At 35.3% G+C, this 57,671-nt stretch carries 57 protein-coding genes (2 of these 57 running past the window's edge); 40 read left to right on the forward strand and 17 right to left on the reverse strand.

The window, feature by feature from the left end:
• From ACFPVY_RS12320 to atpG, 19 genes are all read left to right on the forward strand, one after another.
• Window positions 1-1,050 carry the 3' portion of a DUF5687 family protein gene (locus ACFPVY_RS12320; protein ID WP_379792390.1) on the forward strand. The gene continues 420 nt to the left of window position 1, outside the view, so only the last 1,050 of its 1,470 coding nucleotides appear in the window; its start codon lies beyond the left edge, outside the window; its stop codon occupies window positions 1,048-1,050.
• Window positions 1,051-1,068: 18 nt separating this feature from the next.
• Window positions 1,069-1,764, forward strand: a complete 696-nt coding sequence (locus ACFPVY_RS12325; protein WP_379792391.1) for an ABC transporter ATP-binding protein — start codon at window positions 1,069-1,071, stop codon at window positions 1,762-1,764.
• A 342-nt stretch (window positions 1,765-2,106) separates the two neighbouring features.
• Window positions 2,107-2,322 carry a hypothetical protein gene (locus ACFPVY_RS12330; RefSeq protein WP_379792392.1) on the forward strand — a complete coding sequence of 72 codons (216 nt, stop codon included), beginning with the start codon at window positions 2,107-2,109 and terminating at the stop codon, window positions 2,320-2,322.
• Between the two features lie 13 nt (window positions 2,323-2,335).
• Window positions 2,336-3,613 (forward strand): hypothetical protein, encoded by a 1,278-nt coding sequence (locus tag ACFPVY_RS12335; protein WP_379792393.1) that lies wholly within the window; start codon window positions 2,336-2,338, stop codon window positions 3,611-3,613.
• Between the two features lie 10 nt (window positions 3,614-3,623).
• Window positions 3,624-4,217, forward strand: a complete 594-nt coding sequence (locus ACFPVY_RS12340; RefSeq protein WP_379792394.1) for a hypothetical protein — start codon at window positions 3,624-3,626, stop codon at window positions 4,215-4,217.
• A 387-nt stretch (window positions 4,218-4,604) separates the two neighbouring features.
• Complete coding sequence (locus ACFPVY_RS12345; protein WP_379792395.1) at window positions 4,605-5,210, forward strand: DUF6705 family protein; 606 nt, start codon at window positions 4,605-4,607, stop codon at window positions 5,208-5,210.
• Window positions 5,211-5,240: 30 nt separating this feature from the next.
• The gene (locus ACFPVY_RS12350; protein ID WP_379792396.1) at window positions 5,241-5,834 is read left to right on the forward strand and encodes a DUF6705 family protein; all 594 of its coding nucleotides are present in this window, start codon (window positions 5,241-5,243) and stop codon (window positions 5,832-5,834) included.
• A gap of 184 nt (window positions 5,835-6,018) precedes the next feature.
• On the forward strand, window positions 6,019-8,376 hold the full coding sequence (locus ACFPVY_RS12355) for a T9SS type B sorting domain-containing protein (RefSeq protein WP_379792397.1): 2,358 nt from the start codon (window positions 6,019-6,021) through the stop codon (window positions 8,374-8,376).
• Between the two features lie 125 nt (window positions 8,377-8,501).
• The gene (gene porW / locus ACFPVY_RS12360; protein ID WP_379792398.1) at window positions 8,502-11,162 is read left to right on the forward strand and encodes a type IX secretion system periplasmic lipoprotein PorW/SprE; all 2,661 of its coding nucleotides are present in this window, start codon (window positions 8,502-8,504) and stop codon (window positions 11,160-11,162) included.
• A gap of 2 nt (window positions 11,163-11,164) precedes the next feature.
• The gene (locus ACFPVY_RS12365) at window positions 11,165-11,572 is read left to right on the forward strand and encodes a bactofilin family protein (protein ID WP_379792400.1); all 408 of its coding nucleotides are present in this window, start codon (window positions 11,165-11,167) and stop codon (window positions 11,570-11,572) included.
• On the forward strand, window positions 11,541-11,762 hold the full coding sequence (locus ACFPVY_RS12370; protein ID WP_379792401.1) for an AtpZ/AtpI family protein: 222 nt from the start codon (window positions 11,541-11,543) through the stop codon (window positions 11,760-11,762). Before ACFPVY_RS12365 ends, ACFPVY_RS12370 begins: the two co-directional genes overlap by 32 nt.
• Complete coding sequence (locus tag ACFPVY_RS12375) at window positions 11,762-12,145, forward strand: hypothetical protein (RefSeq protein ID WP_379792402.1); 384 nt, start codon at window positions 11,762-11,764, stop codon at window positions 12,143-12,145. The genes ACFPVY_RS12370 and ACFPVY_RS12375 overlap by 1 nt, the downstream gene beginning before the upstream one ends.
• A 132-nt stretch (window positions 12,146-12,277) precedes the next feature.
• Window positions 12,278-13,432 carry a F0F1 ATP synthase subunit A gene (gene atpB / locus ACFPVY_RS12380; RefSeq protein ID WP_379792403.1) on the forward strand — a complete coding sequence of 385 codons (1,155 nt, stop codon included), beginning with the start codon at window positions 12,278-12,280 and terminating at the stop codon, window positions 13,430-13,432.
• Window positions 13,433-13,472: 40 nt separating this feature from the next.
• A complete protein-coding gene (atpE, locus tag ACFPVY_RS12385) occupies window positions 13,473-13,676 on the forward strand; it encodes an ATP synthase F0 subunit C (RefSeq protein WP_039113322.1) in 204 nt (67 codons plus the stop codon).
• A gap of 77 nt (window positions 13,677-13,753) precedes the next feature.
• Window positions 13,754-14,245 (forward strand): F0F1 ATP synthase subunit B, encoded by a 492-nt coding sequence (locus tag ACFPVY_RS12390; RefSeq protein WP_379792404.1) that lies wholly within the window; start codon window positions 13,754-13,756, stop codon window positions 14,243-14,245.
• Between the two features lie 4 nt (window positions 14,246-14,249).
• Window positions 14,250-14,786, forward strand: coding sequence for an ATP synthase F1 subunit delta (gene atpH / locus ACFPVY_RS12395; RefSeq protein ID WP_379792405.1), 537 nt, complete (start codon window positions 14,250-14,252; stop codon window positions 14,784-14,786).
• A 5-nt stretch (window positions 14,787-14,791) separates the two neighbouring features.
• Window positions 14,792-15,223 (forward strand): hypothetical protein, encoded by a 432-nt coding sequence (locus ACFPVY_RS12400; RefSeq protein WP_379792406.1) that lies wholly within the window; start codon window positions 14,792-14,794, stop codon window positions 15,221-15,223.
• 57 nt (window positions 15,224-15,280) lie between these two features.
• Window positions 15,281-16,858, forward strand: a complete 1,578-nt coding sequence (gene atpA / locus ACFPVY_RS12405; RefSeq protein WP_379792407.1) for a F0F1 ATP synthase subunit alpha — start codon at window positions 15,281-15,283, stop codon at window positions 16,856-16,858.
• An 80-nt stretch (window positions 16,859-16,938) separates the two neighbouring features.
• Window positions 16,939-17,796, forward strand: coding sequence for an ATP synthase F1 subunit gamma (gene atpG, locus ACFPVY_RS12410; RefSeq protein WP_379792408.1), 858 nt, complete (start codon window positions 16,939-16,941; stop codon window positions 17,794-17,796).
• 50 nt (window positions 17,797-17,846) lie between these two features.
• Here the strand turns inward: atpG and ACFPVY_RS12415 are convergent, their stop codons facing one another.
• Window positions 17,847-19,928 carry a prolyl oligopeptidase family serine peptidase gene (locus tag ACFPVY_RS12415; protein ID WP_379792409.1) on the reverse strand — a complete coding sequence of 694 codons (2,082 nt, stop codon included), beginning with the start codon at window positions 19,926-19,928 and terminating at the stop codon, window positions 17,847-17,849.
• Window positions 19,929-20,118: 190 nt separating this feature from the next.
• Between ACFPVY_RS12415 and ACFPVY_RS12420 the strand changes: the two genes are divergently transcribed.
• From ACFPVY_RS12420 to ACFPVY_RS12455, 8 genes are all read left to right on the forward strand, one after another.
• The gene (locus ACFPVY_RS12420) at window positions 20,119-20,820 is read left to right on the forward strand and encodes a hypothetical protein (protein WP_379792410.1); all 702 of its coding nucleotides are present in this window, start codon (window positions 20,119-20,121) and stop codon (window positions 20,818-20,820) included.
• 4 nt (window positions 20,821-20,824) lie between these two features.
• The gene (locus tag ACFPVY_RS12425) at window positions 20,825-21,523 is read left to right on the forward strand and encodes a hypothetical protein (protein ID WP_379792411.1); all 699 of its coding nucleotides are present in this window, start codon (window positions 20,825-20,827) and stop codon (window positions 21,521-21,523) included.
• An 89-nt stretch (window positions 21,524-21,612) separates the two neighbouring features.
• Window positions 21,613-23,106, forward strand: coding sequence for a lipopolysaccharide biosynthesis protein (locus ACFPVY_RS12430; protein WP_379792412.1), 1,494 nt, complete (start codon window positions 21,613-21,615; stop codon window positions 23,104-23,106).
• Window positions 23,107-23,128: 22 nt separating this feature from the next.
• A complete protein-coding gene (gene dut, locus ACFPVY_RS12435; protein ID WP_379792413.1) occupies window positions 23,129-23,563 on the forward strand; it encodes a dUTP diphosphatase in 435 nt (144 codons plus the stop codon).
• A 100-nt stretch (window positions 23,564-23,663) separates the two neighbouring features.
• Entirely contained in the window at window positions 23,664-24,674 is a 1,011-nt protein-coding gene (locus ACFPVY_RS12440) for a sugar phosphate nucleotidyltransferase (protein WP_379792414.1), read from the forward strand.
• 19 nt (window positions 24,675-24,693) lie between these two features.
• Window positions 24,694-26,049, forward strand: a complete 1,356-nt coding sequence (locus ACFPVY_RS12445) for a tetratricopeptide repeat protein (RefSeq protein ID WP_379792415.1) — start codon at window positions 24,694-24,696, stop codon at window positions 26,047-26,049.
• Complete coding sequence (gene lolB1, locus ACFPVY_RS12450; RefSeq protein WP_379792416.1) at window positions 26,046-26,816, forward strand: lipoprotein insertase outer membrane protein LolB1; 771 nt, start codon at window positions 26,046-26,048, stop codon at window positions 26,814-26,816. The genes ACFPVY_RS12445 and lolB1 overlap by 4 nt, the downstream gene beginning before the upstream one ends.
• 20 nt (window positions 26,817-26,836) lie before the next feature.
• The gene (locus ACFPVY_RS12455; RefSeq protein WP_379792417.1) at window positions 26,837-28,087 is read left to right on the forward strand and encodes a murein hydrolase activator EnvC family protein; all 1,251 of its coding nucleotides are present in this window, start codon (window positions 26,837-26,839) and stop codon (window positions 28,085-28,087) included.
• 36 nt (window positions 28,088-28,123) lie between these two features.
• Here the strand turns inward: ACFPVY_RS12455 and ACFPVY_RS12460 are convergent, their stop codons facing one another.
• Window positions 28,124-28,633 (reverse strand): acyl-CoA thioesterase, encoded by a 510-nt coding sequence (locus ACFPVY_RS12460; RefSeq protein ID WP_379792418.1) that lies wholly within the window; start codon window positions 28,631-28,633, stop codon window positions 28,124-28,126.
• Between the two features lie 686 nt (window positions 28,634-29,319).
• Complete coding sequence (locus tag ACFPVY_RS12465; RefSeq protein ID WP_379792419.1) at window positions 29,320-30,258, reverse strand: HU domain-containing protein; 939 nt, start codon at window positions 30,256-30,258, stop codon at window positions 29,320-29,322.
• A gap of 106 nt (window positions 30,259-30,364) precedes the next feature.
• On the opposite strand from ACFPVY_RS12465, the gene dprA reads away from it, so the two are divergent.
• The gene (gene dprA / locus ACFPVY_RS12470; protein WP_379792704.1) at window positions 30,365-31,468 is read left to right on the forward strand and encodes a DNA-processing protein DprA; all 1,104 of its coding nucleotides are present in this window, start codon (window positions 30,365-30,367) and stop codon (window positions 31,466-31,468) included.
• A gap of 2 nt (window positions 31,469-31,470) precedes the next feature.
• Here the strand turns inward: dprA and ACFPVY_RS12475 are convergent, their stop codons facing one another.
• Both ACFPVY_RS12475 and ACFPVY_RS12480 read right to left on the reverse strand, forming a co-directional pair.
• Complete coding sequence (locus tag ACFPVY_RS12475; RefSeq protein ID WP_379792420.1) at window positions 31,471-33,954, reverse strand: Hsp70 family protein; 2,484 nt, start codon at window positions 33,952-33,954, stop codon at window positions 31,471-31,473.
• Between the two features lie 15 nt (window positions 33,955-33,969).
• The gene (locus ACFPVY_RS12480) at window positions 33,970-34,323 is read right to left on the reverse strand and encodes a hypothetical protein (RefSeq protein ID WP_379792421.1); all 354 of its coding nucleotides are present in this window, start codon (window positions 34,321-34,323) and stop codon (window positions 33,970-33,972) included.
• 53 nt (window positions 34,324-34,376) lie between these two features.
• Here ACFPVY_RS12480 and ACFPVY_RS12485 point away from each other — a divergent pair, with 53 nt between their 5' ends.
• On the forward strand, window positions 34,377-35,888 hold the full coding sequence (locus ACFPVY_RS12485) for a hypothetical protein (protein ID WP_379792422.1): 1,512 nt from the start codon (window positions 34,377-34,379) through the stop codon (window positions 35,886-35,888).
• 57 nt (window positions 35,889-35,945) lie between these two features.
• On the opposite strand, the gene trpS is transcribed toward ACFPVY_RS12485, so the two are convergent.
• Together trpS and ACFPVY_RS12495 are read right to left on the reverse strand one after the other, a co-directional pair.
• Window positions 35,946-36,920 carry a tryptophan--tRNA ligase gene (gene trpS, locus ACFPVY_RS12490; RefSeq protein ID WP_379792424.1) on the reverse strand — a complete coding sequence of 325 codons (975 nt, stop codon included), beginning with the start codon at window positions 36,918-36,920 and terminating at the stop codon, window positions 35,946-35,948.
• 187 nt (window positions 36,921-37,107) lie between these two features.
• Window positions 37,108-37,485 (reverse strand): GxxExxY protein, encoded by a 378-nt coding sequence (locus ACFPVY_RS12495; protein WP_379792425.1) that lies wholly within the window; start codon window positions 37,483-37,485, stop codon window positions 37,108-37,110.
• Window positions 37,486-37,674: 189 nt separating this feature from the next.
• On the opposite strand from ACFPVY_RS12495, the gene ACFPVY_RS12500 reads away from it, so the two are divergent.
• A complete protein-coding gene (locus ACFPVY_RS12500; protein ID WP_379792426.1) occupies window positions 37,675-38,436 on the forward strand; it encodes a lysophospholipid acyltransferase family protein in 762 nt (253 codons plus the stop codon).
• A gap of 81 nt (window positions 38,437-38,517) precedes the next feature.
• On the opposite strand, the gene ACFPVY_RS12505 is transcribed toward ACFPVY_RS12500, so the two are convergent.
• The 4 genes from ACFPVY_RS12505 to recA all read right to left on the reverse strand — a co-directional run bounded on the left by ACFPVY_RS12505 (window position 38,518) and on the right by recA (window position 42,276).
• On the reverse strand, window positions 38,518-40,176 hold the full coding sequence (locus tag ACFPVY_RS12505; protein ID WP_379792427.1) for a hypothetical protein: 1,659 nt from the start codon (window positions 40,174-40,176) through the stop codon (window positions 38,518-38,520).
• Window positions 40,173-40,718, reverse strand: coding sequence for an RNA polymerase sigma factor (locus tag ACFPVY_RS12510; RefSeq protein WP_379792428.1), 546 nt, complete (start codon window positions 40,716-40,718; stop codon window positions 40,173-40,175). Before ACFPVY_RS12510 ends, ACFPVY_RS12505 begins: the two co-directional genes overlap by 4 nt.
• 26 nt (window positions 40,719-40,744) lie before the next feature.
• Complete coding sequence (locus ACFPVY_RS12515; RefSeq protein WP_379792429.1) at window positions 40,745-41,170, reverse strand: hypothetical protein; 426 nt, start codon at window positions 41,168-41,170, stop codon at window positions 40,745-40,747.
• A gap of 101 nt (window positions 41,171-41,271) precedes the next feature.
• Window positions 41,272-42,276, reverse strand: a complete 1,005-nt coding sequence (gene recA, locus ACFPVY_RS12520) for a recombinase RecA (protein ID WP_379792430.1) — start codon at window positions 42,274-42,276, stop codon at window positions 41,272-41,274.
• 151 nt (window positions 42,277-42,427) lie between these two features.
• Here recA and ACFPVY_RS12525 point away from each other — a divergent pair, with 151 nt between their 5' ends.
• The 3 genes from ACFPVY_RS12525 to ACFPVY_RS12535 are packed head-to-tail and all read left to right on the forward strand — an operon-like array spanning window position 42,428 to window position 44,866.
• A complete protein-coding gene (locus tag ACFPVY_RS12525) occupies window positions 42,428-43,162 on the forward strand; it encodes a lysophospholipid acyltransferase family protein (protein ID WP_379792431.1) in 735 nt (244 codons plus the stop codon).
• Between the two features lie 5 nt (window positions 43,163-43,167).
• Complete coding sequence (locus ACFPVY_RS12530; RefSeq protein WP_379792432.1) at window positions 43,168-44,163, forward strand: acyl-ACP desaturase; 996 nt, start codon at window positions 43,168-43,170, stop codon at window positions 44,161-44,163.
• A gap of 49 nt (window positions 44,164-44,212) precedes the next feature.
• Window positions 44,213-44,866 (forward strand): HD domain-containing protein, encoded by a 654-nt coding sequence (locus ACFPVY_RS12535; RefSeq protein WP_379792705.1) that lies wholly within the window; start codon window positions 44,213-44,215, stop codon window positions 44,864-44,866.
• 42 nt (window positions 44,867-44,908) lie between these two features.
• Here ACFPVY_RS12535 and ACFPVY_RS12540 read toward each other — a convergent pair whose 3' ends face one another.
• The 6 genes from ACFPVY_RS12540 to ACFPVY_RS12565 all read right to left on the reverse strand — a co-directional run bounded on the left by ACFPVY_RS12540 (window position 44,909) and on the right by ACFPVY_RS12565 (window position 51,142).
• Entirely contained in the window at window positions 44,909-45,691 is a 783-nt protein-coding gene (locus ACFPVY_RS12540; protein ID WP_379792434.1) for an enoyl-CoA hydratase/isomerase family protein, read from the reverse strand.
• Window positions 45,692-45,800: 109 nt separating this feature from the next.
• Complete coding sequence (locus tag ACFPVY_RS12545; RefSeq protein ID WP_379792706.1) at window positions 45,801-47,216, reverse strand: sensor histidine kinase; 1,416 nt, start codon at window positions 47,214-47,216, stop codon at window positions 45,801-45,803.
• A 56-nt stretch (window positions 47,217-47,272) separates the two neighbouring features.
• Window positions 47,273-47,830, reverse strand: coding sequence for a CopD family protein (locus ACFPVY_RS12550; RefSeq protein WP_379792435.1), 558 nt, complete (start codon window positions 47,828-47,830; stop codon window positions 47,273-47,275).
• On the reverse strand, window positions 47,814-49,172 hold the full coding sequence (locus ACFPVY_RS12555; RefSeq protein WP_379792436.1) for an MATE family efflux transporter: 1,359 nt from the start codon (window positions 49,170-49,172) through the stop codon (window positions 47,814-47,816). Before ACFPVY_RS12555 ends, ACFPVY_RS12550 begins: the two co-directional genes overlap by 17 nt.
• A 1-nt stretch (window position 49,173) precedes the next feature.
• Entirely contained in the window at window positions 49,174-50,205 is a 1,032-nt protein-coding gene (gene hemH, locus ACFPVY_RS12560; protein ID WP_379792437.1) for a ferrochelatase, read from the reverse strand.
• A gap of 64 nt (window positions 50,206-50,269) precedes the next feature.
• Window positions 50,270-51,142: an AraC family transcriptional regulator gene (locus ACFPVY_RS12565; protein ID WP_379792438.1), complete on the reverse strand. Its 873-nt coding sequence runs from the start codon at window positions 51,140-51,142 to the stop codon at window positions 50,270-50,272.
• A 271-nt stretch (window positions 51,143-51,413) separates the two neighbouring features.
• On the opposite strand from ACFPVY_RS12565, the gene hemA reads away from it, so the two are divergent.
• The 7 genes from hemA to ACFPVY_RS12600 form a co-directional block, all read left to right on the forward strand.
• The gene (gene hemA, locus ACFPVY_RS12570) at window positions 51,414-52,676 is read left to right on the forward strand and encodes a glutamyl-tRNA reductase (protein WP_379792439.1); all 1,263 of its coding nucleotides are present in this window, start codon (window positions 51,414-51,416) and stop codon (window positions 52,674-52,676) included.
• 129 nt (window positions 52,677-52,805) lie between these two features.
• Window positions 52,806-53,726 carry a hydroxymethylbilane synthase gene (gene hemC / locus ACFPVY_RS12575; RefSeq protein ID WP_379792440.1) on the forward strand — a complete coding sequence of 307 codons (921 nt, stop codon included), beginning with the start codon at window positions 52,806-52,808 and terminating at the stop codon, window positions 53,724-53,726.
• An 18-nt stretch (window positions 53,727-53,744) separates the two neighbouring features.
• Window positions 53,745-54,419: a uroporphyrinogen-III synthase gene (locus ACFPVY_RS12580; protein ID WP_379792441.1), complete on the forward strand. Its 675-nt coding sequence runs from the start codon at window positions 53,745-53,747 to the stop codon at window positions 54,417-54,419.
• Between the two features lie 76 nt (window positions 54,420-54,495).
• On the forward strand, window positions 54,496-55,521 hold the full coding sequence (gene hemE / locus ACFPVY_RS12585) for a uroporphyrinogen decarboxylase (protein ID WP_379792442.1): 1,026 nt from the start codon (window positions 54,496-54,498) through the stop codon (window positions 55,519-55,521).
• A gap of 78 nt (window positions 55,522-55,599) precedes the next feature.
• Window positions 55,600-55,974 (forward strand): hypothetical protein, encoded by a 375-nt coding sequence (locus tag ACFPVY_RS12590; RefSeq protein ID WP_379792443.1) that lies wholly within the window; start codon window positions 55,600-55,602, stop codon window positions 55,972-55,974.
• A gap of 4 nt (window positions 55,975-55,978) precedes the next feature.
• Entirely contained in the window at window positions 55,979-56,881 is a 903-nt protein-coding gene (gene hemF, locus ACFPVY_RS12595; RefSeq protein WP_379792444.1) for an oxygen-dependent coproporphyrinogen oxidase, read from the forward strand.
• Window positions 56,872-57,671: the 5' portion of a DUF4421 family protein gene (locus ACFPVY_RS12600; protein WP_379792445.1), read on the forward strand. It continues 142 nt past the right edge of the window; 800 of the gene's 942 nt are visible here — the first part of the coding sequence; its start codon is at window positions 56,872-56,874; the stop codon falls past the right edge of the window. The genes hemF and ACFPVY_RS12600 overlap by 10 nt, the downstream gene beginning before the upstream one ends.

Genomic DNA, 57,671 nt, shown 5'->3' on the forward strand with positions numbered 1-57,671 from the left:
TTCTGGCATCTTTCAGTCATGGCGTTGGTATTTTCTAGTAATTTTTTGAACATTTTATTGAACAACAAAGATTATCTTTTTGTCATTTTTATCATAATTATTGCAGCACTCGGACTTGCAGAATATTATGGATATTTCAGCATTTCAGACCACACGGTTGGCTTTTTCCAGGGGTTATTTGAAACCAATTATTTATTCTTGATTCCGATATTTTTGGTGGTTGCACTTTACGTAATCACGTTTAATTTTTTCAAGAAAAACCTGCATCTTGATACCGGACTTTCGGCGAAACACGACATTGCAAAAACCGAAGAATTCGTTTGGTTAGACCAATTTGGGAACATCGGAACCTTCCTTAAAAACGACATCCGTTTGATCAAAAGAAATAAACGTTCAAAAACCACGATTTTCATGAGCGTGCTTTTCCTTTTTTATGGATTGTTGTTTTTCTCTGGCGGAATCGAAACTTACGATAATCCGATGATGAAAATGTTTGCCGGAATCTTCGTTTCTGGCGGATTTTTATTCACTTTTGGACAATTTGTTCCAAGTTGGGACAGTGCTTATTATCCATTAATGATGACGCAAAACATTCCTTATAAAGGATATTTGAACGCAAAATGGTGGCTGATCGTGATTGCCACAGGAGTTTCAACAATTTTAGCTTCATTTTATTTATATTTTGGCTTAGAAACATATCTAATTATTATTGCCGGTGCCATTTTTAATATTGGTGTAAACTCGCATTTGGTTTTGCTTGGCGGTGCTTATGTGAAAACGCCAATTGATTTAAGTTCAAGCAAAGGCGCTTTTGGCGATAAAAAAGCGTTTAACATAAAAACAATGCTGATTTCACTGCCAAAAATGTTTTTGCCAATGGTGGTTTATATCGCTGGATACAAGCTTATTAGTCCAAATGCAGGCCTGATTTTAGTAGCATCAATGGGAATTATTGGTTTTGCTTTCAGAAACAAAGTTTTTTCTATGATTGAAAAAATTTACAAGTCTGAAAAATACTCCACAATCAACGCTTATAAACAAAAAGCATAATTTAAACACAACAAAATCATGATACAAGTAAATCAATTATCAAAATCATATAACGGAAACAAAGTTTTAAATATCAATAACTTAGAAATTAAAAAAGGTGAAAGCTTTGGTTTAGTTGGGAACAACGGCGCTGGAAAAACCACATTTTTCAGCTTGCTTTTAGATTTAATCCAACCTTCAACGGGCTACATCAAAAACAACGGATTTCAAGTTAACGAAACTGAAAATTGGAAACCGTTAACGGCAGCATTCTTAGACGAAACTTTTTTAATCGGATATCTTACGCCAGAAGAATATTTTTATTTCATTGGAGATTTGCGCGGACAAAATAAAGCCGATGTTGACGCGTTATTGGCAAAACACACTGAATTTTTCAACGGAGAAATTTTAAACAGCAAAAAATACATCAGAGATTTTTCAAAAGGAAACCAAAAGAAAGTTGGGATTATCGCCACATTAATTGGTAATCCTGAAGTCATTATTTTAGACGAACCGTTTGCCAATTTAGATCCAACGACACAATTTCGTTTAAAGAAAATCATCAAAGATTTGGCTTCAGACCCAAATGTGACGATCTTGGTTTCCAGCCACGATTTGCAACATACAGTTGAAGTTTCAGACAGAATTGTCGCGCTTCACAAAGGCGAAGTTGTAAAAGATATTCAAACTTCGGCAGAGACATTGCAAGAATTAGAACAGTTTTTTGCAGTTTAACAAAATTAAAATCCCGCACTTGGCGGGATTTTTTCGCCTAAATTTTTTTTAAATAAATAAACGCTGTCCCAACCTTTTTATAGAAATACTGCTCTATGTAAAAAAGATATTGTGTTGCAAGAAAATTTTTTGCGTCAGAAATAGCTAAAAGCGTTGGTTTTTTTTAAAATAATTAAAAAAAACAATAAAAATTTTAGATGATTACGGTTTTACGTAATTGATGTTATAAAATTTATGATACATTTGCCTTACAAAAAATGAAAGAGGCAGTTTGTGAGCAACGCCACTAAAACTCAATCGACGCCATGAAAGGGTATTTTAACCATTTAACAAATATAATTTATGAAACAAAATTTTAAGAAGATTAAATTTCTCTTATTGCTGGTTATGGGATTCATATTTTTTTCGTGTACAACCGAAGAAGATGCGATACACCAGCACAACCATGACCAAAAAATCAGTATTGAAAAAATGCAATTTGCAGAATTGATGGAGATTGCAACTTTCAGCAGGGCGATAAGTAGAATTCCGAAGAAAAAAAAATGTCAATGCAACTAATGGGAAAACTGCTATGGAAGAGCAGTATGGATTTGAAATAGTTGACGTTCCGGTAAAGGTGATCAATTATGAAGGCGAAACGTATTACACTTTGTTGATAAATTCCGACGACAAAACTGATAATAAACTCGAAAACCTAGTTTTATATGCAGATCCAACAGGTGATTATCTTGGTTATATAGTTAAATATGGCATTGATAAAGATTTGGCTACGACAGAAGAGTCTGTTAAGCAAGCGGGTATAGAAGATACAAACGCATTAACTGCGGATGGTATAGAAAATTCTGATTTAAGTAAATTTGTGGTCATTTCATTTTTTTATTCGTTATGTGATGGGATTCCTTTCGACTGTGGAGGAAGTATCTGTGGCTATGGCTATTTTCATCAGACCATGTGGTTGCCGGATACTGGCGGTTCGGGTGGTGTAGGCGGTGGAACTTCAGCGGGTGGCAGCAGCAACAGCAGCGGCACAGCACCCACACCACCATGCCAAGGAAAAAATTGTCCTGATCCAATTATTACTGCGCCGGTGCTTGATGTAAGACAAGATGTTATTGCAGAAATTATTGAAGAAAGAATTAATGATAATCAATTGGATGATTGTGGAAAGGATATTTTAAATAAATTGAAAAATTTAACCCAAAATGATATTTCAACAATAATGTCTAAATTGGGAGAAACAAATTCAATTTATAATTTGAATATTATGAGCGAAACTCCTCTGACTGAAAATGCTTTAGCGGCGACTGATTGGAGTAGAAATTTAGAAGGAGAAATTATACCTTATAATTATACAATAAAAATTATACCACATGAAACTATGGTAAGTACAAATCTTGCTATCGCTGGAACAATGTTGCACGAAATCGTTCATGCTTATTTTTTAAGTTTAATAGATGACTGTAATCAAACTGGAAATTGTACTCAGTTAGCAACTTTTCCAGAATTGTGGAATTTCTATTTTTCGACAAAAAATCATAATCTGAATACAGATAATGCCTCTCAACATAATCAATTAGCTCAATCTTATGTGAAAATTATAGGTGCAGCATTACAGGAATTGATTACGGGTTATCCGCCAATAGGGCCTTTAGGAAGTCCAGATCAAGTTTATACCGATATAGCTTGGTATGGTTTAGATGGAACTATACCATATAGCAATTTACCAGAAACTGATAAAAATAGGATAAAATTTAGATTTGAAATGGTTGAGGTGCTAAATCAGAATGCTATAAATCTAAGTGGACAAACAATTATTCCTGTAGGATCAAGAAACTCTCCTTGCAATTAAAAAAGGAATCATGAAAAAAATATTTTTTATTTCACTATTGGCGTTTACTTCTTGTAATTCGAATAAGGTTCTTATGAATTATATGAATCAAGAAATGGAGAGAAATGATAGTTTTAAGATTGTAATGTATGAAAATAAAATTTCAGCAAATAAAACTCTAAATACATTGAGAGGACCTTTGTCAAACAGAATTACTTCAGGTCTTCCAACATCTTTAATTTTGAGTGATGCAGATTTTGCCATTTTATTTGAAAAATACAAAAATGATACACTAACTGAAAAATGGAATAAATCGGATTTTAAAAATATAGATGTAGAAATAATAAAGTCTGAAAATCTTTCAAGTGAATCAAATTTAAAAAACAAGACTATTGATGTGCTAAAAGTTAAAGAAAATTGGATGTACAAGAATGATTTGATTTATAGAGGATATCGATTTTTTTATATGCTTTCAAAGCCTTTATTTTTGAATGAAAATTTATTGGTTTTTTATTTTTCGAAATCTTCTGGATGGACTATATTATCTGCTGAGGTAGTAGTAATGGAAAGAGTAAATAAAAAATGGAAAGTGGTTGAAAGAGTAGAAACATCTGAAATCTACTAGTTTGTAATATTATAACTTAACCAATGTTTTTAAATGCATAATCTGAAAAAAGTTTAATGAATTATTTAGAAATGCAGTTTAACAAATTAAAATCCCGCACTTAGCGGGATTTTTTATTTATATCGCGAAGCCGTCCCAACCTTTTTGTGTAAATAAGACTCTATTGAAAATGAGAAGTTAGACTTGATACACGATGAAATATCAAGTATGATTATTACCGATCTAAATTAGAATTTGCCTTTTTAGAACAATATCAAAATCTTGGAGCATCAATGTATAAAGCGAATAACGATTTAACTAGCTGGACAAAACTCGAATTACAGCCAGAATCTGGCTATCTTCCTCCATTGTCAATAAAAGAAACTCCTTGCAATTAAATAAATTACTATGAAAAAATTATTATATATATCAATATCCATTTTATCGCTCAGTTGTAAAGCGCAGAATCCAGTTTATGATATTACCGATTTGCAACATCGGGTTGAAGATATTCATGGAGCCTACTATAAAGATATAAATAATCTCTTGAATCCATTTGAAGGGACTTATATATTTGAAAAAAATGAAAATTCTTTATTTAAAATAGTTTTGCAGAAAAAAATAATGTCGTCAATGAATGGTTATTTATTTGAAGATTTGATCATAGGCGAATATCAATATATTGAAAACGGCTTAGAAAAAGTGAACACATTAAATAAATTGGAAATTTATGATTCTAATAAAAGAAATCATAGTATAGACGGCAATCTAATTATTACCTTGGGAAGTGTTGGTTGTAATGACTGCCAACCAGGGGAAAAGGCTATTCGAGGAGGCTTAGTCGATGGTTCATCAAATTATACTGCTGATTTAATAATTAGGAGGATGATTGTAAACGGACAGTCGGCTATAAAAATTTGGGTTGGCTGGAGAACGGGCACTAGCATTTATGGTCAGCCAGCTCCTGCAAGTCCGAGTTTCAAAGGAACCTATTACACATTAATAAAGCAATAATTAACAAAACTGTAGTGTTAAACATAAATCATGAAAAAAATTATCGCTATTTTATTAATATTGGGATGCCATTGTGTGTATTCTCAAAACCCGCCGGTTACTTCTACAGTTGCAGTGTGTAGCGGAATTTCTTATGATGAGATTCCTCAAAACAGCTATTTCAAAGACATTTTTAACACATTTGATCCATTTGTAGGTACATGGGTGTACATAAACGGAAATCAAAAGGTTACTTTGAGTATCAAAAAAGTTACTAAAAAGTACTTCGCTGACAGAAAAATATATAAAGATTTTATAGTAGGTAATTACAGTTACTCCACAGATGGGGGCATTACTTATGTTGTCAACACCATCCCTCAATTTCTAAATACTAATACTGACTCGAACCCAATGTACTCTCCATGTGCAGAACCTAATTTAATAAATTTCGGTTTTATAGATGTTCTATTGGACAAGCATTTTTGCAAAGCAATTTTTGAATTTCTTTCAGGAAGCACGACTCAGGTGAAGCTTACTTTGCAAAATAAAGAGGGCCTTATTTCTTTAGTGCAACCAGGTGAACCACATCCTGTTTATAATCCTGATTTCACAATTCCAAATAACATAGTTTTGACGAAGCAGTAGTTCGAAAACAAAAGAAGATTTAATTATTGAAAAAAGAATTTATAAAAAACTGCAGCCTTAAAACTGCAGTTTTTATATTTTTTATAAATCTAATCTTATATAATACACTGACATTGTTCTATATAAATTAAAAGCAGAAAAGTTTTTTGTAATAAAAAAACTATATTTGTTTTTTGCACATTTTATGAAGAAATTACTTTTTGCCTTATTATTATTTTACAACGTTGCGTTTTCTCAAAATGCGGCCGGTGTTTGGTATTTTGGTACTCAAGCAGGAATAAATTTTAATTTGGGTGCAAATCCTGTAGCATTGCTCGATGGCCAGATGGAAACCTTTGAAGGATGTGCAACATTATGCACCGACTTTGGGACACTTTTATTTTATACAGACGGACTCAGAATTTGGAATAGGAACCATGTGGTAATGCCAAACGGAACAGGTTTACTCGGAGATTCCTCAAGCACGCAATCAGCAATCATTGTTCCCATGCCGGGAAGCACCACAAGATATTATATATTTACGGTTGATGAGTTAGCAAAATCAAACGGTTTGCGTTACAGCATTGTGGATATGACATTAGAAGGTGGTTATGGAGACGTGGTCACAAAAAATGTTTTGATGTTGACCCCAACTGCCGAAAAAATAAATGTTGTTAAACATGCAAATGACAACGATTATTGGGTAATCACACACAAATTTGATAGTAATGAGTTTTATAGTTATCCGCTGTCTGCATCGGGAATTGGTTTTCCTGTCATCAACGCTATTGGAGAAGTATTATCAGGAAGCACTCAAAATACATTGGGATATTTAAAGTCATCGCCAGACGGAAAATTCCTTGCTTCGGCAAATGCCAAACCTTACAGCAGTAATTTGCAATTATTTAATTTTAATACGGCAACAGGTGGAATGTCGCTGTTAAGCACAACCGAATTTGTGAATGCAATTAATGGAATTGGCGTTTATGGCGTAGAATTCTCGCACGACAGCAATTTGATGTATGCCACAAATGTTAATTATGGCACCAAAAAATCGCAATTATTTCAGTTTAATTTGACAACACAAACAGAAACAGCAATCAACAATTCAAAATTATTGCTGGGTGAATTTACCAGCAACAACGTTGATTTGGGAACTTTTGGAGCACTTCAATTAGCGCCAAACAAAAAAATATACATGGCCAGAAATGGTTCAAGTTTTATTGGAGCGATTAATAATCCTACGGTTTATGGAACCGGAAGCAATTTTGACCCAAATGCATTTTCACTCGGAACCAAAACTTCAAGTTATGGACTTCCAGCTTTTGTAACTTCGCTTTTTGATATTTCTTATCGCTTTTCAAATATTTGTTTTGGAGAACCAACGTTGTTTGAAATTCCGGAAAGTGATGTTGTTTTTACGTCAATAAGTTGGGATTTTGGCGATCCAACTTCACCGGCAAATACATCTAATTCTGAAAATCCTACACACGTTTTTACCGCGTCCGGAGAATTTTTGGTAACGCTGACTGTCCAAACAATCTCATCAACTAAAACATATACCAAAAGCGTGACCATCGTTGAGGTTCCAATAGCAAATCAGCCAACAAATTTCAGTGCTTGTTCTGATACCAATTTTGAGAGTTTTGATCTTACAGAAAAAGATCAAGAAATTTTAGGAACGCAATCTTCATTAAATTATCAAGTTCTTTATTTTGAAACTTTTGAAGATGCAGAAAATAACGAAAATCAGCTTCCAAATTTGTTTACAAATACCATAAATCCGCAGACAATTTATGCTAGAGTTCAAGCAGTTGGCGGCGGCGATTGTTTTGACATTACTGACTTTAAAATTAGTATAGACAAGAACCCAAAATTAGCAGACGATGCAACAATATTTTATTGTTTAAATACATTTCCAACAACCATTTCAATCAGCGCCGGAAACTTAAATCCTTCCACGCCATTAAGTTACCTTTGGTCAACTGGGCAAACTTCGCAGAATATCGCCATCAACGAACCCGGAATTTATACTGTTGAAGCAACAAACACTAATGGCTGTGCTGCAATGAGAACCATCACGGTTAATAGCTCAGAAATTGCTACAATAAATTATACTATTGAAGGAAGTTTAGGAAATTATAACCTTTTAGTAAATGCAACCGGAACCGGAAATTATCTTTACGCACTCGATGACGAAAACGGATTTTATCAATCAGAATTTATTTTTTATAATGTTTCACCAGGACAGCATACAGTATATGTAAAAGATGAAAAATGTGGCAGTACTCAGGCTAATTTTTCAGTAATTGGTTTTCCAAATTATTTTACGCCAAATTCTGATGGAGTTAACGATAGATGGAACATAATTGGAAATAGCGAAAGTGTTGAAACAATTAATATTTTTGACAGATATGGAAAGTTGCTTTTTAATTTTCCTTTCAATAAATATGGTTGGGACGGAACTTACAATGGAAAAAATCTTCCGGCAACCGATTATTGGTATCATGCAAAAATGAAAAGCGGAGAAGAAATACGTGGACATTTTAGCCTCTTGAGATAAAGATACAAAACTTGCAAATCATCAAAAAACCATCCTTTTTTTTCGCCATATCAAAAAGAAGCGTATTTTTACCAGTCAATATACTAAAATCGACTTTTAAAAGTTAAGGATAAAAACGTTTTACATTGAAAACCAATACACTTAAATACGCACTTCTTCTCGGATTCTTCGCCATTCTTGCAGCCTGTTCTACAAAGAAAAACTCTTATATAAGCAGAAACATGCATGCATTGAGTACAGAATATAATATTTTGTACAACGGCGAAATCGCGCTCCAATCTGGAATTACAGAGCTTAAAACCCAATATAAAGATAACTTTTGGGAACTGCTTCCTGTGGAAAGAATGCAGGAAACTCCAGAAAATATGGTTCCGGGTGATAAGAAAAATCCAAACTTTGAACGCGCTGAAACCAAGGCAAATAAGGCCATCCAAAAACATTCAATGTATATTGAAGGAAGCGAGAAAAATCCGCAGATGGATGAAGCGCACCTTTTATTGGGAAAATCAAGATATTATGACCAGCGTTTTGTTCCCGCTTTAGAAGCTTTCAATTATATTTTATACAAATATCCCAAAAGTGATAAAATATACGAAGCAAAAATTTGGCGAGAAAAAACCAATATGCGCATGGAAAATGACGCGGTTGCTGTAAAAAATCTTCGAAATTTACTAAAAGAAATCAAATTTAAAGACCAAGTTTTTGCAGATGCAAATGCTACTTTGGCGCAAGCATTTTTAAATTTGGAAGAAAAAGATAGCGCGGTTTCAAAATTAAAATTAGCGGCAGAATTTACAAAACAAGACGAAGAAAAGGCGAGATATCACTTTATTCTGGGTCAATTGTATGAAACTCAAAATAAAAAAGATAGCGCCATTGCAGAATTTCAGAATGTGATCGACATGAAAAGAAGATCACCAAGAAGATATGTAATTCAATCTCATGCAAAGCAAGCGCAGTATTTTGATTTAAAAAGTGGCGATACTTTGGCGTTCATGGAAAAGTATAATGACTTGCTTGAAGATAGAGAAAACCGTCCGTTTTTAGATGTGATTAACCATCAAGTCGCGTTGTTTTATGACAAACAAAATAATTATGACGTTGCGAAAAAATATTACAATCGCTCTTTAAAATCGGTTTCGCAAGACAATTATCTGGTTGCGTCAAACTATAGAAATTTGGCCGAAATTAACTTCAAGAACGCAAAATATTCTACAGCCGGACAATATTATGATAGTACGCTGGTTCGTTTAGATGTAAGAACTCGCGAGCACAAAGCAATTAAAAAGAAAAGAGAAAATCTTGTTGATGTTATTAAATATGAGGCAATTGCGCAGAATAATGACAGCATTCTTCATATTGTTGCACTTTCTGAACCAGGCAAAAATAAATTCTTTGAAGATGTTATTGCAAGGTTGAAAAAAGAGGACGAAGCAAACGCAAAAAAAGCTTTAGAAGCAAGCTTGGCAACAGCAAATAACGCATCAAGCATGAATGCTGCAAGCGATGCGGCGGCAGCTGAAAATGCAAAATCGCAATCAAAGTCGGCTTTGTTAGCTGCAACGAAAGAGTCAAGCGAATCGCAATCGATGATGCCACCAGGGCCGTCAAGTAGCCCTTCTTCGGCTTCTAATTTTTATTTTTATAACCAAGCTACTTTGTCTTTTGGAAAAAATGAATTTAGAAAACGCTGGGGAAATAGAGCTTTAAAAGGAAACTGGAGACTTTCTGAAGGAAAATCAAAAATTGGTTTTGGAAACGAAGAATCAGAAGAAGATGTTGCTTCAACAGAAGAAGAAGTTGTAGAAGAAAAAATTGATCCAAGATATACGGTTGATTATTATTTAAAACAGCTTCCGACAGATCAAAAAGTGATTGATAGCTTGGGAAAAGAAAGAAATTTCGCGTATTACCAATTAGGATTAATTTATAAAGACAAATTCAAAGAATATAAATTGGCAGAAGGAAGGCTGGAAAAATTGCTTGAAAATAATCCAGAAGAAAGACTGGTGCTTCCGGCGATGTACAATCTTTATAAAATTTATGAGATCACGAACAAGGACAAAGCGGTGGTGATGAAAAATAAAATCATTACGCAATATCCGGATTCTCGTTATGCGACGATTTTAAAAAGTTCAGCGTCAGATTTGGCCAAAGCCAATGATACGCCTGACGCAGCTTACAACAAATTATTTAAAATGTACGAGGCTGGCCAATATCAAGCCGTTTTAACCGAAAGCGAAATTTTGATTGACATTTATGCCGGTGAAGATATTATCCCAAAAATTGAATTGCTTAAAGCAAATACCGTTGGGAAATTAAAAGGTCTTGATGAATATAAAGGCGCACTGAATTATGTAGCCTTAAATTACCCAAATAGCAAGGAAGGAAAAGAAGCGGAAGCTTTATTGACCACAAATATTCCACAATTGGAAGCAATAGCTTTTGACAAAGAAGTGCCGATGAGTTGGAAGATTTTGTACAAAGTTTCCTCAAATCCGGAAGATAAAAATACGAAAGCGCTACAAGATAAATTGAAGAAATTTGTTGCAGAAAGAACTTCAGATAAATTGACGCTTTCTTTTGACGCTTACACAATGACCGAAAATTTTGTGGTGATTCACAACATTGGCTCAGAAGATAAAGCGAAAGATATTGCAACAATTTTAAGAGATTACAAAGATTATAAAATTGCCGACAGTTCGATTTTAATTTCAAATGAAAATTATAAAGTGGTTCAAATCAGAAAAAATCTAGCGGATTATTTAGCGGCTAAAAAACCATAATTATGTTTGATAAAAATCCAAAATCTTATACCGATCTTTTGGGTAAAACCAACAGAATTGTGGAAGGAACCGTAATAAAAGGCGATATTATTTCGCAAGCGGATTTTAGATTAGACGGAGAATTAATTGGGAATTTTCAATCAAAAGGGAAAATTGTCATCGGTCCGGCCGGAAAAGTTATTGGAGATATCATTTGCAGAAATGCCGATATCGAAGGTAAATTTGACGGAAAAATTGAAGTAATGGAAATTTTAAATGTCAAGTCAAAAGCAAAAATATACGGCGAAGTCATCGTCGGTAAATTGTCTGTTGAACCCGGAGCAGAATTCAGCGCATCGTGCGTGATGAAAGCCAATGTGAAAAACTTAAATCCAAACGATGGAAGACAATCAGGAGAAAAAATCGCCTAGCAAATGGGCGGCAATGATCAACATTCCATTTCAAATGGGCGTGATCATTTTTGTTTTTACGTATGCCGGAATGTGGCTTGACGAAAAATATTCAAACGGATCTTCAACGTGGACAATCGTTCTCTCGTTGCTTTCTGTATTTATCGCGCTTTATAACGTCATCCGACAAGTCAAAAATTTAAATAAATAATGAATAGAGTCGTTGATTTTTTAAAGTTCTTTGTTCCTTTTTCAATTGTATTATTTGCGGCGCAATATTTTGCAATGCAATCACTTTCTGAAAGCTTAGATTTCTTTTACCAACCTTGGAGTATTTACACTTTTAATATAGTAGCCACGTTTTTGGTCTATTTGTTTTTGATTTTTGTCAATAACAATTTTCCAACATACACCGGATTTGCCTTCCTCGGCGCGAGCCTTTTCAGAATGATGGCAGCGGTCGTTTTTTTGATTCCGTTGATTAAAGCAGGCGTAAAAGACCCCATTGTTGATGTTTCAGCCTTTTTTATACCTTACTTTTTGTTTCTGTTTTTTGAAACTTATTTTGCAATTCATTTAATAAACAAAGGATAAGAGTAATGAATATTAAAGAATTGTCATTGAAAAGCCAAATTACTAAAAATTACATCGATATATTTTCAAGTGTAAATTAAATATGTACCTTTGCAAAAAATTTTGAAACCTAAATTAGATACACATTTAATAATGATAATTTCAAATAAACCAGTCCAATTTTTATTACTTGCTTTATTAGCGCTGACTCCGTCGGTAAATTTTGCTGCATCTGTTGATAGTATCTATATTAAGACGGAAGCTGTCGAGCCGGTTGCAGGAAGCCACAAAGAATTAGATACTCACGCAGAAGAAGAGGAATTTAATGCTAGTGAATTGATCAATTCGCACATCGGTGACGCTCATGATTTTCACATTGCTGATTGGAACGGTCACCCGATTTCATTCAATCTTCCTGTGATTTTGTGGACTAACAACGGTTTGGAAATTTTTTCTTCGGAGAAATTCCACCACGATAATTCTGGTCACCACGCAATTGACGTAAACGGTCAAAAATTGGTTCGTTATAAAGAAATAATTTTTTATGCTGACAAATTTGAAGAAATGACTCCAGAAGAAAGAGACGGTGGTGCTTTTGCTTTTGACGCAAGACCTTTAGATTTCTCTATCACAAAGAACGTTTTCTCAATGATGATGTCTGCTATTGTGTTGTTCTTCTTGTTTTTTGCCGTAGCAAGATCTTACAAGAAAAACCCAAAAGCACCAAAAGGATTAGCAGGTTTCTTAGAACCGCTTGTGACTTTTGTTAGAGACGAAATCGCTATTCCAAATATCGGAACAAAAAAATATGCAAAGTACATGCCGTATCTTTTGACAATATTTTTCTTTATCTGGGTAAACAACCTTATCGGATTGATTCCATTCTTCCCATTCAGTTCTAACTTGACAGGAAATATCTACTTTACTTTTGTAATGGCGTTTATTACTTTCATCGTGACAACTTTAAGCGGAAACAAAACATACTGGGGACACATTTTCAATACGCCAGGAGTTCCTGTGTGGTTGGCTCCAATTATGATTCCTGTAGAAATTATCGGGATGCTTACAAAACCATTCGCATTGATGATTCGTTTGTTCGCAAACATCACGGCGGGGCACATTATCATTTTAAGTTTAGTTTCTCTTATTTTCATTTTCAAAACCGTTGCTATCGGACCAGTTGCTGGAGCATTCGTATTGTTCATGAGCGTATTAGAAATGTTAGTTGCTGCTTTGCAAGCGTATGTGTTTACATTGCTTTCAGCATTATTTATTGGTCAGGCTGTTGAAGAGCACGATCATCATTAATCAGAGTTTTATTAATTATTAACTATATAAATTTATTATTATGGTATTAGCTGGAATCGGAGCTGGATTAGCAGTAATTGGTGCAGGTCTTGGTATTGGAAAAATTGGTGGTTCTGCAATGGACGCTATTGCTCGTCAACCAGAAGCTGCTGGAAAAATCCAGACTGCTATGATTATTGCTGCTGCACTTATTGAAGGTGTTGCTCTTTTCGCAGTAGTTGTTGCGTTGATCACAAACGCATAATTAAAAACTAAACTTCCTGTAGCGGTTGGCTCCAGGAAGTTTTTTAAAAAGACAAACAATTTTAAATATATAATCTTATGCAATTAACTTCACCAGAGAGTTTAATTTTTTGGACAACAATTATCTTCGTTGTTTTCTTCATTCTTTTGGCAAAATTTGCTTGGAAACCTATTTTAGGTGCTGTAAAAAGCCGTGAGGAATCAATCAACAACGCTTTGGCATCTGCAGAAGCAGCTCGCAGAGAAATGCAAAATTTAACTGCAGACAACGAGCGTATCTTGCAAGAAGCTAGAATGGAACGTGATGCTTTATTAAAAGAAGCACGTGACATGAAAGATAAAATGATTGCTGATTCAAAACACGAAGCGCAAGTTCAAGGAGAAAGAATGATTGAGCAAGCGAAAGCGGCTATCGATGCTGAGAAAAATGCGGCTATGTCTGAATTGAAATCTCAAGTTTCATCATTGTCTCTTGAAATCGCTGAAAAATTATTGAAAGAAGAATTATCTAACAAAGAAGCTCAAACCAAATTGGTTGAGAGAATGTTGGGTGACGTAAAATTAAACTAAGATCATGTCAGGAACCAGAGCAGCAATTCGTTATGCAAAAGCAATTTTAGACTTGGCCATCTCTCAAGGTGTAGCTACTGAAGTCTATAATGATATGGTTTTGATTTCTTCAACAATTAAGGAAAATGAGGAATTGAGTACTTTTATTCAAAACCCAACCATTTCTGTAACTGTTAAAGAAAGTGCCTTGACAGAAGTTTTCGCTCAAACAAATGGATTGACAAAAGGTCTTTTCCACTTGTTGTTCGAAAACAAAAGATTCGAGATTTTAGAAGGAGTTGCTTCACAATATGTTTTGCAATCTAATGAGATGAACGGTTTTGAAGTGGCTACGGTGACTACGGCTATTCCATTAGACGCAGACTTGGAAGCAAAAGTTTCTGAAAAAATCAGAGAGTTTTCAAACAAAAAGATTACGATTGAAAATATTGTAGATCCATCGATTATCGGAGGATTTATCATAAGAATAGGCGACAAGCAATACAACGCTTCCATCGCTAACAGATTACAAGTTTTAAAAAGAGAGTTTTCAAATAATTAGTATTTATGAAAAATTTAAAAATATTTTTTGCTGTATTATTCTTTGGAATTTCTTTCAGTGGTTTTGCTCAAAAAGTAAAACTTAAACAAGGGGATGTTTTAGTTGACGAAGTAGTTTGGCTGAAATATCAAGATTGTGGAAGTTTTGATAAAACATGTTCTTTGTTGGATAAAAATAATGAAGAGATTATTTTTTTAAATTGGGTCACTGTTCCTGGCGCAGAGCCAAGAACTAAAAGTAATCCACAAGGAAATTTAACTTATGTTGAAATAAAATTTCTTGGTTTAAAGAAATCTTTTGAAATTCAAAAAACACAAAAAGACATTATCAAGATGCTGTACAATTCTAAAGTCATAAATGAGGATTTGACAGTAAATGAGGAGAAAGCGGAATCGATGGTTGAAAAATACGGAAGAGAATTTTCAGTCAGATATTAATACGTTTTGATAAATTAGAGTAAATAGTAATAGAAGTTAAGGTAATTATATAATATTATGGCGGAAATTAAACCTGCTGAGATTTCAGCAATATTAAAAAAGCAATTATCAGGTTTTGAATCTGGTGCAACGCTGGAAGAAGTTGGAACAGTATTGAATGTTGGAGATGGTATTGCTCGTATTTACGGGTTGTCAAATGTTCAATATGGAGAGTTAGTGGAATTCGATAATGGTCTTGAAGCTATCGTTTTGAACCTTGAAGAAGATAACGTGGGTGTGGTACTTTTAGGACCATCAACAGGTATCAAAGAAGGTTCAACTGCCAAAAGAACACAAAGAATCGCTTCTCTTAAAGTTGGTGAAGAAATGGTTGGTCGTGTTGTTAACACACTTGGTCAGCCAATTGACGGTAAAGGTCCAATTGGAGGAACTTTATACGAAATGCCATTAGAAAGAAAAGCTCCTGGAGTTATCTTCCGTCAGCCAGTTACTGAACCATTGCAAACAGGTGTAAAAGCTGTTGATGCGATGATCCCAGTTGGTCGTGGACAAAGAGAGCTTGTGATTGGTGACCGTCAAACTGGTAAATCAACCGTTTGTTTGGATACTATCTTAAACCAAAAAGAATTTTATGATGCGGGTCAGCCTGTATTCTGTATATATGTTGCAATTGGGCAAAAAGCTTCAACTGTAGCAGGAATCGCTAAAACTTTAGAAGAAAAAGGTGCAATGGCTTACACAGTTATTGTTGCTGCAAATGCTTCTGATCCAGCTCCAATGCAAGTGTATGCTCCTTTCGCAGGTGCTGCAATTGGTGAGTACTTTAGAGATTCAGGTCGTCCAGCTTTGATTGTTTATGATGATTTATCTAAACAAGCGGTAGCTTACCGTGAGGTTTCTCTTTTGTTGAGAAGACCACCGGGTCGTGAGGCTTATCCTGGAGACGTTTTCTACCTTCACTCAAGATTGTTAGAAAGAGCTTGTAAAGTTATCGCTAATGATGACATCGCTAAAAACATGAATGACTTGCCAGATTCTATCAAAGGAATCGTTAAAGGTGGTGGTTCGTTAACAGCTTTGCCAATTATCGAAACGCAAGCGGGTGACGTTTCTGCATATATCCCAACAAACGTAATTTCGATTACTGACGGACAGATTTTCCTTGACGGAGATTTGTTTAACTCTGGAGTTCGTCCAGCGATCAACGTTGGTATTTCTGTATCTCGTGTTGGAGGTAATGCTCAAATTAAATCAATGAAAAAAGTATCAGGTACTTTGAAATTGGATCAAGCACAATTCCGTGAATTGGAAGCGTTTGCTAAATTTGGTTCAGATTTGGATGCAGTTACTTTAAACGTAATTGAAAAAGGAAAAAGAAACGTTGAAATCTTGAAACAAGGTTTGAACGATCCTTATACTGTTGAAGATCAGGTTGCAATTATCTATGCAGGTTCTAAAAACTTGTTGAGAAATGTTCCTGTAAACAAAGTAAGAGAATTTGAGAAAGACTTCTTAGAATTCTTGAACGCAAAACACAGAGATACTCTTGATGCTTTAAAAGCTGGTAAATTAGATGACAAAATCACTGATGTTATCGAAAACGTAGCGAAAGAAGTTTCAGCGAAATATAACTAATATAAAGGTATAAGGTTAAAGGTTTAGGGTTCAAGTTTGAGCCCTGAACCTAAAACCCAAAACCCTGAACCCATAAGAAAATGGCAAATTTAAAGGAAATCCGTAATAGAATTACTTCCGTTTCATCAACGATGCAAATCACATCGGCGATGAAAATGGTTTCTGCTGCAAAGCTTAAGAAAGCACAAGATGCAATCACTGCAATGCGCCCTTATGCCGAAAAACTAACGGAATTGTTGCAAAATGTTAGCGCTTCTCTTGATGGAGACAGCGGTAGCAAATATTCTGAACAACGACCTGTGAATAAAATTCTTGTTGTGGCAATTACTTCAAACAGAGGTTTGAGTGGTGCTTTCAACGCGAATGTTATAAAGCAAACAAGAAATCTTGTGAATCTTTATGCTGGAAAACAAGTTGATTTCGTTACCATTGGAAAAAAAGGAAACGACATTATTAGAAAGGCAAACACAGTTATCAACAACAATAATACTGTTTTTGATGATTTGACTTTTCATAATGTAGCGGCAATTGCTGAAGAATTGATGCAACTTTTTGTGGAAGGACAATATGACAAAATTGAGTTGGTTTACAACCAATTTAAAAATGCTGCAACACAAATTATCATTACTGAGCAATTTTTGCCAATTGTTCCAACAGAAACTGAAAGCACTACTCAAGTAGATTACCTTTTTGAACCATCAAAAGAGCAAATTATTGAGGAATTGATTCCACTTTCTTTAAAAACGCAATTGTACAAAGCTATCAGAGATTCATTCGCATCTGAACACGGAGCACGTATGACGGCAATGCACAAAGCGACAGATAATGCAACAGAATTGAGAAATCAATTGAAATTGACTTACAACAAAGCGCGTCAAGCTGCAATTACCAATGAAATCCTTGAGATCGTTGGTGGAGCTGAAGCTTTGAAAGCATAATTCAAAAACATATTTTAAAAAGGCGCTTAGAAATAAGCGCCTTTTTTGTTTTAGTTATTTAAATGATAAAGCAGAAAATCAAAAAATGAAGCGCGTTCTTCGCTATAATTTTGATAAGTAGAAATTTTTCCGCTGTGGCCAGAGTTGTTTAACGTTTTCAGAAATATCGGATTTTTTTGAGCGACTCTATTCTGTAATTTTGCTGCGAATTTAAACGAATGTAACGGCGGAACTCGGTCATCATTTTCAGAAGTCACGATCATTGTAATCGGATAATTCACATTTTCCTTAATATTGTGATACGGCGAATAGTTCATAAAAGTATCAAATTCATCTTTTTTCTCAATGTCGCCATATTCTTCCTTCCAAAATTTACCGGCCGAATATTCTCCAAATTTTGCCATGTCATAAATTCCAAATTTTGGGATAGCTACTTTAAACAATTCGGGCCTTTGCGTCATTGCAACACCAACAAGCAATCCTCCTTGCGAAGCGCCTGTGATTGCCAATTTATTTGAATTTGTATAATTTTCTTTGATCAAATATTCACCGCCATCGATGAAATCATTAAACGTATTCATCTTTTTCAAACCTTTTCCATCGTTGTGCCATTTCTTACCTTTTTCGCCACCACCTCTAATTTGCGCATAAGCATAAACGCCTCCTTTTTCAAGGAAATAAAGTATTCCGGTATCATATTTTGGATTTGAAACTACTCCGAAACCACCATAAGCTTCCAATAACGTAGGATTATTTCCGTCTAATTTTAGACCTTTTTTATAAATAATTGTAATCGGAATATCTTTATTATCTCTGCTTTTATAAGTCGTTACTTTCGTCTCAAAATAGTCAAACGGAAACAAGGTCGGCTTTGGTTTATTAAAGTCATTAAAGTAAGGGTTGTTTTCTCCGGTGAGAATATTTAATTTATAATTGTGATTTGAAATAGTATAAGAATAGAAAGTTACAAAAAGATTGCTGGTTTCTGAATCTAAATAATTTACCTTGAAATCCATGCCATAAGGCGCTTCAAATTTTCGAATATATTTTCCGTCATAGTCATAAATAAGCATGTATGTCTTTTCTAAATTTCGGTATTTGCAGACGATATAATCTTTATAAAAATAACTGTTTATCAATAAGTTGCCATAAATTTGAGTTACAATTGTTTTCTCGTCTTTTCCGTTTAAATCACAAGATCTAATTTCTCCCCAGTCAAAACTTGGCTTCGAGAAATAAATCCTTCCTTTTGAATAATCGAGAAATTCAAATCCAGGTTCTAAGTTTTCGCAGAAAGAATTTAAATCATAATCATCATTTTCTAAAGACGTGTATAAATATTTTTTCGGTTTTTCGTCGTCTCCCGCTTCAATTATAAAAAGTTTCTGATCTGTCGTAAAAAAGCCAAAAGGGCTTTTGGACACACTTCCGTCATAAACCAATTTATCCTCTTCCTGAAGATTTCCGATTTTGTGATAATATAATTGGTAGGTAGAATCAACGGCAAAACGATCCGCATTTATATTTTTTTTATAAAAAACACCTTCATCTTTGTGCCAAGAAACATTTGAGTAGCGCACATTTGTAATTTTATCTTCAAGATTTTTTCGTGTGTCGAGGTTTACAAACCTAATTTCTCGCATATCGCTTCCGTCTTTTGTCACTGAAAAAGCTAAAATCGACGATGTTTTTGAAGGATAATAACCGCTTAATTGCACATTATTGTCATTATATATCTTGTACGGACTTACAATTTCTATTGGAGTTTCGTTCAAGCTTTTCTTGAAGAATAGCGTCGCAGGTTTGTTTTTATCAATTCTATAACTTGCATAAAAATATTTCCCCTTTTTACTCGGAATACTATAAGTTGATAAAAAATCATATTCTTTTATTTTCGAAAAGCTCGAGTAATTTTTTCGGACTTCGGCCATATGTAAGTCGGTAACGACGTTTTCTGCGGAAACCCAAGATTTAGTTTCGGCATAATCCACCTTTTCCATCCAAGAATAATCATCTTGATAAGAAAATTGATGTTTTTTAAAAGTGGTCGGAATTTTTTTCGCTTCCGGAAAATTCTGAGAATGAACAAGAACAGTTGTAAAAAACAAAAGAAGCAGGAGGATTTTTTTCATCGGAAATATCTGATATTTCAACAAATGTATTGATTTTTGCGCTTCCTTTTAATTTCATGTTTCCTCATCTGCATTTTATCGGTAAAACCACACACATAATCCGATAAAAGTAGTTGTAAAAAGAAATTTCTTCCAAAATTTTTACATTGCAAGAAATTTAAAATCAACGCCTTAAGTTTCGCTAATAGCAATGAAAAACTACGTAATGGTATTTTTTTGTATTTTTTCTTTCTTACAAAATACAAACTCTTATTCCCAAACCGGAATTGGCATTCGAGATGTACATCCGTCGGCATTATTACAATTAGAAAGCACGAGCAAAACCTTTGTAATGCCTAGAGTTACTGATGCGCAAATGCTCTTAATTCCGTCGCCACTAATCGGAGCGCAGGTTTACAACACAACTTACAATTCATTATTTTTCTATACCGCTGTAGGTTGGAGAAATATAAACTCAAGCGCGCTTGCCGCAATAATGATTGACAAAAATTTCAGTTCAGGAACAATTCCGGCGGTAAATAACACATATTATTTGCTTCCGATTGGAATTTCTGAAATAAAATACAACACCGAAGCCGTTTTTACGGTAGAAGCCAATGGAACGATTAGAATTAGAAAATCAGGAACTTACTTAATTTCTGCCGGAGTTTCTGTGTCAAATATGCCTACGGGAAACCGAAAATATGCCTTAAAAGTGTATAAAAATGACAGCCTGATTGCGGTGTTAAACGCTGGTGAAGCAACAACTTCTGGTTCAGATTATTGGGGAGTGAATGGCGTTTGCGTAGCGGCTTTAAGCGCAAATGATTTAATCACAGTCAAATATTTAATCAACAATAACGGTGGAAATCTTTCGCCTAAATTCGTCAATATCAGCATCACACAATTATAAAAAAATGAAATATTTATATCTCTTTTTATTCGCCTCGTTCACGTCTTTTGCACAAACAGGAATTGGAATTTCGAGCCAAGAAGTAAATGCAGGAGCAATTTTGCAACTAGAATCCACCACAAAAGCATTTGTGCCACCAAGAATGTCTGATGCCCAAATGCTAGCCATTGCGTCGCCACTAATTGGTTCGCTGGTTTATAATTTGACTTATGACTCGCTCTATATGTACACAAACACGGGTTGGAAAAATGTGTCGATTACTGTAAATGCTTCCGTTGTTTTAAATAAATCTTATGCTACCGGAAATGACGCGGTAACAAACAGCGATAATAATTATGTAAAATTTCCTCTGGTTTCGGCTGATATTCAAACGAATACGCCAGCGGTTTTTGAAGTCACTTCAAATGGAACTGTAAAAGTAAAAGAAAGCGGTATTTTTCTGGTTTCTGCAGGATTTTCGATTTCAAATCTTCCGGCGGGAAATATAAAGTATATCATCGGAATTTATAGAGGCGAAACCTTAATTGGATATTTGTCTAGAGGCGTGACCGCACTGACAGCGACCGATGAGTGGGGAACTAGCGGAACTTCTGTAATCACTGCAACTGCAAATGACTTGATTAGTTTTAGATATGTAATCAATAATGGAGGCGTGCCTCTTGATGCGATTTTTTTCAATATCGGAATGACAAAGATCAAATAGTTTCGGGAATCTTGCCCAAAGAAAAACTTACCGAAATAAGCATAAACGCAAAGAAATAGCTATTTTTGTTACATACAATTTGACCAATTTTGAGTTTATACAAAAATCTTTTCAAGCAGACCGCCATTTATGGACTTGCCACGGTAATTCCACGGATGTTCAGCTTTTTTCTGGTGCCACTTTACACCGAATTGCTTCCGAAAGAAGAATATGGTCAAGTAAATATATATTTTGCTTACTTAATTTTTTTCAACGTAATTCTGGCTTACGGAATGGAAACTTCCTTTTTCAGATTTTACAACAATAACGAGGAAGACAAAAAAACCGTGGTCGAAACTTCAATGGTTTCCATCTTTTGGACAACGCTTCTTTTCCTCGCCATAGCAATATTATTCAGAGTTTCGGTGGCCAATTTTCTGCAAATCGACGTGCAGTATATCACATATATTATTTGGATTTTGACGCTGGATGCTTTGGTAATCATACCGTTTTCGAAGCTTCGGGCAAATCAGCGACCAATGTTTTATGCCGCAATTAAGATCGGAAACGTGGCGGTAAATCTGAGTCTGAATTTATTTTTCCTGATTTACCTTCCAAAATTGGCGAACAATAATCCGGATAGTTTTATTAGTTCCATTTATTTCAAAGATTTTCAAGTCGGCTATATTTTTGTCTCAAATATCATCGCCAGCTTGCTCACGCTGTTGGTTTTGTTGCCAAATTATTTCCATGTAAAATGGAAATTCGACTTCAGTCTTTGGAAACGAATGACAAAATATGGTTTCCCAATAATGATCGCCGGAATCGCTTTTGCCATCAACGATCAATTCGATAAAATTTTATTGAAATATCTTTTGCCAGCCGATATCGCCGAAGAGCAAGTTGGGATTTATTCTGCGTGTTACAAACTCGGACTTTTCATGGTGCTTTTCAGAACGGCGTACACTTTGGGAATCGAACCGTTTTTCTTCAGCCACGCTTCCAATGAAAATGCAAAACAGACGTACGCAACGATCACCAAATATTTTATAATTCTTGGCTCGTTGATGACTTTAGGCGTAATCGTTTTTGCCGATGTTTTGAAATTGATTATGATTCGAGATTCCAGTTTTTGGGATGCGATGGGCGTTGTTCCATTGATTATTCTGGCCAATTTCTTCCTGGGAATTTACACCAATCTTTCGGTTTGGTACAAATTGACAAACCAAACCCACATCGGAGCTTACATTTCAATCGTTGGCGCAATTATTACCTTGGGATTAAATTACTTGCTGATTCCTTACTTTCAAGAGAATGGAAATCAAGGATATATGGGTTCGGCTATTGCCACAATCGCTGCTTACGGAAGCATGATGTTGATTTCGTACACGCTTGGAAATAAATACTACCCGATTCCTTACGACAAGAAAAAAATTGGAGCTTACCTGGGAATTTCCATCTTGTTTTCTGGAGTTTATTTTTATCAATTCAGAGAAAATTATTTCGTCGGAATTCCGATGTTATTGGCTTTCAGCTATTTTATATATTACAACGAAAAAGAAACGATATTGCGAATCGTGAAACGCAAACCAAAACAAGTTTAAAATAAAATTAGAACCATCAGTAATGGAAATTAAAATAATCAATAAATCACAGCATCCACTTCCAAATTATGAAACTTTGGCTTCAGCCGGAATGGATTTAAGAGCCAATCTTTCAGAGCCAATTACCTTGAAACCACTAGAAAGAGCAATTGTAAAAACCGGACTTTTCATTGAACTGCCAATTGGTTTTGAAGCACAAGTTCGTCCAAGAAGCGGATTAGCAGCGAAAAAAGGAGTAACTGTTTTAAATTCTCCAGGAACCGTCGATGCAGATTACCGTGGCGAAATCGGCGTGATTTTAGTAAATTTATCAAACGAAGATTTCATCGTGGAAAACGGGGAAAGAATCGCCCAATTAATCATCGCCAAACACGAAAGAGCGGTTTGGATCGAAGCTCAAGAATTGACTGAAACTAGCAGAGGAGAAGGCGGTTTTGGCAGCACTGGCGTAAAATAAAATTTAATAATTCAAAGATTAAAGATTTAATAATTCTATGCAATTTTTAAATCTTCCAATTTTTAAATCTTCCAATCCTTAAATCTTTCAATAATAAAATATGAAAATAATAGTTCCAATGGCGGGACGCGGTTCACGTCTTCGCCCACATACATTAACAGTTCCAAAACCGCTGATTCCAGTTGCTGGAAAACCAATTGTTCACCGTTTGGTTGAAGATATTGCGGGCGTTTTAAATCAAGAAATAGAAGAAGTAGCTTTTGTGATTCACGAAAGTTTTGGTAAAAAAGTGGAAGAAGAATTAATTGCCATTGCCGAAAAATTAGGAGCAAAAGGAACCATTTATTACCAAAATGAAGCTTTAGGAACAGGTCATGCCATTATGTGTGCCAAAGATTCTTTGAGCGGTCCGGCAGTTATCGCTTATGCGGATACGCTGATTCGTGCTGATTTTGATTTAGATAAAACCGCCGATAGCGTAATTTGGGTTAAGCAAGTAAACGAACCAGAAGCTTTTGGCGTTATTAACTTAAACGAAAATAATGAAATCATTGAATTGGTTGAAAAACCAAAAGAATTTGTTTCAGATTTAGCCGTTATCGGAATCTATTATTTTAAGGATATTTCGGTTTTAAAAGACGAATTACAGCTGGTAATTGACAACAATATTATTCACGGAGGCGAATACCAAATCAACGACGGAATCAAGCAGATGATGGCAAAAGGAATGAAATTTGTTCCTGGAAAAGTGGATGAATGGATGGATTGCGGTAATAAAAACGTAACAGTTGAAACCAATTCAAGAATGCTTGGATTTCTGCATAATGACGGAGAGCACTTGGTTGATTGTGACGTGAAACTAGAGAATTCTACAATTATTCCGCCATGTTTTATCGGAAAAGATGTAATTTTAATTAATGCGACCGTTGGTCCAAATGTATCGTTAGGAGACGGTTGTCACGTAGTTGATTCTACAATAAAAAATAGTTTGGTTCAAAATCATTCGCATATCAAAAATGCAAATTTAGATAATGCAATGATCGGAAGCCACGCAAAATTTGATGGAAACTTTACGAGCATTAGCATTGGCGACTACTCAGTTTTGGAATAAAATTTGATAAAAGGTTACTATGAAAATTAAAAAATATCTTTTTGCATCGCTTTTCTTCGGAATGTTGCTGTTTCCTGCGATGGTTTCTGCCCAAGCGGAACCAGATGATATCGCCTTGGCGGAAGACAAATTTCAAGATAATTTTTATGAATCATTGAAGCAAAAAGGCATTGAAAATTATGACAAAGCTGTTGTTGCTTTAGAGAAATGCCTTGCCGCTCAACCTGAAAATCCGGTGGTAAATTATGAATTAGGTAAAAATTATTTGAGCCTAAAAGATTATAAAAAAGCCTACGATTATTTCCAAAAAGCTTCGGTTTTAGATCCAAAAAACAAATGGTATTACGTTGGAATGTATGATGTCTGCTATCAAACTCGTGATTATAACCAAGCGATTGTCGTAGTCAATAAATTGATAGAATTTAGTCCGGCTTATAAGGAAGATTTGACGGCACTTTTTATGTACACTGACCAATTTGACAAAGCTTTGGCTTCAATAAACGAGTTAGACGAAGCGGTTGGAAAAACGCCGCAACGTGAAGCTTTCAAGGCTTCGATTATGAAAGATTCCAAATATCAGTTGGCCGAAAAAGACCAATTGTTGGCTGCAATAAAGAAAAATCCAAAGGATGAATCGAAATATATTGCCTTGATTTTATTGTATTCTGACAGCAATCAAGAAGAAAAAGCGTTTGAGATCGCAAAGAAATTAGAGAAAGAAATTCCGGATTCTGAGTTTGCACAAGTCGGATTATTTAAGTTTCACTTGAATAATAACGACGGAGACAAAGCCATTTTGGCGATGAACAAAGTTTTTGAAAGCAAGAAAATTGATTCGAAAATAAAGTACAAAACGCTAAATGAGTTCTTGATTTTTGCTAAAAATAATCCGCAATTTAACGCCGATTTAGACAAAGCTGTCAGTTATTTTGATAACGAACAGCAAGTTGCGATGACAAAAGAAATTGGGAAGATTTTTTATGCCAAGAAAAATTGGGAACGCGCCATTCATTATTTAGAAATTTATTCAAAAAATAATCCGCAAGAAGTGGAGCCAAATATTTTCTTGCTTCAAGCCTACGCTGAAAGCGCAAAATTTGATGCTTTGGCCAAAAAATCATCAGAATTGATTGACTTTTTTCCGTTGCAACCAGAGTTTTACTATTATTCAGGATTGGCGAACAACCAATTGAAAAACCATAAGAAAGCTAAAGAATTTCTGGAAATGGGATTGGATTATTTGCTTGAAAATCGTGATTTAGAAATTAATTTCAACATACAATTAGGCGAAGCTTACAACGGACTTGGAGATGTTAAAAACAAAGAAAAGTATTTCAAGAAAGCAGACCAATTATTAAATCAAAAAAATAAATGAAAAAGTTTCTCATCATAACACTCGGAATCTTAATGTTTTCCTGCGGTTCAAAAAAATCGGTAATTGCCGAAGGAACTGCTAGCGAAACCGTAGCTTCGGCTGAGGTAATCAAAAATCATTACAACTTAAAGCGAAATTTCAAAACGGCTTACATCAAATCGAGCGCTAGATTTAAGGATGATAAATTGGCGCAAAATGTTTCTGCCGAAATCAGAATCCAGAAAGATGAGCAGATTTTGGTCAGCGTTCGCTTCCTTGGAATTACAATGGCAAAAGCTCATATCACGCCAAAATTTGTAAAATATTACGAAAAAATTGGGGGTAGATTCTTTGAAGGAGATTATTCCACATTAAGCAAATGGCTTGGAACCGATCTTGATTTCCAGAAAGTTCAAAATATGTTGATCGGTGAAGCGATGGACGATTTGACCAAAGGAAAATATAAAACAACGGTTGAAGAGCAACTTTACAAAGTGGAAGCGACTTTTGATAAAAATACGGCAAAATCATTTTTCTTTGAAGCGGCAAATTATTTGATCAAAAAACAAGAAATTACGCAGGCAAAAGAAGACCGGATGTTGCTGGTTTCATACCCAAATCACAAAGATTATCCACAAGCTGTAATGCCAACGGAAGTAAAAATTGAAGCCAACCAAAAAGGGAAAAAGACAACAATTGACATTGAATACAACACCATTTCATTTGACGAAAACTTAAATTTTCCATATAGCGTGCCAGATGGCTACGAAAGAATATATATTGATTAGATTTGCACAAACAAACCATTATGCCAAAATTTATCCTCACACTCTTTTTTTTATTGACCACTTCTTTGATCTGGAGTCAAAGCGACGCCCAAAGAAAATTGGAAGAACGTAAAGAACAGCTTCAAAAAGAAATTGCCGCTGCCAGAAGCGCTTTAAGTACTGAAAGAAAGAAAGAAAAGTCAGTAATGGTTCAGATTTCCCAGCAAGCAGCAAAAATCAAGTTGCAAGAGAAATTAATTGCCACAACTGAAAAACAAGCCAAATTATTGAGCGATGATATTTACACCAATCAACTTAAAATAAATGCGATGAAAAAAGACTTAGACATCTTGAAAAAAGACTACGCAAAGATGATTGTCAAGTCTTATAAAAGCCGTTCAGAGCAAAGTCGCGCGATGTTTTTATTGTCTTCGCAAAACTTTTTGCAAGCTTACAAACGTGCGCAATACATGAAGCAATATTCCAATTATAGAAAAAATCAAGGAGATGAAATTCAGGTAAAATCTACGGAATTAACAAATTACAACGAAAAACTTGGCGTTCAGAAAAAAGAAAAGCAAAAGCTTATTGTTGAAAATGAGCAAGAGAAAAAAACGCTAGAAGTTGAAAAACAAGAGCAGGAAAAACTGATGCAGTCAATTAAAAAAGACGTCAAAAAGTTAACTGCTGAAATCAATAAAAAACAAAAAGAATCTAAAGAAGCCGATCGTCAAATCAAGAAATTAATTCGTGAAGCAATTGCCGAGGCCAACAGAAAAGCCGCCGCGGCGAATAAAAAAGCGAATCCAAAAGCGACTGTTGCTGAAACAAAAGCCATTGAAAATTCCACAAAAATTGTCTTGACACCAGAAGGAAAAATCGTTTCAAACAGCTTTAAAGCAAACAAAGGAAAATTGCCTTGGCCAGTAAGCAAAGGATTTATCTCTTTAAAATACGGAAACCAACCACATCCGTTATTGAAATCGCTAACAGTTCACTGTTCAGGAGTTGAAATCAGCACTGATCCAGGAACATCTGTCAGAGCCGTTTTTGATGGCGAAGTAACCAGAGTTCAAGTAATGTCTGGAAACAACATCGCGGTTTACGTGCAACACGGAGATTTTTACACGGTGTACCAAAATTTAAGTTCGGTGAGCGTTTCACAAGGAAGCAAGGTTTCCAGAAATCAAAACATCGGGAAAGTAGCCACACGCGGTGGCGTAACAACACTAAAATTCCTCGTGATGCAAAACACAGAATACATGAATCCAGAATCCTGGATTTCAAAATAAGACAAAAAAAGGGAACCATTTCGGTTCCCTTTTTAATTATATAAACAACGCTTTCAATTCTGTCGCGTCGTGCGGATTCATTTTTCCGGCCAGAACAAGGCTCAACTGCTTTCTTCGCAGCGCCGCGTCATAACGCTGTTTCTCCAATTCCGTTTCAGGAACAATCCCCGGAATTTCCACCGGACGACCCGTTTCATCCACCGCCACAAACGTGTAAATCGCTTCGTTCGCTTTGTTTTTGATGCCAGATTCGCGGTCTTCAATCCACACATCGATATAAATTTCCATCGAACTTTTAAACGATCTCGAAACCTTCGCCTCAATCGTCACAACACTTCCCAACGGAATTGCGCGATTAAAAGCCACGTGATTTACCGAAGCTGTAACCACAATTCTGCGCGAATGTCTTCTCGCCGCAATACTTGCTGCACGATCCATTCTCGCCAGCAATTCACCGCCAAAAAGGTTGTTCAAAGGATTAGTTTCTCCCGGCAAGACCAAGTCAGTCAAGACAGCTACAGATTCTGATGGAGTTTTTGGTTGCATAATTTTTTTTGCAAAGGTAATCGATAACCAATAGATTTTTACGTTTTTTTGAAGCTAATCCCGCTTTTCCCTGCAAGCTTTTCCCCGAAAAACTTTTTTTCTTCTTGGCTGGCAAGAGCTTCCTCCGGTCGCTTCGCCAGCCAAAGAAAAAATAGTTTTCCGTGAAAAAGGCTTTCCGTTTCAATCGGGGCTAGTGACGCAGTTTGCCGACAATCACTGCGCCAGAAAAGCAATCAAAATCATTAAAATAAAATTTATTTTCATAGGATTTTCGTTATCCTAACAGGTTTTTAAAACCTGTTAGGTATAAAAAACAGCTCAAAATTGATAATAGCATTCTTTAAAAAGGAATGAGAATTGGCTTTAGTCAAAAAAACAAGCTACTTGAAAATTCATACCTAACAGGTTTTTAAAACCTGTTAGGATATTCGATGGCGATTGGCGGGCGACAAAGGTTGGCGAACTGCCGTTTGCAAAGAAGCAAATAGTTTCTCAAATAGCCCTGATGCTGCAATTGTTTGAGCTCTTAAACCGGTGAACAAACCGGTTTAAAGCGAGTTGCTGCAGCAGGAAAATGGTTTTCAAATTTACCTGGTGACTTGCTGCCAAATAATTTAGACAATGTGATTGCTTCGTTTCTCGCAATGACGAGGCAAAAAAAAATCCCGACAGAATCGGGATTTGAATTATAACTCTTTAATCAGAAGCCAAGCTTCAGGATTTTCAGTTTTCTGAATTTTTGACATTGCTTTTTGAGCTTCGGCATACGTAGAAAAACTGCCATAAAGAACCGGATATAAACCGTGTCTTGTTTGTTCAATTCTTCTTGATTTGAAACCTTTTTTGCTCAATTTCTCGTAGATTTTTTGTGCGTTTGCTTCATTTCTGAAAGCGCCGGCAACAACGTGATACGCCATTTTTTCTTCCTTAACGGTCAATTTCACGGCTGGAAGCGGACTTTCGATAAAAAATGTAGCTTCTTGAATTTTATTTTCTACTTTTTCCTGCACTGATTTTTCAACCATTAATTGTTGTTCAGAAGCAAGTTTGTTTTGGTAATCGTTGTAATAATTGTTTCCAAAAAATCCTGCAGCGCCAAGTCCAAGAACGAAAATCGCAGCATATTTAAGATACGAATTCTTTCTTCTTTCTGGAGTAAACGCAATCGGCGCTTTTTCTTCTAACGCTTCAATTTGTTCTGCATAAATTTCTCTCTGGATTTTTGGCGAAACAAAAGTGCTTAATCCAAAAGAATCGGTCAGGTAATTCATGCTGTCAAACGATTCAAAAACCAAATTGCTTTCTGAATTTACAGTAAATTGCCCGATGTTTTTTACCTGCAAAGTTTGGTTTTGTTGCAAGGCATATTTCCACTTTAAAACTTCAGTTTCGATGTTTTTCACTGCATCTTCATACGTGATTTTTTCTGACTGAGAAATGTGGTTAGCCAGCAATCCGTCGTTGTTTTTAAGATGAAAATTAAAGGAAACGACTTTCCTTGGCGGATAAAACGATGCCGCATTTTCGTTCAGTCGAGCTGATTGGATTTCGGTCAAAAAAGCCCCGAAACCAGGTACCGAAACGCATTGGTATCTGTATAAAAGTTGTGATATGTGATGTTCCATCTTCATAAAACAAAGTTAGCCAATCATCAGTCAGAGCAAAATTTTATCAACAAATTTTATTAACAATTTGAAAAAAAGTCTTTTCTTTGACATTCAATTATTTGCCATGCCCGAAGAAGAATTATTTTACCTGTTAGCGTTACAGAAAGTCGAATTAGTAGGCGATATCGTCGCTAAAAAACTGCTAAATCATTTTGGAAACGCCAAAGAAGTGTTTCAATCAAAAGCTTCAAAACTTGGAAGCATCGACGGAATCGGGAGCATTTTGATCAGAAATCTCAAAGATAAATCTGTTTTTGAAAAAGCAGAAAAAGAGCTTCAATTCATCAAAGAAAACCATATCGACACGCTGTTTTTTCAGGATGAAAATTATCCTGATAAATTGAAACATTGCATTGACGGACCGGTTTTACTTTTTTCTTCTGGAAATATTGACTTTAAAAATCGGAAAATCATCAGCGTTGTCGGCACTCGCCAAATTACTTCCTACGGAATGGAATGTTGCAAGAAATTGATTGCAGATTTGGCTCCGTTAAATCCAATTATCGTCAGTGGTTTTGCATACGGAGTTGATATTGTCTCACATCAAGCGGCGATGGAAAATAACCTGCAAACCATTGGCGTTGTCGCGCACGGCTTGAACCAGATTTATCCAAAAGTACACACCAAATATGTCGCAAAAATGGAGGAAAACGGCGGTTTTCTAACTGATTTTTGGAGTTCATCTAATCCTGATAAAGAGAATTTTGTGAAGCGAAATCGAATCGTTGCGGGAATGTCTGAAGCCACAATCGTCATAGAATCTGCCGATAAAGGCGGTTCGTTAATCACTGCAAATATGGCTGTGGATTACAATCGTGATGTCTTTGCTTTTCCGGGAAGAGCAACTGACAAATACAGCCAAGGTTGTAATAATTTGATTAAAACTCAGAAAGCCAATTTGTTGACTTCTGCGGCAGATTTGATTTACATGCTCAACTGGGACTTAGATTCTGAGAAATCAAAACCCGTACAAAAACAATTGTTCGTCGAATTGGACAATGACGAACAAAAAATCTATGATTATCTTCTGAAGTCGGGGAAAGAACTTTTAGATATCATTGCTTTAGATTGCGAATTTCCGGTGTATAGAATATCTTCAATGCTTTTAAACATGGAATTGAAAGGCGTGATTCGGCCGTTGCCGGGGAAATTATTTGAAGCAATTTAGGCTTATTTTAAACCTAAATTACCATCAAATGAATTGAAATCTTCTTTGCCTTTTGGTTTTACTTTTAAAAGATCATAAAGCTGATTGCAAACCGCTTTAAGTTCTGGTAAATTTTTGTTTTCCAATGCTTTATCACCAAGATTTACCAGCTTATTAAAATTTGAAGCACTTTTGTATTGATCGTCATCCAAAAATCTAAAATGATAAAAGAAGTCGATGTAGCGCTCGTCTTGCTTGTAATAAATGTCGTCTAAAAGTTTGTCAAGTTCCTTGTTTTTCTGCTTGATCAAATATTTGTTATTCGATTCTAAAAACTCTTTTTCTGTTCTAATAATTTTTTCGAATTCTTCTTTTTGGCGAGGCGTTGCGCGTTCCAAATACGATTCAAAAACGTCTTTCGTTCTTCGGTATTCGTCAATTTCTCCCAAAACGTGTTTGTGGCGAACCAAATCATCAAATTCTTGAATCGCAATTCGCTTCATTTCATCAATCTGATATTTTTTATCGGTTGATTTATCGTCTGCAATTTCAAGGGAATCATTATAAAGAACCGCCAAATAATCTTTGATTCGCTTTATTTTTGAAAGATATTCATAGTTTTCTTCTGCTTCTTCATTCTCAATTTCTTCATTGATTTCGTCCAAAGCACTTTTTACTTCGGCAGACAATTTTTCTAAAGAAACCGTGCGCTGATGCGGATTGAAGACCTCATTAATTTCTAAATCTAACGAACTTATGTACACATTTACGCTTAAATCACGTGATTCTGAAATCTTGAAATTCAGTTCGACATCCATTCCTTTTAATAAATCTTGCGTAAAATTTCGTCCAGAAATTTCGATGTAACCGATTGTCAAATTGCTTCCAACCATACTTCCGGCATTTCCTTCAACGATGTTGATGATCAATTTATCGTCAGAATTTTTCAAGATATTTTTAGAGCAAGTTTTATAAATCGTCTTCTTCATCGGCAGAATATCGTTTTTCTTGAATATTCTTTCCATATATGTTTTGCCAGATTGTTCGTCAACTTCCAGGCAAATATCGTTTGGCAACGGCTGTCCTAAAATATTATACAATCCATTTGTAATCTGAATATTTTTCTGATGAATTTGATTTTGGCCAAAATCATACAAAGAAATCGTGAAACCGTTCGTGGCTTTTTCAAGCAACGGGACGAACTCAGAAATCTTCTGGTTTATTTTCAAAATTCCGGTGTCAAAACCTCCGTCGGCACGAATGATTCTGTAATAGTGAGAAATAGAATTGTCAACAATTGCCACAATCAATTCTTCGGAATCTTTTGAATGCGGTTCAAAAATCAACTCTAGTTTTACTTCCGAAACTTTTTCTGAAGCTACATTTTCTTCTTCTTTTTCAACCAATTCTGAAGGTTTTGAACCTGCGTAAAAAGTCGCGCCTAAAATCACAGCCGTAGTTGGATCAATGCTGGAATCGATAATAATTTCGGTTCTTTTTTGCAATTCTTCTCGGATGTAAGGAATGTAAGTTGTTCCTCCAACCAAAATAATGCGTTCAATATCAGAAAATTGAAGTCGGTTTTCAGTAATTAATTTTTCTGTCAATTGAAAAGATTCGTCGAATTTTGCTTTTAAAATTGCTTCAAACTCTTCTTTTGAAATATCAATATCTAAGAAAATATCGAGTTCGTCAAAATCAATTTCAATGTTTGTTGTTGGCTTTAAAGACAATTCTTTTTTGGCTTCTTCGGCTTTAAAAAGCAATTCAAAATACAGTTTTTTGTAAATCGAATTTTCTTGCGAAGCGAGTTTGTTCCAAAGATTTTCAACCGATGAATTGGCTTCAATTTTAGGGCAGATAATTTTTTCTACGAATAAAGTATCCAAATCCACGCCTCCTAAAAAGTTGTTTCCTTTGTGATCAATAACTTTCAATTCGCGCTCGTCAATTTTCACCAAAGCCACGTCAAAAGTGCCTCCACCAAAATCATAAACGAGCCATTTTTTCTCTGTAGCAATTTCTAAATTTTGAATATTTGAATACGCCAAACACGCCGCAATTGGTTCTTGCAAAAGCACAACTTCTTCAAAACCTGCGCTGTAACCCGCTTTTTTGGTCGCATTTGTTTGAATTGTATCAAAGGAAGCTGGAATTGTAATCACGGCAGTTTTTGGATTTTCGCCTTGCGCAAAACTCGCCAATTCTTTTAAAATCATTGAAGAAAGTTCAATTGGCGTGATGTTTTTATCAAGATCTTCAACGAAATAATTTTCGTCAGAACCCATTTTTCTTTTGAAAGACGAAAACACATTATTTGAATTTGAAATCACGTGTTCGCGCGCTTTATCGCCAATTTGAATTCTTCCTTTTCGAAAAGAAACCACCGACGGAATCGTGTCTTTAAAACCAACCGGATTTTTAAAAATCGTTACTTTTCCATTTTCGTATTTGGCGATTCCAGAATTTGTGGTGCCAAGATCGATTCCAAAATTTATATTTTTCATAGTAATTTCAAGCGATTATTCGACGATGACAACTCCTTTTTGAATTAAAGAATAAGCATCATTTTCCATTTTATAAATAACTGGTTTCAAAACTTTGGTGATTTTTTTGGCGTTTGTAGTGATCATATTTGCCTCTAAAGAAGCATCTCTTTCGTCATAAGAATTGCCAATTGGGTTTACAATTTTGTATCCCAATTCTTCAAATTCGTGATTAATTCTTCGTAAATTTCTTTCAAAACTATCGATATTTTGTTCGCTAGCTTTCTTTTCTATTTCAAAAACCTGATTGATAATGTCTTTCATTTTTGTGCTGAAGCCTAAGTTATTGGGAAGCAATTTACAATTATTTTGGTTTTTCAAAGAAATCATTGTTATAAAGTTTTAAATCCTATTTTTGCGCCAATCTATTTTATCTGAAAAGTATGAATATCATAGAATTATTCGAAAAATTAAATCTCGAAAAAACAGCTGACCACCAATTTTCGGCTGATGAAGTAATCAAAATTGAAAAAAGAATCAATGTTGAAAAGAAACTGAATCCGGAAATTGATAACAATGTGGCTTCCAATTTGGTTCTCGCCTTAAAAAATTATCCAGAAGAATTTAATTTTTTGGCTAATGATTTCCTGCTTTATAATTTTTTTGCGAATACAAGATATCGACGCGATGATTTTTGGCCAAAAAATATTGAACCAGAAAGAATTCGAGATTTTATTTCTCGATTTTTAGAAGAAGAATTGACGCTTTATTTTGACAAGAAAATGTCTCAAAATGCTTTTGACGATATGGATTATCTGCTGAAAACCAAGGATTATTTTCCGGATGACGTGTTGTATAAAATTGAAAAAAAGATTCACGGAAAGCTTGACTTTACGCTAAATAAATTGGCAGTTTCTGAAGTAAGCGATTTAGATTCAGTATTTTTTTTGAAGCAAAAAAGTTTTTATGATTTGCTTTCCAAGTTTAGTTCTCCAGAAATGGATGAGCGCGTTTCATTGCTGATTAACAGTATTGTAGAAATTTATAACGCTACAAAAAAGTCGGGTTTTGGAGAATCTGCAATGCTTTCTATTTCAAATTATGACGCTTTTGATTCAGATTTGAATGATTTGCTTGCGAAAAATAGAGAAGCAGTTCGCTCAAATATTGACAATACGAGCTCAGGAAGTTCGGGAATTTCTGGAAGAACGATCTTTTTTATTATTCTAGTTGTTTTGAAATTGATTTGGGCAATGAGCAAATGTTCGTCCAATGATTCGAATACGATTTACCAAAATAGTTATGATAATGGAATTTACAATTACGGAGTAAGTCCGTTGCCTAATTATGGATCACAAAGTTCTTATGTTGACAGTGTTTTTGATGCGGAAAGAGAGAGAATAACGAGTTTTAAATATTATTTGGTAACCAAAATTCCAGAGCAATCTGCAAAAGAAAATTTTAAAAAAGGAAATTTTAAAACAGGTGACAATCCGTTTACAAATGTATTTGGAACAGCAAAAACATCCGATTTCGAAAGTAAAGAAATAGTTTTCAAAAACAATACGAAATTTGATGTAGTAGTTTTAGAAAATGCTGTGAAATATACGACTTCCGGAAGAAAAAATAATTTTGCGTCAAGAGCTTATTTTATCAAATCAAAAGAATCACTTCCAATTAAAATTGATGAAAAGGAAGAAAAAGTTTTCAATTTTTATGCTGGAAATACGCTTTCGTCATTTGGTTCAGATGCTGAATTTCAGATTTTTGATGCAATGAGCGAATACCGTTTTCAAAGCTTGCCTGAAAATGCAACAGAAATAATAACAGAAGATTATTTCTTTTCAAATGATGTGGAATTGAAGCAGGAAGGAAAGAAAATTAAAGTCGTTTCAAAGGAAATGTCGTTAAGAGAAGAACCTGTTGAATATGTCAAGACAATGTCAGCGGAATAATCAAAAAAGCCATAAGTTTAGTTCTTATGGCTTTTTAATTTTATGGTTTTCGGCTAGTTAATAACCTAATTTTTGTCTTACTCTTTGCAAAACTTCGTTCGCTTTTTCACTTGCTTTTGCCGCACCTTGAAGCAATAATTTGTCAACTTCTGGTTTGTTGTTCATATAGTAAGTGTATCTTTCTCTTTCCACTTTGAATTTTTCTAAAATCAATTCAAAAAGTGCTTGCTTGGCGTGTCCCCAACCAAAATCTCTGTTGACATTTTTATATTTTTCGGTCATTTCTGCCAATTGACTTTCTGTTGCAAGCAATTTATAGATGGCAAAAATCTTGCAAGTTTCGGTGTCTTTTGGATCTTCCAATGGGGTGCTGTCGGTTTCAATTGACATGACTTGTTTGCGGAGAGCCTTGTCATCTAAGAAAATATTGATGATATTATTGGCTGATTTGCTCATTTTTCCGCCGTTTGTTCCAGGAACATATTTAGTGTCTTCTTGCGTATAAGATTCTGGCAAAACAAACGTTTCTCCCAATTGGTTGTTGAATCTTGCGGCGACATCGCGCGTGATTTCTATATGTTGTAATTGGTCTTTCCCAACCGGAACAAATTCGGCATCATACAAAAGAATATCGGCCGCCATTAACATCGGATAGGTAAATAATCCGGCGTTTACGTCAGAAAGTCTGTCAGATTTGTCTTTAAATGAATGCGCCAAAGTCAATCTTTGAAATGGAAAAAAACAGCTCAAATACCAAGATAATTCTGTAGTTTGAGGAACATCTGATTGGCGATAAAAAACTACTTTTTCAACATCAAGTCCGCAGGCAAGCCAAGTAGAAGCCGTGCTGTACGTGTTTTCACGCAAAGTTTCTCCGTCTTTGATTTGCGTAATCGAGTGCAAATCAGCGATAAAAAGATACGACTGGTTTTCGGGCTTGTTTGATAATTCAATAGCTGGAAAAATCGCACCGAGAAGGTTTCCCAAGTGTGGCGTTCCTGTGCTTTGAATTCCTGTTAAGATTTTTGACATTTTATTTTTTTTGTTTTAACGCAAAGATTTATTTGACAAAGTTTGGAAAGTTTATTTTGATGGCAAAGTTTTTTGTTGTTTTATTTTTATGGTTTGCAGCTTTTTTAAAAGCAAAGTTTGGAAGGTTTTCGCAAAGTTTCGCGAAGGTTTTAAATAGAAGAATTTTTAAAGTTTTCGTAAAGTTTTTTCACAAGTTATTTGCAACCCTTCTGATTCCGTTTTTTAAGAGGATTTCATTAAAGTTTATTAGCAAACCAAGTTTATAATTTCCTAATCTTAAGTAAGTGAGTGTTTGTGCAAGATGAACAGTATTCAAGGATTCGACACTTTTGATTTCAATAATCAATTTCTTTTCAACTAATAAATCAACGCGATATCCACAATCTAATTTTACATCTTCAAAAATCAAAGGCATTGCTTTTTCTTTTTCTACAAATAGTCCAGATTTGTTGATTTTATAAAACAAACATTCTTTGTAGGCACTTTCTAAAAGTCCGGGCCCAAGCTTTTTGTGTATTTCAATGGCTAAGCCAATTATCTTATTGGAGATTTCATTTTCAGTCATAAAAAATTCTATATGGCGTTACTAATTAAATCAAATATAGTTGTTTCTACTAACTAGAAACTTTCTTCTTTGCGAAACTTTGCGAAAACCTTCCGAACTTTGCGTTTAAAAACTAAAAAACTTTACATTTGGAAAACAAATTTAAAAATCCAAGTTTCATCTCTCGGAAGTTTATACATTCAAATCTTTATGCGGTTTCTTAAAATTATTTTTTGGGTTCTTTGGCGAATTTGGTTCTATTTTTTAATGGGACTTCCTATAATTCTGATGCTTCCGTTTTTAGTAATTTCCATCTTGAAAGAAAAATGGTATCCTTACTTTTTTGTGATGGCTAGAATTTGGGCAAAAGTGATTCTCTTTGGGATGGGATTTTATTACAAAGTGGAACGCGAACAAGAATTGGAACAAGGAAAAAGTTATATGTTGGTTTCAAATCACACGTCAATGACTGATATTATGCTGATGTTGGCTTTGGTTAGAAATCCGTTTGTTTTTGTGGGAAAAAAAGAACTGGCGAAGATTCCGCTATTCGGATTTTTCTATAAAAGGACGTGTATTTTGGTGGACAGAAAAAGTTCAAAAAGCCGAATGGAAGTTTTTGACAGAGCCCAAAAAAGATTGTCTCAAGGTTTAAGTATTTGTATTTTTCCAGAAGGTGGCGTTCCTGATGACGAATCGGTATTGTTAGATGAATTTAAAGACGGTGCTTTTCGTTTGGCTTTAGAACATCAAATTCCGATTGTGCCGATAACTTTTGCAGATAATAAAAAGCGATTTTCCTATACATTTTTAAGCGGAAGTCCGGGTTTAATGCGAGCTAAAGTGCATCATTTTGTGGATACAACGGGAAAAAGTGTAGCAGACAAAAAAGATATAAAAGAAGTGAGAGAACAAGTGAAAGCAATTATTTTTGATCAATTGCTGAAGTTTAATAATAAAAAAAGCGCCTAACCAGGGCGCTTTTTTCTTGTCATTAACGTATAATAATGACGTACTTAACTAATTTTAAAACTATAAAAACCAACTAAATCTTTAAAAACTAAAACTCAAACCAGAATAAATTCCGATGAAATAAGGCTTGAAACCGCCGTCATTTCCGCTGAATGTATTCAATTGGTACTTGAATTTTGGTTCTATATTTGCTTGGAACGATTTCCAAAAATTGTACTTAAATCCCAATCCGATATTTGACGTGAACGAAACATCGTTTAAATTTTCGGCTCTTCCGGCAGAAGTTACAAGCTCACCAGAAACGACGGAAAGATTATTTTCATTTAAAAACATCGTGCTCATTCCTCCAATCAATTCGATCCCAAATTTTCTGTCTAAAAGTTTGTATGAAAGCTCCACAGGAACTTCAATGTAACCCATCGTTTGGTTTAAATAACCTTGATTTTTCCCCGGAACATTGTCAAATGAAAGAACATTTGCAGCAGAGTTATCTTCAATTATAATTTGGCTTCCTTTTGCTTGAAAAGAATTTGAATTTCGGGCTTCATCACCAGGCAATCCAGCATAATAAACGATATTATTTGTGTTGTAACCCAAACTCAATTTATTGACACCGCTTCTGACCGACCATTTGTTTGAAAGTGCATAATTGACGCCAACGCCATAACTCATGTTTTTTTCGAAATTTTTAGAATTATCGCTAAGTTCTTGCGAAATCGGTGAACCGTTGGAAGCAGAGCTAAAATAAATAGGAGCTACGTTTGACGTAATTTGCCACCTATTTACTTTAGTTTCTGTCACCAATTCTTTCTCTTTTTCTTGTTGTTTAAGCAATTCTTCCAGCGCATTCGGGACAACAGTAGCAACAGCTGTTGAATCCTTTTTTTGTTCCTCGATTGGTTTTGTTTCAAAAGCAATCTGGTTATTTGAGTCTTTTTTCAGAATAGTTTTATTTTCAGAAGCCGAAGTTTTTTCCTGAATATTATTTTGATTTCCTGAAGTTTTATTGGTGTTTTCTTGATTGGCTAGAGCGTCATTTTTAGATTTTAAATCTTCAGAAATTGAAGTTTTGGTATTTTTATTCGAGGATTTATTTGTTCCTAAATTTGCAATGGCGTTATTTTCAGAATTTGTTTTTAGCGTTTTATTTTTGGTAATTGTTTTATTGTTAGCGCTTGCAACAGCATTAGATTTGTTAGTAATAGTTGCTTTGGTTTTATAATAATTTTCTTTTTTGGAAGAATTAATCATGGAATTTTCCTGATCGGCAACTGCATTATTTTTTGATCTATTTTTTTCTTGAGAAGAATTAGCGTTTAATTTTTGGTTTGAATCTAAATTATTTTTTCCAATTATTTCTTCCGATGAAATTGTATTTCCTGTTGCATTATTTTCAGCTTCAGAATTTCCGGCGTCGGTAACAACTTGATTACTTCGCACCGGATTTTTTGTCGGAAGCATATCTTTTCCGGTATTATTTGCATCGATATTTTCTTGATTTACAACACTATTATCTGGATTTGTGTTTGGCGAATCATTTAAAATTCCATAACCAATGAGCGCTCCAACAAGCAATAACGCCGCCACACCCGAAAGTCGAAACCAAATTGGGACAACTCTGCGTTTTTTCTTTTTGTGAAGTTCTTCTTCAATATTATCCCAAACTTTCTGCGACGGAATCGCTTCAAAGTCTTTAAACTTTTCTTGAAAAAGTCTTTCTATATTTTTTTTCTCACTCATTTTGCTACTGTATAGTTTCCGTTTCCGGTTTGAGCTTCTATTTTTTCCTTTAAAATCATCTTTGCTCTGGCAAGATTTGATTTTGTGGTTCCGGTTGTAATCTCCAGCATTTCTGCAATTTCTTTGTGAGAATAACCGTCCATTACATATAAATTGAAAACAAGTCGGTATCTGTCTGGCAATTCTTGGATGATTTTCATCAAAAATTCAAGCGAAATGTTTTCATCATCAATTTCAATTTCTTCTTCATCGGGAATATTGTCATTGATGATTTCAAAGACGGTATTTCCGCGATATTTTTGCAATACGTTGTTGACCATCACCCGTTTTGCCCAGCCTTCAAAAGATCCTTTAAAATTAAATTGCCCGATTTTCCTAAATATAATAAGAAATCCGTCCTGAAGATTATCTTCGGCTTCGGCATAATTTCGCGAATACTTTAAGCACACTGCGAACAATTTTGGCGAAAGCAACTTATATAATTGTTCTTGAGCTTTAGTATCGTTATGACTGCAATCATGTATGAGCTGATCTAAACTCAAAATATCTATCTGGTATAAGTTAAATTTTATTGAATAACGGGAATTTCATACTCTGCAAAAATATTTTGGCCTGTCGCGTCTTCGCCTTGGTAAAATTTAAAAATATAAGAATCTGGATTTGAAACGTAAAAATTAAAAGTTGCTGTTGCTACTTCTTCTTCTAAGATTTCGCAATTTGGCTCATCAAAAACAGCCATTTGAACGGCCACGGTTCTAATATTCGCATTTTTTTCATAATAAAAGCCGTCATAAAAATGGCAAGTCGATGGTCTTTTATAATATACTTTTATTTGTTTTGTTTCTCCTAAAACGAAATATTGCGGTACTTCTACCGAATCAATTGCAACTAGCTGAAACTGATAGTTTGACGTTGTATCGTCGCTCACATCACATGAAGAAAATGTAAAAAGAAAAGCGATGAATAAGATAAAAAGGGTAACAAATTTTTTCATTGGTATTTTAATATTTTAAGCTTTATTGAGTAGATGCAAAAAGAATTTATTGGTTGCGTCAAGATATAAAAAAACCCGAAAATAATTTCGGGTTCTTTTTATTAAGCGTTTTGCTCTTTTATCAAAGCTTTGATTTTTTGTTCTAATTCATCAGCCATTTCTGGATTGTCTTTGATCAATGACTTAACAGCGTCTCGGCCTTGGCCTAATTTTGTCTCGCCATAACTGAACCAAGATCCTGATTTTTTAACCACTTCAAATTCTACAGCCAAATCCAGAATTTCTCCCGTTTTTGAAACTCCTTCACCATACATGATGTCAAATTCTGCTGTTTTAAAAGGCGGCGCCACTTTATTTTTGACAACTTTTACTTTCGTTCTGTTACCAATTACGTTTTCACCATCTTTAATTTGAGTTGATCTTCTGATATCCAAACGAACCGAAGCATAAAACTTTAAGGCGTTACCACCAGTCGTTGTTTCTGGATTTCCAAACATCACCCCAATTTTTTCACGAAGCTGGTTGATGAAGAAAACAGTACAATTTGTTTTGCTGATTGTTCCTGTCAATTTTCTCAAAGCTTGCGACATCAAACGTGCGTGAAGACCCATTTTTGAATCTCCCATTTCGCCTTCGATCTCACTTTTTGGAGTCAAAGCCGCAACAGAGTCAATAACCACAATATCAATTGCACCTGAACGAATCAAGTTTTCTGCAATTTCCAATGCTTGTTCTCCATTATCTGGTTGTGAAATGATCAAATTTTCTACATCCACGTTTAATTTCTCAGCATAACCTCTATCAAAAGCGTGTTCTGCATCGATAAAAGCAGCGATTCCTCCCGCTTTTTGAGCTTCGGCAATTGCGTGTAATGTAAGAGTAGTTTTACCTGAAGATTCTGGGCCATAGATTTCGATGATTCTTCCCTTTGGGTAACCATTCACCCCAAGAGCTAAATCTAATCCTAAAGAACCCGAAGAAATTGATTCAACTTCTTCTACAGCTCTGTCTCCCAGCTTCATTACGGTACCTTTTCCGTATGTTTTATCTAATTTTTCAAGCGTTAATTGAAGCGCTTTTAATTTAGCATCTTTCTCTGAACTCATTTTTTCTTTCATTATAAATTGGCACTTATTTTTGGTAAAAATAGTTCTTTTTTTTCATCTTCCAACAGCAATTTTTAGCCAAAAAAAATCGTAAATTACTTTTAAAATTAACAAAAATATAATTCTTACTTTTGCACAGAATTTTATGATTATGGAAAAGCTTATTTCATACCCCATTTCAGTGGTATATTATCTGGTTTTTGGATTTTTTCTTGCCTTTTTTCATCCGATACAATGGATTTGTTTTAACCTTTTTGGATATCAAGCGCACAAAAAAAGTGTCGATTATCTGAATTTCTTTTTGTTAAGAACAACTCATTTGCTTGGAACTACCTATAAAGTAGAAGGAAGAGAATTGATTCCAAAAGACGTTCCTGTGATTTTCGTGGCCAATCACCAAAGCATGTATGACATCGTGGCAATCATTTGGTTTTTCAGAAAAGCGCATCCAAAATTTGTCAGCAAAAAAGAATTAGGAAGCGGGATTCCAAGTGTTTCATACAATTTAAGACACGGAGGTTCCGTTTTAATTGATAGAAAAGATCCAAAACAAGCGGTGCCAACAATCAAGGGTTTGGCAGAATATATTGAAAAGCACAAGCGTTCGGCAGTAATTTTTCCGGAAGGAACGCGAAGCAAAAATGGTTATCCAAAAGAATTTGCCCAAACCGGTTTAAAAATATTATGTAAGAATGCTCCGTCAGCGATGGTTGTGCCTGTGAGTATCAACAATTCTTGGAAAATTGTTAAATATGGCTTTTTCCCTGCAGGTTTAGGAAATCATCTTACCTTTACCGTTCATAAGCCGATTTCAGTGGCGCAAGTTCCTTTTGACGAATTGATGAAAGAGACCGAAAAAGCTGTAGTTGAAGGAATAAAAAATTAAAAAATATGTCTATAAAAAACATGCGTCTAGAAGTAATGCAGTTTCTAGAGAAAAACATTGACACGTTTGTTGACCAGTATTTAATCCCGGTGGAAAAAATCTGGCAACCAACTGATCTTTTGCCTGATTCTCAAAATGAAACTTTCTTTGAAGACGTAAAAGAATTAAGAGAAATCGCAAAAGAATTGCCTTATGATTTCTGGGTAACTTTGGTTGGAGATACCATTACAGAAGAAGCTTTGCCAACATACGAATCTTGGTTGATGGATGTGGAAGGCGTGAACCAGACAGATAATATTGGGAACGGTTGGTCAAAATGGATCAGAAGTTGGACGGGCGAAGAAAATCGCCACGGAGATGTTTTGAACAAATATCTTTACCTTTCTGGGCGCGTGAATATGCGTGAAATCGAGATGACGACACAGCATTTGATTAGCGACGGTTTTGACATTGGAACAGGAAGAGATCCTTATAAAAACTTTGTTTACACAAGTTTTCAAGAATTGGCAACTTATGTTTCGCACAATCGTGTAGCCCAAATTGCGAAAAAACACGGCGATAATAAATTGTCAAAAATGTGTAAGTTGATTGCTGGAGACGAAATGCGCCACCACCACGCTTACTCAGAATTTGTGAATAGAATTTTTCAAGTAGATCCAAGTGAGATGATGCTTGCTTTTCAATATATGATGAAGCAAAAAATCGTAATGCCAGCACAATTCTTGAGAGAATCTGGAGAAAAAATCAGCACGGCGTTTGAATTATTTTCTGATTCGGCACAAAGAATTGGAGTTTATACAGCGCACGATTATGTTGATATTATGCAGAAATTAATTGACAAATGGGAAATCTCAAAAATCAGCGGATTGACAGATGAAGCTGAAAAAGCAAGAGATTATCTTATGAAATTGCCAGCGAGAATGGCTAGAATTTCAGAAAGAATTGTCATTCCATCAGAATCGCATATTTTTAAATGGGTCGAGCCTGCAACTTTGAAATAAATAAAATAACTTAAATCCTTTCTTTACCGAAAGGATTTTTTTCTTCCTAATTATGAATACAGCTTTAATAGAAAATACCATTTCCTTCGTAAAAAAAGAACTTCAAAATGCCGAAGGAGGACACGATTGGTTCCACATCGAAAGAGTTTATAAAAACGCCTTGAATATTTCTAAAGAAGAAAACTGCGATGAAACCATCGTCGCACTCGGTGCATTATTACACGATATTGCTGACAGTAAATTTCATAATGGCGATGAAACGGTCGGGCCAAGAGTTGCCCGAGAATTTCTAGAAAGTGAAGATGTTTCCGAAGAAATTATCGTTCAAGTTATAAATATTATTGAAAATATTTCTTTCAAAGGAGGAAATTTTGAACGTAAATTTTCATCTATAGAATTAGATATTGTGCAAGATGCCGACCGTTTAGATGCCATTGGAGCCATTGGAATCGCAAGGTGTTTCAATTATGGCGGATTTAAAAACAGACCGTTGTACAATCCAGAAATTGAAGTGAATATGAATATGTCAAAAGAAGAATATAAAAATTCAGTTTCGCCAACAATCAATCATTTCTATGAAAAACTACTGTTGCTAAAAGACAAAATGAATACCAAATCTGGAAAGAAAATCGCCGAAGAAAGACATAATTATATGGAAGGTTTTTTGGAGCAGTTTTTTGCAGAATGTGAAGGAAAAAGGTAATAAAAAAAGCCAGAATATTATTTTCTGGCTTTTTCGTTTCTATTATTTTCCAGTGAAAACCGGCTTTCTTTTTTCTAAAAATGCCCCAGTTCCTTCTTTAAAATCTTCAGTTCCAAAAGCTTCTCCAAAGTTTTTGATTTCAACGGCATAACCGTCAACGCCATCTTTGAAATTTGCATTAATCGCTTCAATTGCTTTTCCAATGGCCACAGGTGAATTTCGCATAATTTTTTGAGCGATGCTGTTTGCTAATTCTAATAATTCCGCTTGCGGCACTACGTGATTTACCAATCCAGAAGCTTTTGCTTCTTCAGCAGTTAACATTCCGGCGGTCATGATTAATTCCATTGCTTTTCCTTTTCCAACCAATTGCGGTAATCTTTGTGTGCCACCATAACCTGGAATTACGCCAAGCGAAACTTCTGGCAAGCCCATTTTTGCATTATCCGAAGCAATTCTAAAATGACACGCCATCGCCAATTCTAAGCCGCCGCCTAAAGCAAAACCATTCACGGCCGCAATTACCGGAGTTTTTAAATTTTCTACAAAATCAAATAATGAAGATTGTCCTTTTGCTGCCAATTCAGCTCCTTCAGAAACAGAGAAATTTGCAAATTCAGAAATATCCGCGCCAGCGACAAAAGCTTTGTTTTCGCTTCCTGTCAAGATAATTACTCTTACTTTTTCATCATTTTCTAAAGCTTCAAAAGCGTCATGAAGTTCAGCAATTGTTGCTTTGTTCAGAGCATTTAGTTTGGTCGGTCTGTTGATTGTAACGGTTGCAATTCCGTTTTCAGAAGTTGCCAAAATATTTTCGTAGTTCATATTTGTATGTTTTTATTTTTTTAAAATCCTGTCATCGCGACGAAGGAAGTGATCTTATAATCAAATTCGCAATTGTGATGTGATTGCTTCGTGCCTCGCAATGAAGTGATTACATCCTTATAATAGGAAGAAATACGCAAAAAACCGTCCCTTTTCCGGGAGCCGTTTCAAAAGTAATCGTTCCATTATAATTTTCAATAATATTTTTGATGATTCCCAAACCTAATCCCATTCCCGAATTTTTAGTCGTAAATTTTGGTTCAAAAATGTGGTTGAGGTTGTCGCCTTCAATTCCGGTTCCGTTATCCTGAACGCTGATCTGCACTTGATTTTCTTCCTCTTTTACTGAAACAACTACCGATTTTTCCTCTTGATTTTCAGGAATTGCTTGAATCGCATTTTTAACCAAGTTCGTTACCACGCGAATCAATTGCGTTCGGTCCATAATCGTGATAATTTCTTTGGCTTCGCTTTTAAATTCGATATAATCTTCGTTGAAAATATCCAAAGTAAGATGAACAACATCAACCACATTCAGCGTTTCATTCTGTTGTGCTGGCATCGAAGCAAAGTTCGAAAAAGCCGAAGCCACAGAACTCATCGTGTCAATTTGCTGAATCAAAGTGTTCGAATAATCCGTCATTTTTTGCTTCACGTCTGGATCATTTGGGTCAAATTTTCGCTGAAAACTCTGAACCGTCAAACGCATTGGCGTCAACGGATTTTTGATTTCGTGCGCCACTTGTTTCGCCATCTCGCGCCACGCTTGTTCTCGTTCGCTTTGCGCTAATTTTGACGCACTTTCTTCCAATTCTTCCACCATCGAATTATAGGCGTGAACCAGCAATGCAATTTCTTTACTGCTGTCTTCGAGCTCAATTTTCTCGTTCTTTTGATTGAATCGGGTTTCGGTGATTTTATCGGTGATTGACTTCAGAAATTTGGTGATATAACTTGATAAAAAGTAAGCCAAGACAAAGGCCACAATCAACATTATCGAATAAACTTGTCCCAAACTAATCAAGAAATTTCGCAATTCCTTTTCATAAAATCCATCATCTGGAATGTAGGGAAGATTCAAAATTCCCAATGGTTTGAACTTGGTGTCCTTGATTTGTGCATAGGAAGAACGAAACTTATTTCCGTCGATACTTTGCACATCCACATATCTTTTGTCCATTGAAGATTGGACTAATTTCAAGATATAATCCGGAATCGGAGGCAAAATTGTGTCAACGGTAAACGACGCTTTTGATGATTTCAGAAGTTTTCCGTCTAAGCTATAAATGTTGATGGCCAAACTATGAATATCGGCCAATTTATAAATTTCGTCCTTAAAAATTAAAGGCAAATTTTCAGAAGTCAGCGGATAAGTTGTGGTGCTTAAAATGTAATTAATGTGCTCTTTTACGGCAGTTTCCCTACGTTCCAAACGTTCTTCGTGGTATTCTTTTGCCGCAGTTTTAAATTGATAAATCGACAGTGACGCCATCAAAATTGAGGATATCAAGGTCAAGAAAATCATCGAAAGGAAGATTCTGACGCGAAGTGAAAGTCGTTTTATTTTGATTGGTTGCAGCATTAATTCTGGTTTCTTTCCCGAATTCTTTTATAAAATTTAAAGCCCAACATGATGATTACAGAGAAAAGAATGATTCCGATGACTCCAAAAATCCAGTTGACGGCGTTCTTCAAAATTACCAAAAAAACTACAGCAAAAAGAATAATTGTAGCACCTTCGTTCCAAAGACGCATAAAATTTGAAGTATGTTTGACTTCGTCGTTTTGCAATTGCTTAAAAATCTGATGGCATTTTAAATGGTACAAATACAAAGCAAAAACAAAGCCAAGCTTAACGTGCATCCAAGATTGCTGTAACCAAAAATTGCCTTGTGGAGTGAAAAATAACATCCAAAAAGCAAAAATACTCGCCAAAATCGCTGACGGCCAAGTGATGATATACCAAAGTCGGTACGTCATTATTTTATATTGCGCTTGCAAAATTTCTTTTTCAGGAGAAGGTTTTTGAGAAGCTTCAATTTGATAGACAAACAATCTTACGATGTAAAATAATCCTGCAAACCAAGTGATTACGAAAATCAAATGGAGCGATTTTAAATATTCATAATAATTTTCCATCCGTATTTTCAATTAGGTTTTCGTTCATTTCTTTCTTCAAATAAATCGCGGTAATTATAGTAGATAAAACATCAGCAATCGGAAAAGCAACCCAAACTCCGAAGATTCCGAAGAATTTTGGCAAAATTAAAACCAGCGGAATCAAGAAAAATCCTTGTTTGGTCAACGTCAATAACAATGCTTTTTTTGCTTTTCCGGCGGCTTGAAAATAAGCAGCGCCAATTAACTGAATTGCGATAATCGGCGAAGCGGCAAAAACCCAACGCAACGCATTTGGTGTTTCGTTTATGACTAATTCATCGGTTGTAAAAACGGCAACAATCGGTTTGGCAAAGAATAAAATTACGACAAAAATCAAAGTGGCTAAAAGTGCCGAATATTTGATAGAAACCGAAATCGTTTCTTTTACGCGATGATAATTTTTTGCTCCGTAATTAAATCCAGCAATCGGTAAAAATGCTTGTGTAATTCCAAGAACCGGAAACAGCGCAAACATCAACATTCGGCTGATAATTCCATAAACTGTGACAGAATGTTCGCCACCATACGTATATAAAGTGTGGTTCAAAATGATTGCCAAGATACTCACAACGCCTTGTCTAGAGAACGTTACAAAACTCAACGATGTAATTTCTCTGACAATTTTTTTGTGGAATTTAAAATGGTGCCATTGCAATTTTAATTCGGTTCTATAAATGAAAAACCAAAGCACAAAAAGGAAACAGCAAGTATAAGAAATCGAAGTTGCCAAAGCTGCGCCAAAGATTCCCAAATCCATAAATTTGATAAAAACGACGTCTAAAATTACATTGACAATCGCCGGAATAATCATCGAAATCATTGCAAAAGAAGGTTTTCCTTCGGCCCGAATTACGTTATTTCCCATCATGCAAAGTGCCAAAAACGGAACTCCGAGTAAAACCGGGAAGAAAAATTCTTTGGCTGGAGCCAAAATATTTCCGTTCGCTCCAAAAACAAGAAGCATTTCGTTACTGAAAAATAATCCGAGAATTACAAAAATGGAAGCTAATCCAAAAGTCATCATGATTTGGTTGGCAAAAACCTGATCGGCTTTTTCTTTATCGCCCGAACCTAAAGCTCGCGACAAAACAGAACCGCCACCTACACCAATTGCCATTCCCAAAGAAGAAATTAAAAACGTAATCGGCAAGACCACCGAAACCGCCGCAATGGCCAGCGAGCCAACCCATTGCCCAACGAAAATCGTGTCTACCAAAATATTTACCGACATAAACAAAATCCCAACTGACGATGGAATAGCTTGTTTAATCAGTAATTTTTTGATGTCTTTTGTTCCTAATTCTTCCGATGAAACTGCCATTTTATACTGCTAAAGTTTCGGCGAAAGCCCATTCTTCAATCCAATTTGTAACGGTTTGAATCCAAGCATCATCATCATTTAAACACGGAATTGTCAAAAATTCTTCGCCTCCGTTTGATTCAAAATCTTCTTTGGCACGCATTGCAATTTCTTCCAAAGTTTCTAAACAATCGGTAACAAAAGCTGGCGTTACCACAGCAATTTTCTTGATTCCTCTTGACGGCATTTTGTCGATTTCAATATCTGTATAAGGATCGAGCCACTTGTCGCCCGCCAATCTCGATTGAAAAGTAAGGCAATATTTATCCTTCGGAATTTGCAATTGCTCGACAACCAAACGCGTCGTTTCATAACATTGATGGCGGTAGCAAAAAGCGTGTGCCGCAGAAGGTGTCGAACAGCAAGAACCGTCGATTTTGCAGTGCGATTTGGTCACATCTGTTTTTCTGATATGGCGCTCTGGAATTCCGTGATACGAAAAAACCAATTGGTCATAATCATAACCTTCCAAATGTTTTTGCATTAAATCAGATAGATTTTTAATGTAATCTGGCTTGTTGTAAAACGCAGGAACATCAGTAAATTTCATATGTGGAAACTTCTTCTTTCTGATTTCTTCGGCCAAAACCAAAATCGTCAGTGTCGAAGCCATCGCATATTGCGGATACAAAGGAAAAAGTAAAACCTCAGTCACGCCTTGATCGTGCAGTTCTTGAAACCCTTTTTCAATCGTCATTTCGCCATAACGCATCGCCAAAGCAACCGGAATTTCGGTTTTCGCTTTCACTTTTTTGTGCATTCTTTCAGAAAGAACGATTAAAGGCGAACCTTCTTCCCACCAAATTTTTTTATAAGCGTGTGCCGATTCTTCGGGACGTTTTCTCAAGATAATTCCGCGAACCAATAATGCTCTCAATAAATAAGGAACGTCAATCACATATTTATCCATTAAAAATTCGTCCAGATAAGGTTTAACGTCTTTAGGTTCAGGACTTTTTGGAGAACCAAGATTTACTAATAATACGCCTTTCATTATGTTTTGTTTTTATATTTTATAATAACCCTGCTAGGGTTTCAAACCCCAGGATTAAATTATATTAAGCATTCACTGTTATCGACATCAAATATTTCTTCGGAGTTGTTCCAAATTTCTTCTTGAACGCCGCAATAAAATGACTCGCCGTGCTGTATCCGATTTTCAAGCCAACTTCGTTTACATTATAAGAACCGCTGTCTAATAATTTTCGGGCGAATTCCATTTTGTAATCAAACAAAAAGCTGTAAACGCTGTCGCCATAAATCTGCTTGAAACCCATTTTTAATCTTTTCAGATTGATTCCGACTTGATCGGCCAATTCTTGCAATCCTGGCGGTTCGGCCATATTGGCGATGACAATTTCCTTAGCTTTTTTAATTTTTAAGACATTATCTTCATCAACCAAAAACGGACATTGTTCCACATTTGCGTCTTCGCTTCGGTTGAAATACAAGCTCAATAATTCATAAGCTTTTCCTTTAAAATAAAGATTTTTTATCGAAGGATGAAGATTAAAATTGAATAATTGGTTCAAAACAATTGACATTGACGGACTAATCGGTTCGTCTTTATAATATTTTTTGTCTTTGTTTTCTTCGCTCAAAAACGGAATATAGTCGGCTTCGGAAGAAAATAATCCGTGGAATTTTTTGATAGAAATTAATACCGAAATCGCCCAAGAATGAGGCGCAATTTCCAGATGAACCGGAAGCTCTTTTTGCGGATTATACAAGAACAAAGAAAGGTCTTCTTTCAAGTCCAGCGCGTATCTTCCTTGGTTGAAAATAAACTTGGCTCGGCCTTTAATTCCAAAGTGAAACTGAATGAGGTCTACATTTACTTCACGCTCAAAATGCGAAGTTTCATCACTGTCATTTTGAAATCGAAGAATGATAAAATCATCCTCAATTTTGATTTCTTCGCGTGAACTCATAGCGGTATTTTTTTTCTTGAAATTTTCAAAATTTGAAATCTTTTTATTTAGAATGGTTCTAAACTAAAAACGTGCTAGATGCTGATATGACTGCAAAAATAGGACTTTTCTAATTTATAATAGCCAAAATTATCAAAATATCTCATAGCGACATAAATAGTACTTTGAGCGTTACTTTTATAAAAACGATAACCATAATTTTGTAGGGTTCGAATGAAATTCCGTTTTGTACGAATTTTATTTCTGAACAAAAGATACTTAAAGTAGGACTATGAACAACAATAACTTGTCAAAGCATCAAACCTTCTATGCCGTAGGATTGAGTTACAAAAAGGCTGATGCGGAGACTCGAGGGAAATTCAGTTTAGGAAATGAAGCCAAATCTATCGTTTTGCAACAGGCAAAATCGGAGGGAATTGGCAGTCTGATTGTGATTTCCACGTGCAACAGAACCGAAATTTATGGTTTTGCGGAACATCCATTTCAATTAATAAAATTACTTTGCGACAACAGTTTGGGAAGCGTTGAAGAATTCCAAAAGGTTGGTTTCGTGCATAAAAACCAGGAAGCAATCAAGCATATTTTTAGAGTTGGTTGCGGTTTAGACAGCCAGATTTTGGGCGATTTTGAAATTATTGGCCAAATAAAATCAAGCTTTAACGAAGCAAAAAAATACGATTTAGCCAATGCTTTTATGGAACGTTTGGTGAATTCTGTGATTCAAGCGAGCAAGAGAATCAAAAATGAGACAGAAATCAGTTCAGGCGCGACTTCGGTTTCGTTTGCGTCGGTTCAATATATAATGAATAACGTTCCGGATATCAGCAATAAGAATATTTTGCTTTTCGGAACTGGAAAAATCGGGAGAAATACATGTGAAAATTTGGTAAAACATACTAAAAACGACCACATTATTTTAATTAATAGAACAAAAGATAAAGCGGAAAAAGTTGCAGGAAAATTTAATTTGATTGTAAAAGATTACGACGTTTTGCCTTTGGAAATTCCAAAAGCAGACGTTTTGGTTGTGGCAACAGGAGCGCAAATTCCAACAATCGACGAAGATATCCTGCAATTGAATAAACCGCTTTTGATTTTAGATTTGTCAATGCCAAAAAATGTACACGATAATGTGAAAAATATTCCTGGCGTGACAGTTGTCCACTTAGATGATTTGTCGAAAATTACGGATGTGACGCTGGAAAATAGAAAGAAACACATTCCGCAAGCGGAGATTATCATCGAAGAAATAATGGAAGAATTTTCTACGTGGTTAAACGGAAGAAAATTTGCCCCGACAATTCACGCTTTGAAAGCAAAATTAAACTCGATTAAAGACGGAGAATTAAATTTCCAACGTAAAAAATTGAGTAATTTTGACGAAGAACAAGCCGAATTAATCAGCAAAAGAATCATTCAGAAAATCACAAATCATTTTGCCAATCACTTGAAAGACAGCGATACAATGGTGGATGAAAGCATCGAATGGATTGAAAAAGTGTTTCAAATCGAAGCAAGTAAAGTAGCGAAATAAAAGTTTGACCGCAGATTCACAGATTTTTTATTTTCTGAACTTGCAAAAAAACTTAATTTACTTAATATCTTAATGGTCCATAAGAAAACCAAATTTTCAAATTACTACCTTTAAGAAATAAATAAAATTGTGGTAAACAAAGTTATAAAAATAGGCACCCGCGACAGCCAATTAGCGCTGTGGCAAGCACATACGGTTGAAAAAAAACTAAATGATTTAGGTTATAAAACAGAAATCGTTGCCGTGAAATCCACTGGCGATGTGATTTTGGACATTCCTTTATATGAATTTGGAATTACCGGAATTTTCACCAAAACCCTTGATATCGCAATGATTAAAGGCGAAGTGGATATTGCCGTTCACTCGTTGAAAGACGTTCCGACTTCGTTACCAAAGGGAATTGTGCAAACTGCAGTTTTGAAAAGAGCCAATCACCAAGATATTTTAGTTCACAAAGGGAACCTTGATTTTTTACATTCAAAAGGAACGATTGCCACCGGAAGTTTGCGTCGTCAAGCCCAATGGTTGAACCGTTTCCCGAATCATAAAGTCGAAGATTTGCGTGGAAACGTGAATACGAGATTGCAAAAATTGAAAGACAACGATTGGAACGGAGCTGTTTTTGCAAAGGCAGGTTTGGAAAGAATCGAAATTTTACCCGAAAACCACATCGTTTTAGATTGGATGATTCCCGCGCCAGCACAAGGTGCGATGGTGATTGTGGCAATGGAAAAAGATGATTTTTGCAAAGAAGCGACTTCGAAATTAAATCATTTTGAAAGTGAAATCTGCACGACAATCGAACGCCAGTTTTTAAAAACTCTCGAAGGCGGATGTACCGCGCCAATCGGAGCTTTCGCAGAAGTAATTGATGAAAATATCAGATTTCAAGGCGTTTTATTTTCATTAGACGGAAAAGAAAAAATCGAGATTGAAAAAGTTGTAGAAATTACGCATTATAATAATTTCGGGCAAGAATCAGCACTTGAAATCCTTGAAAACGGAGGACGAGAATTGATGGAAATCATAAAAAGAGATTTGAAAAAATAATCTCAAAAACTAGGCAGAATGCAGGAATCTATCCGAATTTTATCTACCAAAAAACTATTGCCAAACCAAAAGCAGTTTTTGCTAAATGCCAATTTTTCGGTCATCGAAGCTGATTTTATTGAAATAAAACACAAGGAATTCCGAATAAATAAAAATTCATCGAACTTATTATTTACAAGCCAAAACGCCGTAAAAAGTTTCCTTGAAAATGAAAAAGCAAATGATTTTAAAGACAATAAAATTTTCTGCGTAGGCTTAAAAACAAAAGCCTTATTAGAAAAAAACGGATTTAAAGTTGTGGCTTCAAAAGAATATGCTTCTGAATTGGCTGAAATAATTGTCAATGATTTTTCCAAAGAAAGTTTCACATTTTTCAGCGGAAATTTAAGAAGAGAAACGTTGCCAGAAGCTTTTAAAAAAGCCAATATTTTCTTTGAAGAAATTGAAGTTTATGAAACGATTTTGGCTCCGAAAAAGATAAATTCTGAAGTAAATGCGGTTTTTTTTTTCAGTCCGTCTGGTGTTGAAAGTTATTTAAAAGAGAATAAAATTGGAGATAAAAAATGTTTTTGCATCGGCACAACGACCGCAGAAGCATTGAAAGAAATTACAAAGAATGTAGTAATTGCGAATCAGCAAACCGTTGAAAATGTGATTATCCAAGCGATAAATTATTATAGCAATATGCTTTAGGCAGAAAGCCATAAGCAAAATTTAAGACAAACAATTTGGCCTAGAGCTTACAGCTTAAAGCCTAAAGCCCAAAACAATGATAAAAAACGACCTTTTCTTAAGAGCATTAAACAAAGAAACCGTTGAACGTCCGCCAGTTTGGATGATGCGTCAAGCCGGAAGATATCTTCCAGAATTCATCGCTTTGCGCGACAAATATGACTTTTTCACACGTTGTCAAACGCCAGAATTGGCTGCCGAAATTACGGTGCAACCAATCAGGAGAATCGCTCCAGATGCGGCAATTTTATTCTCGGATATTTTGGTCGTTCCGCAAGCAATGGGAATCGAAGTTTTGATGAAAGAAAGCGTTGGTCCGTTTTTGCCAAATCCAATCAGAACGGTTCAAGATGTTGAAAGAGTGATAGTTCCAAATATTCACGAAACTTTGGGTTATGTGATGGACGCGATTAAATTGACCAAAGAAATGCTGAACGATGAGGTTCCGTTGATCGGTTTCGCGGGCTCTCCATGGACGATTTTCTGTTATGCAGTGGAAGGAAAAGGCTCAAAAAGCTTTGATATGGCTAAAGGATTTTGCTTCACACATCCAGAAGCCGCGCACGTTTTATTGCAAAAAATCACCGACACGACGATTGCTTATTTGAAAGAAAAAGTAAAAGCAGGCGTAAATGCAGTACAGATTTTTGATTCTTGGGGAGGAATGCTTTCGCCAGTCGATTATCAAGAATTCTCTTGGAAATACATCAACCAAATCGTGGAAGCTTTGGCCGAAGAAACAAAAGTAATCGTTTTTGGAAAAGGCTGTTGGTTTGCTTTGGGAGAAATGGGAAAAAGCAAGGCTTCGGCTTTGGGAGTGGATTGGACTTGCTCGCCAAGAAACGCGAGATATTTGTCAGGAGGCGATATTACTTTGCAAGGAAATTTTGATCCGTCAAGATTACTTTCGCCAATTCCAACGATTAAAAAGATGGTCGACGAAATGATTAATGAATTTGGAAAAGACAAATTTATTGCGAATTTGGGCCACGGAATTTTACCAAATATTCCTGTGGATCATGCCAAAGCGTTTGTTGATGCGGTTAAGGAATACCGTCAGTAAACAGTTTGCAGATTTCAGTAATCAGTTTCTAAAATCCTGCAAGGTTTTCAAAACCTTGTAGGTGTAAAAAAATAAAAAATGCTTACAAAAGGATTACGCGACGAAGAAAACGAAAGAATCAATAATGTCTTGAAACAGTTGATTTCATTGACATATATTCCTGAAGATTGGAATTTAAATGATTTAGATAATCAGTTGAAGTACTTGGCGTTGACGATGGATGACGTTTTAAAATTTTCTTCGGAAGAAATGATTCAGCATTTAGAAAAGTTGCATTTTGATTGGGCAAATGCCGAATTATTTGCTGATTTTTTGATTCAGATTTCAAATAATTACGAAGAAGAAAAGGCACAATTAAGATTAAAAGCGATTGCAGTTTATGAATATGTGCAAAGAGAAAGCAAGACATTTTCGTTTGATATTTTTAATAAAATTTCTGGCGCAAAAGCATAGATAAATGAAAAATAAATTTTACCAATACATACAAAACCTCCAAGATCAAATCGTTGCTGGACTTGAAAAAGTCGATGGTCAAGCCAAATTCAAAGAAGATATTTGGGAACGTCCAGAAGGCGGCGGCGGCAGAACGCGCGTAATTGAAAACGGGCAAGTTTTTGAAAAAGGTGGCGTCAATATTTCAGGCGTTCACGGACCTTTGCCAAAAGCGATGCAGGCGTATTTTAATGTAGGCGATGTCGATTTTTTCGCCTGCGGATTGAGCTTGGTATTGCACCCAAAGAATCCGATGGTCCCAACGGTTCACGCCAATTGGCGCTATTTTGAAATGTATGATAAAGAAGGAAATGTGGTAAATCAATGGTTTGGCGGAGGCCAAGATTTGACGCCTTATTATTTGTTTGAAGAAGATGCAGAACATTTTCATCAGAATTGTAAAACGGCTTGTGAAAAACATAATTCTGAATTTTATCCAAAGTTTAAAAAGCAATGCGATGAGTATTTTTGGAATACGCATAGAAACGAAGCGCGCGGAATTGGCGGTTTATTTTTTGACCATTGCAAGGCATCCGAAGATTTTTCATTAGAAAACTGGTATGATTTTGTGACCGAAGTTGGGAACAGTTTCTTAGAAGCTTATGTTCCAATTGTTGAAACAAGAAAAGATTTAGAGTATTCTCCAGAAAATAAAAATTGGCAGGAAATTCGTCGTGGGCGATATGTGGAATTTAATTTGGTTCATGACAAAGGAACGCTCTTCGGATTAAAAACCAACGGACGAATTGAAAGCATTTTGATGAGTTTGCCACCCCATGTTCAGTGGGTTTACGACCATCATCCGGAAGCGGGAAGCGAAGAAGAAAAGTTAATTCAAGTATTAGAAAACCCAATAAATTGGCTCTAAAACATTGCATCGGATTTTTTTTTAGCGGAATTCTGGGCTGTTTTGCTCAAGAAGATTCTCTTCGTGTTCGCTATTTTAAAAAATTCGATGACAATATTTCAACAAAACTTTCGATAAATTCTACTTCAAACAGTTTTGTTCTGAACGATGTAGTAAATAATAGGAGGTATGATATCGTGCCAAATGACCGTGAGCGAATTGATCTTTCTTTAGGTTATCGGGCAATTGCTGTCAGCTTTGGTTTTGCTCCAGATTTTTTGGCTACGAACAAAGATAATAGCGATTCAAAATTGTTCAATTTGAATTTTAGAGCTTTCCATAATCAATGGACCCAAAGTTTTGATTTGTACAGCCAAAGCGGTTTTTATCTAAAAACAGGAGATGTTTCGGTGGTGCTTCCGGATATGAAAACGTTTAAAATTGGCGGCCAAACTTCATACGTTTTGAACAAAAATTTTTCGTTTCGAGCGATGGCCGCGCAAAGCGAATGGCAGCAAAAAAGTGCGGGAAGTTTGATTCCAACATTGTCCTTGTATTACACGAAGTTTCGATTTAAGATTGAAGATTTTGACGAAACGGCTCATATTTACACTGCAGCAATTTCGCCGGCTTATTATTACAATTTCGTTATCCGAAAAAACTTTTATATTTCTTTAGGAACCGCACCTGGAATTGGGATGGAATATGTAGATTCTGATATTTCGGCTTTGTACCAAATTGAATTCAACGTTGCTTTGGGCTATGCTTCTGACACTTTTTTTGCCGGAATTAATTCGAATGTAAAATCTTT

The sequence above is a fragment of the Flavobacterium qiangtangense genome (assembly GCF_042658345.1).
Taxonomy (GTDB): domain Bacteria; phylum Bacteroidota; class Bacteroidia; order Flavobacteriales; family Flavobacteriaceae; genus Flavobacterium; species Flavobacterium qiangtangense.

Bases quoted from the DNA above. Each gene is read 5' to 3' on its own strand.
- ACFPVY_RS12325 (WP_379792391.1), top strand. From the start codon at position 1,069: ATGATACAAGTAAATCAATTATCAAAATCATATAACGGAAACAAAGTT.
- ACFPVY_RS12330 (WP_379792392.1), top strand. From the start codon at position 2,107: ATGAAACAAAATTTTAAGAAGATTAAATTTCTCTTATTGCTGGTTATG.
- ACFPVY_RS12335 (WP_379792393.1), top strand. From the start codon at position 2,336: ATGGAAGAGCAGTATGGATTTGAAATAGTTGACGTTCCGGTAAAGGTG.
- ACFPVY_RS12340 (WP_379792394.1), top strand. From the start codon at position 3,624: ATGAAAAAAATATTTTTTATTTCACTATTGGCGTTTACTTCTTGTAAT.
- ACFPVY_RS12345 (WP_379792395.1), top strand. From the start codon at position 4,605: ATGAAAAAATTATTATATATATCAATATCCATTTTATCGCTCAGTTGT.
- ACFPVY_RS12350 (WP_379792396.1), top strand. From the start codon at position 5,241: ATGAAAAAAATTATCGCTATTTTATTAATATTGGGATGCCATTGTGTG.
- ACFPVY_RS12355 (WP_379792397.1), top strand. From the start codon at position 6,019: ATGAAGAAATTACTTTTTGCCTTATTATTATTTTACAACGTTGCGTTT.
- ACFPVY_RS12365 (WP_379792400.1), top strand. From the start codon at position 11,165: ATGTTTGATAAAAATCCAAAATCTTATACCGATCTTTTGGGTAAAACC.
- ACFPVY_RS12370 (WP_379792401.1), top strand. From the start codon at position 11,541: ATGGAAGACAATCAGGAGAAAAAATCGCCTAGCAAATGGGCGGCAATG.
- ACFPVY_RS12375 (WP_379792402.1), top strand. From the start codon at position 11,762: ATGAATAGAGTCGTTGATTTTTTAAAGTTCTTTGTTCCTTTTTCAATT.
- atpB (WP_379792403.1), top strand. From the start codon at position 12,278: ATGATAATTTCAAATAAACCAGTCCAATTTTTATTACTTGCTTTATTA.
- atpE (WP_039113322.1), top strand. From the start codon at position 13,473: ATGGTATTAGCTGGAATCGGAGCTGGATTAGCAGTAATTGGTGCAGGT.
- ACFPVY_RS12390 (WP_379792404.1), top strand. From the start codon at position 13,754: ATGCAATTAACTTCACCAGAGAGTTTAATTTTTTGGACAACAATTATC.
- atpH (WP_379792405.1), top strand. From the start codon at position 14,250: ATGTCAGGAACCAGAGCAGCAATTCGTTATGCAAAAGCAATTTTAGAC.
- ACFPVY_RS12400 (WP_379792406.1), top strand. From the start codon at position 14,792: ATGAAAAATTTAAAAATATTTTTTGCTGTATTATTCTTTGGAATTTCT.
- atpA (WP_379792407.1), top strand. From the start codon at position 15,281: ATGGCGGAAATTAAACCTGCTGAGATTTCAGCAATATTAAAAAAGCAA.
- atpG (WP_379792408.1), top strand. From the start codon at position 16,939: ATGGCAAATTTAAAGGAAATCCGTAATAGAATTACTTCCGTTTCATCA.
- ACFPVY_RS12415 (WP_379792409.1), bottom strand. From the start codon at position 19,928: ATGAAAAAAATCCTCCTGCTTCTTTTGTTTTTTACAACTGTTCTTGTT.
- ACFPVY_RS12420 (WP_379792410.1), top strand. From the start codon at position 20,119: ATGAAAAACTACGTAATGGTATTTTTTTGTATTTTTTCTTTCTTACAA.
- ACFPVY_RS12425 (WP_379792411.1), top strand. From the start codon at position 20,825: ATGAAATATTTATATCTCTTTTTATTCGCCTCGTTCACGTCTTTTGCA.
- dut (WP_379792413.1), top strand. From the start codon at position 23,129: ATGGAAATTAAAATAATCAATAAATCACAGCATCCACTTCCAAATTAT.
- ACFPVY_RS12440 (WP_379792414.1), top strand. From the start codon at position 23,664: ATGAAAATAATAGTTCCAATGGCGGGACGCGGTTCACGTCTTCGCCCA.
- ACFPVY_RS12445 (WP_379792415.1), top strand. From the start codon at position 24,694: ATGAAAATTAAAAAATATCTTTTTGCATCGCTTTTCTTCGGAATGTTG.
- lolB1 (WP_379792416.1), top strand. From the start codon at position 26,046: ATGAAAAAGTTTCTCATCATAACACTCGGAATCTTAATGTTTTCCTGC.
- ACFPVY_RS12455 (WP_379792417.1), top strand. From the start codon at position 26,837: ATGCCAAAATTTATCCTCACACTCTTTTTTTTATTGACCACTTCTTTG.
- ACFPVY_RS12460 (WP_379792418.1), bottom strand. From the start codon at position 28,633: ATGCAACCAAAAACTCCATCAGAATCTGTAGCTGTCTTGACTGACTTG.
- ACFPVY_RS12465 (WP_379792419.1), bottom strand. From the start codon at position 30,258: ATGGAACATCACATATCACAACTTTTATACAGATACCAATGCGTTTCG.
- dprA (WP_379792704.1), top strand. From the start codon at position 30,365: ATGCCCGAAGAAGAATTATTTTACCTGTTAGCGTTACAGAAAGTCGAA.
- ACFPVY_RS12475 (WP_379792420.1), bottom strand. From the start codon at position 33,954: ATGAAAAATATAAATTTTGGAATCGATCTTGGCACCACAAATTCTGGA.
- ACFPVY_RS12480 (WP_379792421.1), bottom strand. From the start codon at position 34,323: ATGATTTCTTTGAAAAACCAAAATAATTGTAAATTGCTTCCCAATAAC.
- ACFPVY_RS12485 (WP_379792422.1), top strand. From the start codon at position 34,377: ATGAATATCATAGAATTATTCGAAAAATTAAATCTCGAAAAAACAGCT.
- trpS (WP_379792424.1), bottom strand. From the start codon at position 36,920: ATGTCAAAAATCTTAACAGGAATTCAAAGCACAGGAACGCCACACTTG.
- ACFPVY_RS12495 (WP_379792425.1), bottom strand. From the start codon at position 37,485: ATGACTGAAAATGAAATCTCCAATAAGATAATTGGCTTAGCCATTGAA.
- ACFPVY_RS12500 (WP_379792426.1), top strand. From the start codon at position 37,675: ATGCGGTTTCTTAAAATTATTTTTTGGGTTCTTTGGCGAATTTGGTTC.
- ACFPVY_RS12505 (WP_379792427.1), bottom strand. From the start codon at position 40,176: ATGAGTGAGAAAAAAAATATAGAAAGACTTTTTCAAGAAAAGTTTAAA.
- ACFPVY_RS12515 (WP_379792429.1), bottom strand. From the start codon at position 41,170: ATGAAAAAATTTGTTACCCTTTTTATCTTATTCATCGCTTTTCTTTTT.
- recA (WP_379792430.1), bottom strand. From the start codon at position 42,276: ATGAGTTCAGAGAAAGATGCTAAATTAAAAGCGCTTCAATTAACGCTT.
- ACFPVY_RS12525 (WP_379792431.1), top strand. From the start codon at position 42,428: ATGGAAAAGCTTATTTCATACCCCATTTCAGTGGTATATTATCTGGTT.
- ACFPVY_RS12530 (WP_379792432.1), top strand. From the start codon at position 43,168: ATGTCTATAAAAAACATGCGTCTAGAAGTAATGCAGTTTCTAGAGAAA.
- ACFPVY_RS12540 (WP_379792434.1), bottom strand. From the start codon at position 45,691: ATGAACTACGAAAATATTTTGGCAACTTCTGAAAACGGAATTGCAACC.
- ACFPVY_RS12545 (WP_379792706.1), bottom strand. From the start codon at position 47,216: ATGATTTTCTTGACCTTGATATCCTCAATTTTGATGGCGTCACTGTCG.
- ACFPVY_RS12550 (WP_379792435.1), bottom strand. From the start codon at position 47,830: ATGGAAAATTATTATGAATATTTAAAATCGCTCCATTTGATTTTCGTA.
- ACFPVY_RS12555 (WP_379792436.1), bottom strand. From the start codon at position 49,172: ATGGCAGTTTCATCGGAAGAATTAGGAACAAAAGACATCAAAAAATTA.
- hemH (WP_379792437.1), bottom strand. From the start codon at position 50,205: ATGAAAGGCGTATTATTAGTAAATCTTGGTTCTCCAAAAAGTCCTGAA.
- ACFPVY_RS12565 (WP_379792438.1), bottom strand. From the start codon at position 51,142: ATGAGTTCACGCGAAGAAATCAAAATTGAGGATGATTTTATCATTCTT.
- hemA (WP_379792439.1), top strand. From the start codon at position 51,414: ATGAACAACAATAACTTGTCAAAGCATCAAACCTTCTATGCCGTAGGA.
- ACFPVY_RS12580 (WP_379792441.1), top strand. From the start codon at position 53,745: ATGCAGGAATCTATCCGAATTTTATCTACCAAAAAACTATTGCCAAAC.
- hemE (WP_379792442.1), top strand. From the start codon at position 54,496: ATGATAAAAAACGACCTTTTCTTAAGAGCATTAAACAAAGAAACCGTT.
- ACFPVY_RS12590 (WP_379792443.1), top strand. From the start codon at position 55,600: ATGCTTACAAAAGGATTACGCGACGAAGAAAACGAAAGAATCAATAAT.
- hemF (WP_379792444.1), top strand. From the start codon at position 55,979: ATGAAAAATAAATTTTACCAATACATACAAAACCTCCAAGATCAAATC.